This is a genomic window from Pseudomonas sp. HY13-MNA-CIBAN-0226, assembly GCF_040310305.1.
Lineage (GTDB): Bacteria > Pseudomonadota > Gammaproteobacteria > Pseudomonadales > Pseudomonadaceae > Aquipseudomonas > Aquipseudomonas gregormendelii.
The window spans coordinates 55,801-112,885 of record NZ_JBEOPS010000018.1 but is presented as its reverse complement, the minus strand read 5'-3'; the positions used below and the strand labels follow the sequence as shown (position 1 = coordinate 112,885).

General features: G+C 59.7%; 51 protein-coding genes (2 of these 51 running past the window's edge). 31 read left to right on the top strand and 20 right to left on the bottom strand.

What is annotated here, in order from left to right:
• Positions 1–320, bottom strand: partial view of a PilZ domain-containing protein gene (locus AAEZ05_RS20150; protein ID WP_045059328.1) — the 5' portion only. 49 nt of this gene lie to the left of the window's left edge; only the first 320 of its 369 coding nucleotides appear in the window; it begins with the start codon at positions 318–320; its stop codon lies off the left edge, out of view.
• Positions 321–479: 159 nt separating this feature from the next.
• On the opposite strand from AAEZ05_RS20150, the gene AAEZ05_RS20145 reads away from it, so the two are divergent.
• The 3 genes from AAEZ05_RS20145 (at position 480) to yjiA (ending at position 3,856) form a co-directional block, all read left to right on the top strand.
• Complete coding sequence (locus tag AAEZ05_RS20145; RefSeq protein WP_045059329.1) at positions 480–2,546, top strand: carbon starvation CstA family protein; 2,067 nt, start codon at positions 480–482, stop codon at positions 2,544–2,546.
• Between the two features lie 15 nt (positions 2,547–2,561).
• Positions 2,562–2,759, top strand: coding sequence for a YbdD/YjiX family protein (locus AAEZ05_RS20140; protein ID WP_028620750.1), 198 nt, complete (start codon positions 2,562–2,564; stop codon positions 2,757–2,759).
• A gap of 125 nt (positions 2,760–2,884) precedes the next feature.
• Positions 2,885–3,856 (top strand): GTPase, encoded by a 972-nt coding sequence (gene yjiA / locus AAEZ05_RS20135; protein WP_045059330.1) that lies wholly within the window; start codon positions 2,885–2,887, stop codon positions 3,854–3,856.
• Between the two features lie 132 nt (positions 3,857–3,988).
• Here the strand turns inward: yjiA and AAEZ05_RS20130 are convergent, their stop codons facing one another.
• The 5 genes from AAEZ05_RS20130 to AAEZ05_RS20110 form a co-directional block, all read right to left on the bottom strand.
• Entirely contained in the window at positions 3,989–4,678 is a 690-nt protein-coding gene (locus AAEZ05_RS20130; RefSeq protein WP_350648542.1) for a GntR family transcriptional regulator, read from the bottom strand.
• Positions 4,679–4,703: 25 nt separating this feature from the next.
• A complete protein-coding gene (locus AAEZ05_RS20125; protein WP_045059332.1) occupies positions 4,704–5,408 on the bottom strand; it encodes a FadR/GntR family transcriptional regulator in 705 nt (234 codons plus the stop codon).
• 67 nt (positions 5,409–5,475) lie between these two features.
• Entirely contained in the window at positions 5,476–6,789 is a 1,314-nt protein-coding gene (locus AAEZ05_RS20120; protein ID WP_045059333.1) for a C4-dicarboxylate transporter DctA, read from the bottom strand.
• Between the two features lie 257 nt (positions 6,790–7,046).
• On the bottom strand, positions 7,047–8,300 hold the full coding sequence (glyA, locus tag AAEZ05_RS20115; protein WP_054051411.1) for a serine hydroxymethyltransferase: 1,254 nt from the start codon (positions 8,298–8,300) through the stop codon (positions 7,047–7,049).
• Positions 8,301–8,541: 241 nt separating this feature from the next.
• A complete protein-coding gene (locus AAEZ05_RS20110) occupies positions 8,542–12,390 on the bottom strand; it encodes a sensor domain-containing protein (protein WP_350648539.1) in 3,849 nt (1,282 codons plus the stop codon).
• Positions 12,391–12,678: 288 nt separating this feature from the next.
• On the opposite strand from AAEZ05_RS20110, the gene ettA reads away from it, so the two are divergent.
• Both ettA and gdhA read left to right on the top strand, forming a co-directional pair.
• Positions 12,679–14,343 (top strand): energy-dependent translational throttle protein EttA, encoded by a 1,665-nt coding sequence (gene ettA, locus AAEZ05_RS20105; RefSeq protein ID WP_045059336.1) that lies wholly within the window; start codon positions 12,679–12,681, stop codon positions 14,341–14,343.
• Positions 14,344–14,713: 370 nt separating this feature from the next.
• Positions 14,714–16,051: an NADP-specific glutamate dehydrogenase gene (gene gdhA, locus AAEZ05_RS20100; protein ID WP_350599457.1), complete on the top strand. Its 1,338-nt coding sequence runs from the start codon at positions 14,714–14,716 to the stop codon at positions 16,049–16,051.
• Here gdhA and AAEZ05_RS20095 read toward each other — a convergent pair.
• From AAEZ05_RS20095 to AAEZ05_RS20080, 4 genes are all read right to left on the bottom strand, one after another.
• Positions 16,048–16,542 (bottom strand): GreA/GreB family elongation factor, encoded by a 495-nt coding sequence (locus tag AAEZ05_RS20095; RefSeq protein WP_350648537.1) that lies wholly within the window; start codon positions 16,540–16,542, stop codon positions 16,048–16,050. The two genes, gdhA and AAEZ05_RS20095, sit on opposite strands and share 4 nt — an antisense overlap.
• Positions 16,543–16,612: 70 nt before the next feature.
• On the bottom strand, positions 16,613–16,969 hold the full coding sequence (locus tag AAEZ05_RS20090) for a hypothetical protein (RefSeq protein WP_205893984.1): 357 nt from the start codon (positions 16,967–16,969) through the stop codon (positions 16,613–16,615).
• A 170-nt stretch (positions 16,970–17,139) separates the two neighbouring features.
• The gene (locus AAEZ05_RS20085) at positions 17,140–18,993 is read right to left on the bottom strand and encodes an Lnb N-terminal periplasmic domain-containing protein (RefSeq protein WP_350648535.1); all 1,854 of its coding nucleotides are present in this window, start codon (positions 18,991–18,993) and stop codon (positions 17,140–17,142) included.
• 92 nt (positions 18,994–19,085) lie between these two features.
• On the bottom strand, positions 19,086–19,574 hold the full coding sequence (locus AAEZ05_RS20080) for a DUF3015 domain-containing protein (protein WP_045059341.1): 489 nt from the start codon (positions 19,572–19,574) through the stop codon (positions 19,086–19,088).
• Between the two features lie 273 nt (positions 19,575–19,847).
• On the opposite strand from AAEZ05_RS20080, the gene AAEZ05_RS20075 reads away from it, so the two are divergent.
• The gene (locus tag AAEZ05_RS20075) at positions 19,848–22,286 is read left to right on the top strand and encodes a Lon protease family protein (RefSeq protein ID WP_045059342.1); all 2,439 of its coding nucleotides are present in this window, start codon (positions 19,848–19,850) and stop codon (positions 22,284–22,286) included.
• 317 nt (positions 22,287–22,603) lie between these two features.
• Positions 22,604–22,945: a PA4575 family protein gene (locus tag AAEZ05_RS20070; protein WP_045059343.1), complete on the top strand. Its 342-nt coding sequence runs from the start codon at positions 22,604–22,606 to the stop codon at positions 22,943–22,945.
• A 5-nt stretch (positions 22,946–22,950) separates the two neighbouring features.
• Here the strand turns inward: AAEZ05_RS20070 and AAEZ05_RS20065 are convergent, their stop codons facing one another.
• Positions 22,951–24,780, bottom strand: a complete 1,830-nt coding sequence (locus AAEZ05_RS20065) for a hypothetical protein (RefSeq protein WP_350648533.1) — start codon at positions 24,778–24,780, stop codon at positions 22,951–22,953.
• A 159-nt stretch (positions 24,781–24,939) separates the two neighbouring features.
• On the opposite strand from AAEZ05_RS20065, the gene AAEZ05_RS20060 reads away from it, so the two are divergent.
• The 3 genes from AAEZ05_RS20060 (at position 24,940) to bamJ (ending at position 26,707) form a co-directional block, all read left to right on the top strand.
• A complete protein-coding gene (locus tag AAEZ05_RS20060) occupies positions 24,940–25,428 on the top strand; it encodes a TIGR00645 family protein (RefSeq protein ID WP_045059345.1) in 489 nt (162 codons plus the stop codon).
• 228 nt (positions 25,429–25,656) lie between these two features.
• Positions 25,657–25,968, top strand: a complete 312-nt coding sequence (locus AAEZ05_RS20055) for a DUF6482 family protein (RefSeq protein WP_045059346.1) — start codon at positions 25,657–25,659, stop codon at positions 25,966–25,968.
• Between the two features lie 121 nt (positions 25,969–26,089).
• Positions 26,090–26,707: a BamJ family beta-barrel-assembly machinery protein gene (gene bamJ, locus AAEZ05_RS20050; protein ID WP_045059347.1), complete on the top strand. Its 618-nt coding sequence runs from the start codon at positions 26,090–26,092 to the stop codon at positions 26,705–26,707.
• A gap of 129 nt (positions 26,708–26,836) precedes the next feature.
• Here the strand turns inward: bamJ and AAEZ05_RS20045 are convergent, their stop codons facing one another.
• From AAEZ05_RS20045 to AAEZ05_RS20035, 3 genes are all read right to left on the bottom strand, one after another.
• Positions 26,837–27,094, bottom strand: coding sequence for a PA4570 family protein (locus AAEZ05_RS20045; protein WP_045059348.1), 258 nt, complete (start codon positions 27,092–27,094; stop codon positions 26,837–26,839).
• Between the two features lie 185 nt (positions 27,095–27,279).
• Positions 27,280–27,621 carry a zinc ribbon domain-containing protein YjdM gene (locus AAEZ05_RS20040; RefSeq protein WP_045059349.1) on the bottom strand — a complete coding sequence of 114 codons (342 nt, stop codon included), beginning with the start codon at positions 27,619–27,621 and terminating at the stop codon, positions 27,280–27,282.
• A gap of 165 nt (positions 27,622–27,786) precedes the next feature.
• Complete coding sequence (locus AAEZ05_RS20035; RefSeq protein ID WP_045059350.1) at positions 27,787–28,755, bottom strand: polyprenyl synthetase family protein; 969 nt, start codon at positions 28,753–28,755, stop codon at positions 27,787–27,789.
• Positions 28,756–28,995: 240 nt separating this feature from the next.
• On the opposite strand from AAEZ05_RS20035, the gene rplU reads away from it, so the two are divergent.
• The 5 genes from rplU (at position 28,996) to AAEZ05_RS20010 (ending at position 32,746) form a co-directional block, all read left to right on the top strand.
• The gene (gene rplU / locus AAEZ05_RS20030) at positions 28,996–29,310 is read left to right on the top strand and encodes a 50S ribosomal protein L21 (protein WP_003176051.1); all 315 of its coding nucleotides are present in this window, start codon (positions 28,996–28,998) and stop codon (positions 29,308–29,310) included.
• Positions 29,311–29,344: 34 nt separating this feature from the next.
• Positions 29,345–29,602 carry a 50S ribosomal protein L27 gene (rpmA, locus tag AAEZ05_RS20025; protein WP_003176049.1) on the top strand — a complete coding sequence of 86 codons (258 nt, stop codon included), beginning with the start codon at positions 29,345–29,347 and terminating at the stop codon, positions 29,600–29,602.
• A gap of 193 nt (positions 29,603–29,795) precedes the next feature.
• Entirely contained in the window at positions 29,796–31,019 is a 1,224-nt protein-coding gene (cgtA, locus tag AAEZ05_RS20020; RefSeq protein WP_045059351.1) for an Obg family GTPase CgtA, read from the top strand.
• 137 nt (positions 31,020–31,156) lie between these two features.
• A complete protein-coding gene (proB, locus tag AAEZ05_RS20015) occupies positions 31,157–32,275 on the top strand; it encodes a glutamate 5-kinase (protein WP_350599504.1) in 1,119 nt (372 codons plus the stop codon).
• Between the two features lie 12 nt (positions 32,276–32,287).
• Positions 32,288–32,746: a CreA family protein gene (locus AAEZ05_RS20010; protein WP_045059353.1), complete on the top strand. Its 459-nt coding sequence runs from the start codon at positions 32,288–32,290 to the stop codon at positions 32,744–32,746.
• A 170-nt stretch (positions 32,747–32,916) separates the two neighbouring features.
• Here AAEZ05_RS20010 and rpsT read toward each other — a convergent pair whose 3' ends face one another.
• Positions 32,917–33,195: a 30S ribosomal protein S20 gene (gene rpsT, locus AAEZ05_RS20005; protein ID WP_008154937.1), complete on the bottom strand. Its 279-nt coding sequence runs from the start codon at positions 33,193–33,195 to the stop codon at positions 32,917–32,919.
• Between the two features lie 252 nt (positions 33,196–33,447).
• Between rpsT and murJ the strand changes: the two genes are divergently transcribed.
• The 6 genes from murJ (at position 33,448) to ispH (ending at position 40,926) form a co-directional block, all read left to right on the top strand.
• Positions 33,448–34,986 carry a murein biosynthesis integral membrane protein MurJ gene (murJ, locus tag AAEZ05_RS20000; protein ID WP_045059354.1) on the top strand — a complete coding sequence of 513 codons (1,539 nt, stop codon included), beginning with the start codon at positions 33,448–33,450 and terminating at the stop codon, positions 34,984–34,986.
• Between the two features lie 121 nt (positions 34,987–35,107).
• Positions 35,108–36,058: a bifunctional riboflavin kinase/FAD synthetase gene (gene ribF / locus AAEZ05_RS19995; protein ID WP_205893363.1), complete on the top strand. Its 951-nt coding sequence runs from the start codon at positions 35,108–35,110 to the stop codon at positions 36,056–36,058.
• Entirely contained in the window at positions 36,059–38,890 is a 2,832-nt protein-coding gene (gene ileS, locus AAEZ05_RS19990) for an isoleucine--tRNA ligase (RefSeq protein WP_205893364.1), read from the top strand.
• Positions 38,883–39,395 carry a signal peptidase II gene (gene lspA, locus AAEZ05_RS19985; RefSeq protein ID WP_045059357.1) on the top strand — a complete coding sequence of 171 codons (513 nt, stop codon included), beginning with the start codon at positions 38,883–38,885 and terminating at the stop codon, positions 39,393–39,395. Before ileS ends, lspA begins: the two co-directional genes overlap by 8 nt.
• On the top strand, positions 39,388–39,840 hold the full coding sequence (gene fkpB, locus AAEZ05_RS19980; RefSeq protein ID WP_502947779.1) for an FKBP-type peptidyl-prolyl cis-trans isomerase: 453 nt from the start codon (positions 39,388–39,390) through the stop codon (positions 39,838–39,840). The genes lspA and fkpB overlap by 8 nt, the downstream gene beginning before the upstream one ends.
• 138 nt (positions 39,841–39,978) lie before the next feature.
• Positions 39,979–40,926 (top strand): 4-hydroxy-3-methylbut-2-enyl diphosphate reductase, encoded by a 948-nt coding sequence (gene ispH, locus AAEZ05_RS19975; protein ID WP_045059418.1) that lies wholly within the window; start codon positions 39,979–39,981, stop codon positions 40,924–40,926.
• Here ispH and AAEZ05_RS19970 read toward each other — a convergent pair.
• Positions 40,903–41,445, bottom strand: a complete 543-nt coding sequence (locus AAEZ05_RS19970; protein WP_350648582.1) for a GspH/FimT family pseudopilin — start codon at positions 41,443–41,445, stop codon at positions 40,903–40,905. The genes ispH and AAEZ05_RS19970 overlap by 24 nt on opposite strands.
• 128 nt (positions 41,446–41,573) lie before the next feature.
• On the opposite strand from AAEZ05_RS19970, the gene AAEZ05_RS19965 reads away from it, so the two are divergent.
• From AAEZ05_RS19965 to thiO, 7 genes are read left to right on the top strand one after another with little or no spacing between them, the layout of a single operon-like run.
• Complete coding sequence (locus AAEZ05_RS19965) at positions 41,574–42,041, top strand: GspH/FimT family pseudopilin (protein WP_045059359.1); 468 nt, start codon at positions 41,574–41,576, stop codon at positions 42,039–42,041.
• On the top strand, positions 42,038–42,484 hold the full coding sequence (pilV, locus tag AAEZ05_RS19960; protein WP_045059360.1) for a type IV pilus modification protein PilV: 447 nt from the start codon (positions 42,038–42,040) through the stop codon (positions 42,482–42,484). The genes AAEZ05_RS19965 and pilV overlap by 4 nt, the downstream gene beginning before the upstream one ends.
• On the top strand, positions 42,481–43,194 hold the full coding sequence (locus AAEZ05_RS19955; RefSeq protein WP_045059361.1) for a PilW family protein: 714 nt from the start codon (positions 42,481–42,483) through the stop codon (positions 43,192–43,194). Before pilV ends, AAEZ05_RS19955 begins: the two co-directional genes overlap by 4 nt.
• An 11-nt stretch (positions 43,195–43,205) precedes the next feature.
• Positions 43,206–43,688, top strand: coding sequence for a pilus assembly PilX family protein (locus tag AAEZ05_RS19950; RefSeq protein WP_045059362.1), 483 nt, complete (start codon positions 43,206–43,208; stop codon positions 43,686–43,688).
• Positions 43,675–46,776 (top strand): pilus assembly protein, encoded by a 3,102-nt coding sequence (locus AAEZ05_RS19945; protein WP_350648530.1) that lies wholly within the window; start codon positions 43,675–43,677, stop codon positions 46,774–46,776. The genes AAEZ05_RS19950 and AAEZ05_RS19945 overlap by 14 nt, the downstream gene beginning before the upstream one ends.
• Before the next feature lie 14 nt (positions 46,777–46,790).
• Complete coding sequence (locus AAEZ05_RS19940; RefSeq protein ID WP_045059364.1) at positions 46,791–47,195, top strand: type IV pilin protein; 405 nt, start codon at positions 46,791–46,793, stop codon at positions 47,193–47,195.
• 53 nt (positions 47,196–47,248) lie between these two features.
• On the top strand, positions 47,249–48,349 hold the full coding sequence (gene thiO / locus AAEZ05_RS19935; RefSeq protein ID WP_350648528.1) for a glycine oxidase ThiO: 1,101 nt from the start codon (positions 47,249–47,251) through the stop codon (positions 48,347–48,349).
• Positions 48,350–48,408: 59 nt separating this feature from the next.
• On the opposite strand, the gene AAEZ05_RS19930 is transcribed toward thiO, so the two are convergent.
• The 4 genes from AAEZ05_RS19930 to AAEZ05_RS19915 all read right to left on the bottom strand — a co-directional run bounded on the left by AAEZ05_RS19930 (position 48,409) and on the right by AAEZ05_RS19915 (position 52,717).
• Positions 48,409–49,749, bottom strand: a complete 1,341-nt coding sequence (locus AAEZ05_RS19930; protein ID WP_045059366.1) for a sigma-54-dependent transcriptional regulator — start codon at positions 49,747–49,749, stop codon at positions 48,409–48,411.
• Between the two features lie 2 nt (positions 49,750–49,751).
• A complete protein-coding gene (locus AAEZ05_RS19925) occupies positions 49,752–51,341 on the bottom strand; it encodes a sensor histidine kinase (protein WP_045059367.1) in 1,590 nt (529 codons plus the stop codon).
• A complete protein-coding gene (locus AAEZ05_RS19920) occupies positions 51,331–51,564 on the bottom strand; it encodes a PP0621 family protein (RefSeq protein ID WP_122839012.1) in 234 nt (77 codons plus the stop codon). Before AAEZ05_RS19920 ends, AAEZ05_RS19925 begins: the two co-directional genes overlap by 11 nt.
• 130 nt (positions 51,565–51,694) lie before the next feature.
• Positions 51,695–52,717 carry an outer membrane protein assembly factor BamD gene (locus AAEZ05_RS19915; RefSeq protein WP_045059369.1) on the bottom strand — a complete coding sequence of 341 codons (1,023 nt, stop codon included), beginning with the start codon at positions 52,715–52,717 and terminating at the stop codon, positions 51,695–51,697.
• A gap of 151 nt (positions 52,718–52,868) precedes the next feature.
• Here AAEZ05_RS19915 and rluD point away from each other — a divergent pair, with 151 nt between their 5' ends.
• The 3 genes from rluD to clpB all read left to right on the top strand — a co-directional run.
• A complete protein-coding gene (gene rluD, locus AAEZ05_RS19910) occupies positions 52,869–53,831 on the top strand; it encodes a 23S rRNA pseudouridine(1911/1915/1917) synthase RluD (protein ID WP_007942311.1) in 963 nt (320 codons plus the stop codon).
• Entirely contained in the window at positions 53,828–54,553 is a 726-nt protein-coding gene (gene pgeF, locus AAEZ05_RS19905) for a peptidoglycan editing factor PgeF (protein WP_350648526.1), read from the top strand. Before rluD ends, pgeF begins: the two co-directional genes overlap by 4 nt.
• A 129-nt stretch (positions 54,554–54,682) precedes the next feature.
• On the top strand, positions 54,683–57,085 hold the 5' portion of the coding sequence (gene clpB, locus AAEZ05_RS19900; RefSeq protein ID WP_122839016.1) for an ATP-dependent chaperone ClpB. Its footprint extends 162 nt past the window's final position; the window shows 2,403 of its 2,565 coding nt (coding positions 1–2,403); its start codon is at positions 54,683–54,685; the stop codon falls past the right edge of the window.

Here is a 57,085-nt window from a genome sequence, read left to right as displayed (position 1 = left end):
CCCAGGTTGAACTCGATCAACCGCCGCAGGCGCTCGATGGATTCCAGGCTGATGTGGCGGCAGACAAACCCCAGTTGGCCGCGCTCCTGATGGGTGAGCTGCACATCCATCTTGATCTCGACCTCATCGGTCAGGTGAATTTCGACGGAAAAATCCTGTTGTGCATCACCCAGCCATGGTTCAGGACGCTCGATCAGCAGCCCCTTGAGTGAAAGATCGATCAGCTTTACTGGCCAGATGGACTGCCCTTGGCCCAGCTCGGTTCTGGCATCGAACGCAATACGTGTGAAGCGGCGGCGTTCGGCGGGTTGCTGGCTCATGGCGCGTTCCTCGAAATGTTTGCTGACTATAGACCCGCAGGGTGCGCGGCCGCCAGCAGGGACATGGCTCTAGACCAATGTCGGGGTATGGCCTTTGCCGTCAGGCCAGCTAAACTCGGGGTGGCTGTCTTTCTTGTCCACCCTGGCTGGAATCATAAAATGAAAAATAATAATAGCCTGCTACGCCACATACCCTGGCTGCTGCTGGCGATCGTAGGAGCGTGCGCCCTGGGCGTAGTGGCATTGCGTCGAGGTGAGGCGATCAACGCCTTGTGGATTGTGGTCGCGGCAGTGGCCATCTATCTGGTCGCGTACCGTTACTACAGCCTGTTCATCGCTAACAATGTGATGCAGCTTGACCCGCGACGGGCCACCCCCGCCGTACTCAACAATGACGGTCTGGACTACGTCCCTACCAACAAACACATCCTGTTTGGTCACCACTTCGCGGCCATCGCCGGCGCGGGGCCTTTGGTCGGTCCAGTCCTGGCGGCGCAGATGGGCTATTTGCCCGGTACCCTGTGGCTGATCGCCGGGGTGGTGCTGGCCGGTGCGGTGCAGGACTTCATGATCCTGTTCCTGTCCACCCGTCGTAACGGCCGCTCCCTGGGGGATATGGTCCGTGAAGAGATGGGCCGCATACCGGGAACCATCGCACTGTTCGGCTGCTTCCTGATCATGATCATCATCCTCGCGGTGCTGGCGCTGATCGTGGTCAAGGCCCTGGCCGAGAGCCCGTGGGGGATCTTCACGGTGATGGCGACCATCCCGATTGCGATGTTCATGGGCATCTACATGCGCTACATCCGCCCCGGTCGCATCGGTGAAATTTCCATCATCGGCGTGCTGTTGCTGCTGGGGTCGATCTGGCTCGGCGGGCAGATTGCTGCCGATCCGTTCTGGGCCAAGGCGTTTACCTTCACCGGGATCCAGATTACCTGGATGCTGATTGGTTACGGTTTTGTCGCTGCGGTGCTGCCGGTGTGGCTGATCCTGGCACCCCGTGACTACCTGTCGACCTTCCTGAAGATCGGCACCATCATTGCCTTGGCAATCGGCATCCTGGTCACCATGCCGGATCTGAAAATGCCGGCATTGACCCAGTTCATCGATGGCACCGGCCCGGTGTGGAAGGGCGGTTTGTTCCCGTTCCTGTTCATCACCATTGCCTGTGGCGCGGTCTCGGGTTTCCACGCGCTGATCTCTTCCGGCACCACGCCGAAGCTGTTGGCGAATGAAAGCCATGCCCGCTACATCGGTTACGGCGGCATGCTGATGGAATCCTTCGTGGCAATCATGGCGATGGTTGCCGCGTCGGTGATCGAACCGGGTGTGTACTTCGCCATGAACAGCCCGGCGGCCATCGTCGGTTCGGATGTGGTCACCGTCGCGCAAACCGTCAGCAGCTGGGGTTTTGCGATCACGCCGGAAGCCTTGCAGGCGGTAGCCAAGGACATTGGTGAAACCACCATCCTGGCACGTGCCGGTGGTGCGCCGACCCTCGCGGTGGGTATCGCGCAAATCCTGCACAGTGTGCTGCCAGGTGAAAACACCATGGCGTTCTGGTACCACTTTGCGATCCTCTTCGAGGCGCTGTTCATCCTGACGGCCGTGGATGCCGGTACCCGTGCCGGACGCTTCATGCTGCAGGATCTGCTCGGCTCATTCGTGCCGGCACTGAAGCGCACTGAGTCCTGGACCGCCAACCTGATTGCCACCGCCGGCTGTGTGGCGATGTGGGGGTATCTGCTGTACCAGGGCGTGATCGATCCACTGGGCGGCATCAACACCCTGTGGCCGCTGTTCGGTATCTCCAACCAGATGCTGGCGGGTATCGCGCTGATGCTGGCGACGGTCGTGTTGATTAAAATGAAACGTCAACGCTACATCTGGGTGACCATGCTGCCAGCGGTCTGGCTGCTGATCTGCACCGTGACCGCAGGTTTCATCAAGCTGTTCGATGCCAACCCGGCGATCGGTTTCCTGTCCCTGGCGAAAAAATACAGCGATGCGTTGGCCAACGGCCAGATCCTCGCACCAGCCAAGGACATCAACCAGATGCAGCACGTGATCTACAACGCATACACCAACGCAACGCTGACGGCATTGTTCCTGTTCGTGGTATTCAGCATCCTGTTCTATGCCATCAAGGTCGGTATTGCCGCCTGGGGTAAAAAGGAACGTACGGATAAAGAAGCGCCATTCCAGGCCCTGCCGGATGCGTAATCGAGGATTGCAAACATGTTCAATGACCTGAGTCGCCTCGGTAAATACCTCGGTCAGGCCGCGCGCCTGATGGTCGGCATGCCCGACTACGACAACTACGTCGAGCATATGCAAACCAATCACCCGGACAAGCCGGTGATGAGCTACGAGATGTTCTTCAGGGAACGTCAGGAAGCGCGTTACGGCGGCAAGGGTGGGCCGAAGTGCTGTTGATGCACAGGGTCTAGGCAACACACACACACTGTGGGAGCAAGGCCTGCCCGCGATGGCGATCTTTCGGACGCCATCGCGGGCAGGCCTTGCTCCTACAGTTTTTTTCGAGTCCGGGAGACCTTATTTTGTCAGCCCCTATCCCAGTCACCATCCTCAGCGGCTTCCTCGGCGCCGGGAAGACCACACTTTTGCGCCACCTGCTCAAAACCGAGCACGGTCTGAAAATCGCCGTGATCGAGAACGAATTCAGCGATGCCGGCATCGACACCCAGCTGCTGGGCGAGGAGCCGGTGCAAGTGATGACGCTGTCCAACGGCTGCGTCTGCTGCACTATCCACACCGATCTGACCAAAGCCCTGTTCCTGCTGCTTGAACGCCTGGACAGTGGTGAGATCGCCTTCGATCGCCTGGTGATCGAATGCACCGGGCTCGCCGATCCGGCACCTGTGGCGCAAACTTTCTTCATCGATGAAGAGCTGCGCGAGCGCTACATTCTCGACGGCATTATCACCCTGGTGGATGCAGCCCACGCCGATACGCACCTGGCCCAGACTATCGCCCAGGCGCAAATCGGGTTTGCCGACCGTCTGCTGGTGAGCAAGCGAGACCTCGTGGACGAGGCAACTTTCACCGCGTTGAGCGAGCGCCTGACCCGCATCAATCGTCGTGCACCCATTCGCCTGGTCGACCACGGCAAGATCGACCTGGCTGAACTGCTCGACGTCCGGGGCTTCAATCTCAATGCCGACCTCGGCAGTGGCTTGAGCCTGCGCCCGGTGAGCAAGGCCCCCTCCATTGACCGCATTTCCAGCCTGGTCCTGCGGACCGACAAGCCGCTGGATATCGACAAGCTCAGCGAGTTCATGAATGAACTGCTGGAAGCGCATGGCAAGCAATTGCTGCGTTACAAAGGCGTTTTGAGCATCGCCGGCGAACCGCGGCGGATGGTGTTTCAAGGGGTGCTGAAGTTGTATGGCTTCGACTGGGACACCGAGTGGGCGCCTGGCGAGCCGCGCGAAAGCGTGATCGTCTTTATTGCGGATGATCTGCCGGAAGAGAAAATTCGGGAAGGATTTGCGCGGGTGGCAGCAGAGTAAACACAGTGATATTCAGGGTGTTTGCGGGCCTGTTCGCGAGCAAGCCCGCTCCCACATTCTGACCTGTGTCTGCCACAAGCTTTGGGTCATGCACGCATCCCTTGCAGGAGCGGGCCCGCTCGCGAAGGCGGCCTAGCCGGCAGCGCGATTGCGGCCGGTCATGGAGGGCATGTTCATCAAAAGCTCCTCCAGTTGATCCAGGTGTCGGTTCAGCAGTGTCTTCGCCATCGTTTCATTCCCGCACTCCACCGCGTCCAGGATTCCCTGATGTGCCTGCCAATCGCAACAATTCGCTGGGTGTGCATCAGCCTGTGCAATCGCCAGCGAGGTCAAGGGCACCAGACTGCCCAGGAAATGCGCCAATGGTGCATTCCCCGCCATCTCTGCCAACAGCAAATGAAACTCTCCTGACAGCCGAATAGCTGGTGCCTGTTCGGTACAGCTGTGCTCCTGTTCGAGCAGCGCGTGCAACCGTTTGAAATCCTGGCGGCCACTGTTCCGACAGGCGAGTTGCACCAGCGTGTTTTCCGTCAACCGCCGTGCATGCAAAGTCTGGCGGATCTGTTCGCGATCGAGCAAAGCGACCCGAGGCCGATGATTGGGCCGCAGAATAATGATCTGCTGATGCGAAAGGCCGCTCAGCACACCACGAATGTCGCTGCGACGGGCGCTGAACATTTGCGCCAGGCTGTCTTCAGTAAACCGACTGCCCGCATTGATGCGCTGGTCGAGAATGGCATCGAACACCCGCGCATAAAGATCATTGAGCGGCAGGGCGCAGGGCAGGGCGCCGAGATTCTGAGGTGAAGCGAAGCTGTTCATGGCCGGTCTCCAGTTCCAGGCGTGTTCAACTGCGAAGGTTGTCGTCTGGAATATTCAATTCGATGCCCATGCGCTGACCTTCCCGAAGAATGTGACGACGCATCTCGGCACTGGCCTGGGCGCTGTTCTTGCTGCGGATCGCCCGCACCACGGCTTCGTTCTCTTCGAGACGTTCAGCCAGGTGTTCCGGGGAGTTGCGCAGCACCTCGGCGCTTTGCTTGAGGGCGTTGCTGGTTTGCTGCACCACACTCTGGAAAATCGGATTCGACGTCAGGGTGAACAGCTCTTCATGGAACGCGATGTAGGCATTCACCCCGGCTTCGCTGTCGTTGGCTTCCAGGGCTTCGCGCATGTCCATCAGCGTGAGACGCAACTGCCCGACTTCCTTGCTGCTGATGGACTGCGCGACCAGCCCGACAATGAACGGCTCAAGGGTGTAGCGCAGTTGCAGCACGTCTTCCAGGCTCGCCCCCGCCACCGCACTGTCATGGGACTGGCTGTCGCTGAGATTGGCCTCCAGGACCACAACACCCTTGCCCGGCATGGACCGCACCAGACCTAGCGTTTCCAGGACGATGACGGCCTCCCGCAAACTCGGGCGGCTGATGCCCAATTGTTCTGCCAGTTCCCGTTGCCCCGGGAGCATTTCGCCGGAGCGCCACTGGCCGCGGGCCAGAGCGGCCCGAAGTTTTTCCACGACTGAGTTCACAACGGTCGACGAGGTAATCACTGTTCGCTCCATGAGCATTCAAAACGTTTGATGACCGTGCCCGCCCCTGGGCAGGCACGGCAGTGATTCAAAATTCCTGCTGGTGCGCGGGACCGACTGGTTTTCTCGGCTGGAAGGTATAACCCACCTGGCCGGAAAGCACCTTGTTTGCGCGCTGGATATCGATGTCTTTTTCCCAGCGGGCAATGGCCACTGTTGCCACACAATTGCCGATCAGGTTGGTCAGCGCTCGGCCGATCCCCATGAACCAGTCGACCGCGAGGACGAGCACCAGACCCACCACCGGAATCGCCGGGATAGCCGTGAGTGTCGCCGCCAGGATCACCAGCGCCGAGCCGGGTATCCCGTGGGCACCTTTGGAGGTGATCAGCGAGACCAGCAGAATCGTCAGCAGATCGGTCATTGCCAGTGGCGTGCCGGTCGCATTGGCAATAAAGACGATGGCGAGGGTCAGGTAGATCGAGAAACCGTCGAGGTTGAACGAGTAACCCGTAGGGATCACCAGCCCTACCGTCGAGCTGCCGATGCCCAGGTGCTCGAGCTTGCGCATGATCTGCGGCAGTACGGCGTCGGAGGAGGCGGTGCCCATGACGATCAGCAGTTCTTCACGCAGGTACTTGAGCAGCGGCCACATCCGCAGGCCGGACACGCGCATCACCAGGCCGAGGATCAGCGAGACGAAGGCCACGCAGGTCAGGTAGAACAAACCCACCAGGCTGCCCAGATGCTGCAGGGAGTCCAGGCCGTATTTGCTGGTGGTGAACGCGATGGCGCCGAACACGCCGATCGGCGCCAGGCGCACGATCATGCCCATGATGCGAAAGATCACATGGCTCAGCTCGTTGATCAGCCGGGAGATGCCCGACGCCGCTTCACCCACCAGGTTGAGTGCGCTGCCAAACAGGACCGAGAACAGCAGCACTTGCAGGATGTTGTTGTCGGCAAAGGCACCTACCACCGACGTGGGAATCAGGTCCATCAGGAACTGCGTGGTGGTGTGCATATGCTCGCCGCGCTGGGCGATGTCACCCATGTCGGCGGCGGAAAGCTGATCCAGGTGAATGTTGGCGCCGCTGCCAATGCCGGTGCTGAAGGCGAATACCAGGCCGATGACCAAGGCGATGGTGGTCAGGATTTCGAAGTAGATCACCGATTTGAGGCCAATGCGTCCGACCTTCTTCAGGTCGCCGGCACCGCTGATGCCACTGACCACCACGCAGAACACGATCAGGCCGATGAGCATCTTGATCAGTTTGATGAAACCATCGCCCAGCGGTTTGAGCTGTGCAGAGTATTCAGGGAGGGTCAGCCCGCAGACGATGCCGAGCACCAGTCCGAGAACCACTTGGAGGAAGATTGAACGCGAGCACCATCTGAGCATGGGAGGAATCCTGGTCGGTGTCCTGGCTGCCGGCGCTTGGGCGCTCAGATTCAGGACTTAATTATTGTGGTCTTACCGGTATGTCCAGTGCAGGCGCAGTCTACGCTGGGTTTTTCCTGAATTTCAAGTGTGCTGACTAGAATTGGCATGACCGGTCTGACCAGCGGCGTAAGCCGCGCTACGGGGGAATATCGGGGGCGAAAAAAAACCGGCCAATCACTTGGCCGGTTTTTCATCCTGCGGGTTTAACGTCGCAATTAAGCGCCGTACACCGGCAGCTTCTTGCAGATGGCCTTGACCTTCTCACGAACGGCGTCGATCACCGCTTCGTTGTTCAGGTCTGCCAGGATGTCGCAGATCCAGCCGGCCAGTTCCTTGCACTCAGCTTCCTTGAAGCCGCGAGTGGTCACGGCCGGAGTGCCGAAGCGCAGGCCGGAAGTGACGAACGGGGAGCGTGGATCGTTAGGCACGGAGTTCTTGTTCACGGTGATGAAAGCCTTGCCCAAAGCGGCGTCGGCATCTTTACCGGAGATTTCCTGCTTGATCAGCGACAGCAGGAACAGGTGGTTTTCAGTACCGCCCGATACCACGTCAAAACCGCGCTCGATGAACACGCCGGCCATGGCCTTGGCGTTCTTCACCACTTGTTGCTGGTAGGTTTTGAACTCAGGCTGCAACGCTTCCTTGAAGCAAATCGCCTTAGCGGCGATCACGTGCTCCAGCGGACCACCCTGGGCGCCCGGGAATACCGCGGAGTTGAGCTTCTTCTCGATGTCGGCGTTGGCGCGAGCCAGGATCAGGCCGCCACGTGGACCACGCAGGGTCTTGTGCGTGGTGGTGGTCACCACGTCGGCGAATGGCACCGGGTTCGGGTAGACGCCAGCGGCGACCAGACCGGCCACGTGAGCCATGTCAACGAACAGGTAGGCGCCAACCTTGTCGGCGATCTCGCGGAAACGCGGGAAGTCGAGGATCTGCGAGTAGGCGGAGAAACCGGCCACGATCATTTTCGGCTTGTGTTCAACGGCCAGGCGCTCGACTTCGTCGTAGTCGATCAGGCCATTGGCGTCGATGCCGTACTGAACGGCGTTGTACAGCTTGCCGGAGGAAGAAACGCTGGCGCCGTGGGTCAGGTGACCACCGTGTGCCAGGCTCATGCCCAGGATGGTGTCGCCCGCTTGCAGCAGAGCCAGGTAAACGGCGCTGTTGGCTTGCGAACCGGCGTGTGGCTGAACGTTGGCGTAATCAGCGCCGAACAGTTCCTTGGCGCGATCGATAGCAAGCTGCTCGACCACGTCGACGAACTCGCAGCCACCGTAGTAGCGCTTGCCCGGGTAGCCTTCGGCGTACTTGTTGGTCAGTACCGAGCCTTGAGCTTCCATCACCGCAGGGCTGGTGTAGTTTTCCGAAGCGATCAGCTCAATGTGCTCTTCCTGGCGCTGAGCTTCTTGCTCCATGGCGGCAAAGAGATCGGCGTCGTACTTGGCAATAGTCAAATCACGGCTGAACATGGCGGTCCTCAAGGATCGGGGCAGAAAAGGGGGGCATTCTAACCTAACGAGTTTTAGATGGCATATGAAAGGACATCATGTCGCAGACAAGTGGGCTTCATGACGGGATCAGCGGTGATCGTGCGGCCCCCATCGCCAGCAGGCTGGCTCCCACAGTAATTGCGATAGCCTGCAAACTTCCTGACCGACCACAAATTCTTGTGGGAGCCAGCCTGCTGGCGATGGCCTCCCTGCAAAAATCTCAGTCGAACTCGAACAACGTCTCGCGCCCGAACTGCGCCTCAAACCCGCTGGCCGGCATCGGCCTCCCGAACAAATACCCTTGAACTTCATCGCACCCATGCTCACGCAGGAAATCCAGCTGCTCCTGGGTTTCCACGCCTTCGGCGATCACCGCCAGGTTGAGGCTGTGGGCCATGGCGATGATTGCCCGGGCAATCTGTGCGTCCTGTTCGCCGGACGGCAGGCCATCGACAAACGTGCGGTCAATTTTCAGCACGTCGATCGGGAATTGCTTGAGGTAGTTAAGCGATGAATAGCCAGTGCCGAAGTCGTCGACCGCAATGCTCAGGCCGAGATTTTTCAAGCCGTCGAGGATCTGCATCGCCTCGCTGACTTCGCGCATCAGAATACTTTCGGTCAGTTCCAGCTCCAGGCACGCCGGGGGCAGGCCGGTTTCCTTGAGGATGTTGGCGATGCGCGTGCCCAGTTGGCCGTCGGAGAACTGCCGCGCCGAGATATTCACCGACACTTTTGGCACGCGAACCTTGGCCTGGTGCCAGGACTTGAGCTGGCGGCAGGCTTCGCTGATGACCCAGTCGCCGACATCAACCACCAGGCCAAGCTCCTCGAGCACCGGAATGAAATCCCCCGGTGGTACCAGCCCGCGTCGAGGGTGGCGCCAGCGCAGCAAGGCTTCGGCGCCCGTCAGGCGCTTGCCGTCGCCGCTGAACTGCGGCTGGTAATACAACACGAATTCGTCTTGCTCCAGGGCATGGCGCAAATCGCTCTCGAGCTCCAGGCGCTCCAGGGCACTGGCGTTCATGTCGGCCTGATAGAACTGGAAGTTGTTCTTGCCGCGCTCCTTGGCGTGGTACATCGCGGTATCGGCGTTTTTCATCAGCTGACTGAGCTCGTTGCCGTCTTGCGGGCTCAGGGCGATGCCGATACTGGCGGTGACGAAAAACTCCCGGCCTTCAAGCACGAAGGGTTTCACCAGGCTGCCAAGAATCTGTTCGGCCACATGAATCGCCCGGTTCAACGCCATCTCGCGGTTGGCCCGCGGTTGCAGGAGCAAGGTGAACTCGTCGCCGCCCATGCGGGCCACAGTGTCATCATCGTCGACGCAGCCGAGCAGGCGCGTGGCCATTTCCTTGAGCATGCGATCGCCGGCCGCATGGCCCAGGGAGTCGTTGATCGGCTTGAACCGGTCGAGGTCGAGGAACATCAGCACCACCCAGCCTTTCTGCCGTTCCGCCGATTGCAGAGCGGTGTGCAGGCGATCCTGGAACAGCGTGCGGTTGGGCAGGTGAGTCAGGGCGTCGTAGTAGGCGAGGCGATGGATTCGCTGTTCGCTGGCCTTGCGCTCGCTGATGTCGCTGAAGAAGCACACATAGCTGGCCAGGTCGCCTTCGTCATCCAGCACGGCGGTGATGCCGACCCAGGCCGGGTAATGCTCGCCGTTACGCCGCTTGAGCCACACTTCGCCTTCCCAGGTGCTGTGCTCGTTAAGCTGTTTGAGCACGTAGCGCAGGTGCGCGTCCTGTTGCTCGTCGACGGTCAGCATGTTCGGCAACTGGTCGAGCACTTGTTCGACCGCGTAACCGCTGACCCGGCTGAAGGCTTCGTTGGCCTGCACGATGTAACCGGCTGGGTCGGTGATCAGGATGGCCGAGGTCGAGTGCTCGAACACCGTCGCCGCCATGCGTAGATCTTTCTCGGCGCGGCGTTGCTGACTGATGTCGCGACCGACCCCCAGCACGCCTTCGAAGGCTCCCTGGTCGTCCCAGACCAGCACCAGGCGCAGCTCGATGGGGACCTTGCGACCGTCGGCGCGCAGGCAGTCGAAAAGGAACAGTTGGGTTTGCACCTGGTCGCGCAACAGCGCCAGTCTGTCAGGTTTGTTCAGCGCCTTGCTGATCCGGTCCATCAGGCTGTAGATACCGGTCAGTTGCTGCGGGTTGGCAATTGTCGATTGCCAGCCGTTCTGGAAGATCCATTCGACGTCATAGCCCAGCACGGCATGCACCGAGGGGCTGACGTAATTGAGTGCCATTGCGCTGTCGGTGGAAAAAATCACGTCGCTGATGCTTTCGGCGAGCATGCGATAACGCTGCTCGCTGTCGCGCAGGGATTCGCTGGCTTCGATCTGCTCGGTGATGTCCTTGGCCACGCCGATGATGCGCGTGACCTGGTCATGTTTGTCCCGCGCCAGGGCTTGTTCGCGCACTTCGAACCGGCGCCATTTGCCGTCCCGGTGGCGAAAGCGTAACTGGCATTGCATCAGCTGGCTGTAACCGCCGTGGCGCTGGGCCTGGCGCGATCGATGATACAAGTCGGCATCATCGGCGTGCAGCAGGACTTCCCAGAAGTAATCGCCCATCTGGTGCAGCTCGGTACGGTTGTAGCCGAGGGTCTGGCCCAGATGGTGGTTGCTGAAGATCATTCGCTGGCTGATGACGTCTTGCACATACAGGTGATCCGGAACCGTGCGTACCACATCGGACCAGAATCCTTCACGTTCCAGCAGCGACAGCTCGATAAGCTTGCGGCTGGTGACGTCGGTGATGCTCAGGATCACTGCCTTATAGTCGCTCTGGTCCTCGGGCAGGCGCAGCACCAGCCACAAGTGCTGATCACGGCCGCTGGCGTCCTGCAGGCGGATCTCCAGTTCGAGCTGTTTGTGCCGCTGCAGAACGGCTTCGAGTATGGGCTGGCCGATGGCCGAGCTGGTCAGTGGATTACCGTCGATCAGGCGCTTCCAGGCCTCCTCCGGAGCATTGACGTCCAGTAGCAGAAGGGCTACCTCATTGACTTCGGTGATGCGCATTTCGCGCAGCAGCTGTTCACGTTGCGTTGGCACTGCCAGCCAGCTTTGCAACTGTTCGGTGTCAAGGATGCGGGCCTTGTCGAATGCACTCTTGAGCCCGGACAGATCCAGTACGCACAGGGCGACCCCGGTGCCTTCGAAGATGTCCTGATAGCGTCGACGCCCCTCATGCAACTGGCGCTGGCGGCGGCGCATGTTCAGCAGCGCGATGAAGGGCAGCAGGGAAAAGGCCAGCCCGAGCAGGCATTTGCCGATGAATGCGGGCAACAGATGCTCGATCACGCGCTGACGGTCGAACAGCCCGCGCAGTTGCCAGTCGCTGCTGCTCAGAGGCACCGTCAATACGCTGTTGGCCAGGTCCTCTGCCGTCAGTTCACTTGGCTCCGATACCGGCACGGCGTTATCGCGGCTGACAATTTGCCGATTGATGCGGTTTTCCACCAGCCACAGTGGGCGGATGCCGGCCTCATTTTGCTTGGCCAGCGATGCGAAGAAGGCCGGAGACAGGCGCAGCGCCCAGTAACCGCGAGTGCTGCCGCTGGGCTGGTGCAGCAGCAAATGGACCACCGAGCCGTCGTCGGCATTGCTGAAATAGTGCGCCTGGGCGCGGCTGCGCTGAACCAGCTGGCTCAGGTAGTCGGCATCGTTACTGTCCACGGCGCTGTCGCTGAGCACTTTCCCAGACGGACTGAGCAGTGCCAGGCTGCGTACATCAGGCAGCGACTGCTGGATTTTGCGCAGCAGCGCCTGCTGTTCTTCGCGAGTCTGTGGCTGCTCGACGATCGGCAGCAGGTTCAGGGCGATCTGCGCGTTCAGCGCCATATTCAGGCTGATTTGAGAAGCCAGGTCGGCGGTGAAGTCGATGGTGTACTGGCGCTGGTTCTTTTGGGTTTCGCGCAGTTGGTCGAGCAGTTGCCAGAAGAGTAGGGCCAGCAGCAGTAATGCGAGTGTGGCCAGCCCACCTTTTAACGTCCCGCGCAGGGGAGAGCCGGCCGCAGAACGGGCATCGTTCACAGAAGACGGTGGAGGCACGTTAGTCAAGCTGTGTAATCCTGCGCAAGGGCTGGGCTGGCGCGACGCGCACTATAAGCCGGACGCCCGAAGGGCGGCTAGCATGCCTTGAGTTGTGGCAAAGTGCCAGTCCCGCTCGGCTGGACTGCCATCCATCATTAAGGTAGCTTTGCCGGTTACGTGGGAGCGTTCCAGCTCCTAGAATCAGACTTTCTTCAGCGCGCACGCATTGGTCCCTATCAAGCGGTCAGCGCGCACGGTCTGGCCGGGCCTCGCCCGCGCTCCAATCATTCATCTGTCACTGACCCAAGGTTCTCCATGGCTCAATACGTCTTCACCATGCATCGGCTGGGAAAAGTTGTTCCGCCGAAGCGGGAAATCCTGAAAAACATTTCGCTGTCTTTCTTCCCTGGCGCCAAGATCGGCGTGCTCGGCCTCAACGGTTCGGGTAAGTCCACGCTGCTGAAAATCATGGCGGGCGTCGACACCGAATTCGAGGGCGAAGCCCGTCCGATGCCGGAACTGAACATCGGCTACCTGCCGCAGGAACCGATCCTGGATCCGACCAAGACTGTGCGCGAAGTGGTCGAGGAAGCGGTCAGCGTGATCAAGAACGCCCAGGCTCGCCTGGACGAGGTCTACGCCGCTTACGCCGAGGAAGATGCCGACTTCGACAAGCTGGCTGCTGAACAGGCCAAGCTCGAGGCGATTCTGCAGGCCAGCGATGGTCACAACCTGGATCGTCAGCTGGAAGTGGCGGCCGATGCACTGCGTTTGCCCGCCTGGGACGCCAAGGTCGAATTCCTCTCCGGTGGTGAAAAACGTCGTGTGGCGCTGTGCCGCCTGCTGTTGTCGGCTCCGGACATGTTGCTCCTGGACGAACCGACCAACCACCTGGACGCCGATTCCGTCGCCTGGCTGGAGCACTTCCTCCATGACTTCCCGGGCACCGTGGTAGCGATCACGCACGACCGGTACTTCCTGGACAACGTTGCCGGCTGGATTCTCGAACTCGACCGCGGCGCCGGTATCCCGTACGAGGGCAACTATTCGGGCTGGCTTGAAGCCAAGTCCAATCGTCTGGCTGCAGAATCCAAGCAGCAGTCAGCCCATGAAAAAGCCATGAAGGAAGAACTGGAGTGGGTGCGCAAAGGCGCCAAGGCCCGCCAGTCCAAGTCCAAGGCTCGTCTGCAACGCTTCGAAGAAATGCAGTCGCAGGAATTCCAGAAGCGTAGCGAAACCAACGAGATCTACATCCCGGCCGGTCCGCGCCTGGGTGACAAGGTCATCGAGTTCAAGAACGTCTCCAAGGGTTACGGCGATCGCGTGCTGATCGACAACCTGTCGTTCTCCATGCCCAAAGGCGCCATCGTGGGTGTGATCGGCGGTAACGGCGCGGGTAAATCCACGCTGTTCCGCATGTTGATGGGCAAGGAGACTCCGGATTCGGGCACCATCGAAGTCGGGGAAACCGTGCAACTGGCTTGCGTTGACCAGAGCCGTGAGGACCTGGATGGCAGCAAGACGGTATTCCAGCAAATCTCCGACGGTTCCGACCAGATCCGCATCGGCAACTACGAGATCCCGTCGCGTACCTACGTGGGTCGCTTCAACTTCAAGGGTGGCGATCAGCAGAAGTTCGTCAAGGACCTGTCCGGTGGTGAGCGCGGTCGCCTGCACCTGGCCCTGACCCTGAAGGAGGGTGGCAACGTCCTGCTGCTCGACGAACCGTCCAACGACCTCGACGTTGAAACCCTGCGCTCCCTGGAAGAAGCCCTGCTGGACTTCCCGGGCGCCGCCATTGTGATCTCTCACGATCGGTGGTTCCTGGACCGCGTGGCGACGCACATCCTGGCGTACGAAGATGACTCGCAAGCCGTGTTCTTCGAAGGTAACTACACCGAGTACGAAGCCGATCGCAAAAAGCGTCTCGGCGAAGCAGCTGCCCAGCCGCATCGTGTACGGCACAAGAAACTGGCCTGATTCTGGGTTGGTTGCATGAAAGAACGGAGCCTTCAGGCTCCGTTTTTTTTGTTCTGTTTTTCAGGGATACCGAGTGGAATTCATCGCCGGCAGGCCAGCTCCCACAAAGTTTTGTGCAGGCAATAAATCTCGATTCACCACCCATCCCCTGTGGGAGCTAGCCTGCTAGCGATGGCGGTATAACTGTTGGTGCATTTCGTCGAGTCGATCTCCCTATTCAGGTGCAAAATCGGCCGAAAAACAGGCTTATTTATATCCTGTGCACCATTTAATTTCATAAAGGCGACATGTTGCGCTGTTCCTGTGCGCGATTCGTTTGTTAAAGTCCGGCTCAATCTCTCCAACGACAATAAATTTGCCGAGACTTTCCATGATCGAATCCGTTGAATCCTTCCTTGCCCGCCTGAAAAAACGTGACCCCGACCAGCCCGAGTTTCATCAGGCTGTGGAAGAAGTCTTGCGCAGCCTCTGGCCGTTTCTGGAAGCCAATCCGCGCTACCTGACTTCCGGCATCCTGGAGCGTATCTGTGAGCCGGAGCGGGCGGTGGTGTTTCGTGTGTCATGGGTCGACGATCACGGCAAGGTGCAGGTCAATCGGGGCTTCCGCATCCAGATGAACAGTGCCATCGGTCCGTACAAGGGCGGTCTGCGCTTCCATCCGTCAGTGAACCTGGGCGTGCTGAAATTCCTCGCGTTCGAACAGACGTTCAAGAACTCCCTGACCTCGTTGCCCATGGGGGGCGGCAAGGGCGGCTCGGACTTCGACCCCAAAGGCAAAAGCGATGCTGAAGTCATGCGCTTCTGCCAGTCCTTCATGAGCGAACTGTACCGGCACATCGGTGCAGACGTTGACGTGCCGGCGGGCGATATCGGCGTCGGTGCCCGGGAGATTGGCTTTTTGTTCGGCCAATACAAGCGCCTGAGCAACCAGTTCACCAGCGTGCTCACAGGCAAGGGCCCGAGTTACGGCGGCAGCCTGATTCGCCCCGAAGCCACCGGTTTCGGCTGTGTCTATTTCGCCGAGGAAATGCTCAAGCGCCAAGGCGCAACCGTCGAAGGCAAGCGCGTGGCGATCTCGGGTTCTGGCAACGTCGCGCAGTACGCGGCCCGCAAGGTCATGGACCTGGGCGGCCAGGTCATTTCGCTGTCGGACTCCGAGGGCACGCTGTACTGCGAAGCTGGTTTGACTGAAGAGCAATGGCTGGCGGTACTGGAACTGAAAAACGTCCAGCGCGGGCGAATCAGTGAGTTGGCTGCGCGCTTCGGCCTGGAGTTCCGCGCCGGTCAGAGCCCATGGGATCTGGCCTGCGACATCGCGCTGCCATGCGCAACGCAGAATGAACTCGATGCCGAGGCCGCCCGCGCATTGCTGCGCAACGGCTGCATCTGCGTGGCCGAAGGCGCCAACATGCCGACCACGCTGGAAGCCGTGGACCTGTTCATCGAGGCAGGGATTCTGTTTGCGCCAGGCAAGGCGTCCAACGCTGGCGGCGTCGCCGTAAGTGGCCTGGAAATGTCGCAGAACGCCATGCGCCTGCTGTGGACCGGCGGCGAGGTGGACAGCAAACTGCACGCCATCATGCAGTCGATTCACCACGCTTGCGTGCACTACGGCGAAGAGGATGGCCGGATCAACTACGTCAAAGGGGCAAACATCGCCGGCTTCGTCAAAGTCGCCGATGCCATGCTCGCCCAAGGTGTGGTCTAAGCCGGTTCGATGCGGATGATCTCGATCTGTTGATCGCCGGCCGGGCGTTGCCACAGCACCTCATCCCCGAGTTGCGCCCCAAGCAGCGCCCGGCCCAGCGGCGAGCCCCAGTTGATCAGGCCCGCCGATGCGTCCGCCTGATCCTCGCCCACCAGCTGGACGTTCTGTTCGGCGTTGTGCTCGTCGGCAAACGTCACTCGACTGCCAATCTGCACCTTTTGCGTCGAGCTCGCGGGTGTGATCACTTGCGCGCTGAGCACGCGCTGGTTGAAATAGCGTAAATCCCGTTGCAGATCCGCCTGGCGCTGCTTATCCGCCTGTTCTCCCTTGGCCGACTCAGCGCTTAGCTGCTGCTGCAGTTCGGCAACCTTGGCCTGCAACTGGATCAGTCCAGTGGGTGTGACGTAGTTGGGCTGCGCGCTGACCTGCCGTTCGACAGGCTGATCGGCTTGCGCAGCGGCGTTATCTTCATTGACGAAGGCGCGACTCATGGTTTTCTCCCGTAATAGGGTTTGGGCCATGGTCGCAGGCATTTAGTTTCGACGGATGCCCGTGAGCGATTCATTGCGAGCGATAGGCGTGCGCCGCATCCTGGTCCTTCTGTTGTTGCCAGGCCTTATCGCGGTCATCCCAATGGTGGCTGCGATAGTCTGCGCGCTCCTGATTTTCCAGCATCGCCTGGCATTGGCGAAAGCCATCGCTCCAGCCTTCGGCATAGTGCGGGTCCTTGAGATAGCGCGGGACGTTTTTGCGAAATTCACCGGTCATCGCCCCGGCCGCCTGGCGACCACTGACGCAACCGTCATCGAAACCGTCGGCGAAGGCCGGCGGATAGCCCTTGGCGATCAGGTCTTCGTGGGTCGACTGGCAACCCGCGCACAACAGCAGCAATCCCAACATACCTGCGCAACGCCACATCTCAGACTCCTGACCGTTCGACGGCCTATGCAGTCAGTCTAGAAGTCGAGTCGTTGTCGGGATGTGAAAGGAAGATCAAAAGATCGTCCGAACGCGGCTCGAGCCTTCGGCAGCACCTACAGGTGTGCGCGATCGAATGTAGGAGCTGCCGAAGGCTGCGATCTTTTGATCTAGTAGTGATACCACTTCACTTCAAGCATCACCTCATTCTCAGGCGATGCCATGTGGCTGAACTCGCGCTGCGCACTCAGGCGCAGCCCCAGGTTTCGCGACAGCTCCCACTGCTGATTCAAGCTCACACTGCGCCGCACCTCGCCATTGGTGAAAAAATCACCTTTGGTTTCCAGGCTGAAATTACCCAGCGGGTTTTTCCACAGCACCCCGGTATTAAATCCGGCGGCGGGGGCGATGAATTCGGCGAAGTCATTGTTGTGCTCAACCCGCACGGTGCCCATGACAAACCCGAGCATGTCTTCGCTCAATTGCCATGTCCCACCGCCACCACCGTTGACGTGACTGACCAGGTTCTCGTCATCGTGCTTGCCCGGAACGCGTTCCAGGCCGCCGGTGACTTGCCAGGACAATGGTTGCAGCAGCTCGTTGCGCGGGGTCAGCGATCGAATCGTCGCCAGGTCCAACTGCTGGAACTGCCAGCGGTTGCCTTCGTACTGGCGCAATTTCATCTGCAGAATTTCGATCTGCGCGCCCAGAGGGAAGCTTTCGGCGTTGTCGTTGAGGTCATGGTAGGCCATGCGCAAGCCGTACTCGGCGAAGGCTTCATCGCCCCGAGTGCCGATGCCGGCCTGCCAGGTGCGCGATTCATGACCGTCCTCGGGCAGGCCCGGTTGCGCAATATCAAGCGCCGGCGCCGGGTTCTGATTGATCGCCCGCAGCAGTTCGAAACTGCGCTGGGAGCGCTCAGGGTCGCGTTCCTGGCCGTTGGCGCGGTAACGTTCCAGGCGATACGCGGCGTCGATGACCAGCGCCTGGCGATCGCGCGGCAGGGCCTTGAAATCTGCGCTCTGAAGCTGCTTCTGATCGGCGCTGACCTTCAGTACCCATTGCTGCTCTTCATCAGTCAGCGGCTCGGCACGGCTCAGCAGCTCACGCTCCCTGGACGGACGATACTGGATGGACTCGACCAGGCCGGCCTCTTTCACGGCCTTGACGGTGTCGGTAGGGATGGCCGTGAGGGGGAATTGTTCGGTCAGGCGCAGGCTCGGTCGCGCCACTTGCAGCAGCTCAAGCAAGCGATAGGAGCAGTTTTCGTCGAAGAAAAAATAGTCGAACTGGATCTGTTTCAGTTCCCAAACGTGCTCGACCATGCGCGCTGTTTCTGCCTGGGTAAGGTTCAGCCGGTATTCCCACAGGTCGCGGTTCTCCAGACTGCGGTATTCCGAGAGCTTTTCCTGGTAGGGCACCAGCGCAAACAGCCCCGGGTAGCCCCCCATAAGGCCTTTCCAGGCGTAAAGGATGCTGTTGTCGGCACCTTCGATGTAGGCGCCGAAGTTGATCGCATAACTGAGCAGTGAAGTCTTGTCGCTCTGCACGCCAGCCTGGTCAATGCGCAGCAGGGTGTGACCAAACATCGACGACGGGCTGTTCAGGTAGGCCGCTGGAAAGATCATCACCGCACTGTCGGGGGAAACGTCCTTGAACCATTGCTTGAATTCAGTACATTGCGGGGCCGGCAAGTCCGTCAGGTTCAGTTGCGCCTTGAGCCAGCGGGTGCGTGCCGGGTAGACGCATTGCGCGTGTTGTTCGCCTTTGCTTGCCGGGGCGTACAAGGCCTGCACAGTGGCGGCCAGTTCGCGGTCCGGATGTTCGTTGCCGTCCGGCGCGAGGAAAAACTTGCGGTCACTGACATAGCTGCGCCAGCCACCGAGCTTGGCAGTTTCGTAGTGGCCCAGGGAGATCCAGAATGGGTCGTTAGCCAGTTGCTGCAAACGTTCAGAGTCGATGTTTGGCGCGGCGGACAGCGGGGCGCAGGCACAGAGCGCCAACCAGGCAAGGCGTTTGAGCATAGTGGGCAACTTAATGGAAAGAAACAAAGACCCAAGGGGGCGCAGGTCCAAAAAATAAAACCCGCCCCCCAAGAGGAGCGGGTGGGTCGAGCTTATGCTTGAGTGGCGTATTTGGCCAGGCGAGCATCGTTCTTGATAACGGACAGGGTGTTGGTATGCACGTCTTCAGCGGTTACATCAGCCTTGCTGAAGATCTGCTGGAAGTGCTCGTGGGTAACTGCTGCGAAATGCTCACGATCTTCCGGCGCCACGCCCAGTACCACGGCATAGGTCGTCAGCGCTTCGCCGTTGCCTTTAGCCATGTCTTCGGACAACTCATTCATCATGCCATTCATGGCCAGCCAGGATTTGCCGCCATAGGTCAGCGACGCGTTAGTCGAGCAACCGTTGGTACCCGATGTCATACCGAACGTTGCGTTACCGGAAGTGCCGTTGGTGGTGGATGCCAGGAAGTGAGCCGGGGTGCCACGCTGACCTTCGAACAGCATGTTGCCCCAACCGCAATCCGGACCGCCTGGCGCCTGAGCCATGGCGTTGATGGATACAGCGGTGAAGAGAGTACCGAGAAGAATCCGTTTCATAGCTTTGTTCTCTTTATGTGCATACCAATGGACAGGGCCTGGCCCGATCTGGCGCCAGTGGGCCGGTTATTGTTCCAGCCGCGCAATTTGGAGTTTAGGCACGTTCCAAGGGTTCCGTTACTTTTTGCTAAATATTCGTCAAAACATCGATTTAGCCCCGGCCAGCCTGACGATGGCGGTTTGGCTATGCTTTGACTGAAGGCGCGCCTTGCAAGTGGGGTGGAGGCAGCGCCAGAATGCCGCTATCTGCCCCGCCTGATGTAAGGAAGCCCGATGCCTGATCCTGTTGCTGCCAGCTTGCGTCTAGCGCCCGAAGCGCTGACCCGTCCGTTTTCCGCTGAACAGTTCAGCTTCTCTACCACCAATGATCTGGAGCCCTTTCGCGGTGTGCTTGGCCAGGAACGTGCAGTCGAAGCATTGCAGTTCGGCGTGGCCATGCCACGCCCCGGCTACAACGTATTTGTCATGGGTGAGCCCGGCACCGGCCGGTTCTCGTTCGTCAAACGCTACCTGAAAGCCGAAGGCAAACGCCTGCAGACCCCGGCAGACTGGGTCTATGTCAACAATTTCGACGAGCCGCGCGAACCCCGGGCCCTGGAACTGCCTTCAGGCACCGCCGGCGCGTTTATCGGCGATATCAACACCTTGATCGACAATCTGGTGGCGACGTTCCCTGCGGTGTTTGAACACCCGTCCTACCAGCAAAAGAAAAGTGCCATCGACCGTGCATTCAACCAGCGCTACGACAAGGCGCTGGATATCATTGAGCGCCTGGCGCTGGAGAAGGACGTTGCGCTGTACCGCGACGCCAGCAACATTGCGTTCACCCCGATGGGGGATGGTAAGGCCCTGGACGAAGCAGAGTTCGCCCAACTGCCCGAAGCCGATCGCGAGCGTTTTCACGATGACATTTCCGGCCTCGAGGAACGGCTCAACGAAGAGCTCGCCAGCCTGCCGCAATGGAAGCGTGAGTCGAGCAATCAACTGCGCCACCTCAATGAAGAAACCATCACCCTGGCCTTGCAGCCATTGCTGTCACCGTTGTCGGAGAAGTATGCCGAGAACGCCGCGGTCTGCGGTTACCTGCAGGCGATGCAGGTCTACCTGCTGAAAACGGTTGTCGAGCAATTGGTCGACGACAGCAAGATCGACGCTGTCGCCCGCAAGATGCTGGAAGAACAATACGCCCCGAGCCTGGTGGTCGGTCATTCGGCCAGCGGCGGCGCACCGGTGGTGTTCGAGCCGCACCCGACTTATGAAAACCTGTTCGGACGCATCGAGTACAGCACTGACCAGGGCGCGCTCTACACCACGTATCGGCAGCTGCGCCCGGGTGCACTGCACCGCGCGAACGGCGGTTTTCTCATCCTGGAAGCGGAGAAAATGCTCAGCGAGCCATTCGTATGGGATGCGCTCAAGCGTGCCCTGCAGTCGCGCAAGCTGAAGATGGAATCGCCACTGGGTGAGCTGGGCCGCCTGGCCACCGTGACGCTGACCCCGCAAAACATCCCGCTGCAGGTCAAGGTCGTCATCATCGGGGCTCGGCAGCTGTACTACACGCTGCAGGACCTCGATCCAGACTTCCAGGAGATGTTCCGCGTGCTGGTGGATTTCGACGAAGACATTCCGATGGTCGACGAAAGCCTGGAACAGTTTGCCCAACTGCTGAAAACCCGCACCTCGGAAGAGGGCATGGCGCCCTTGACTGCCGATGCGGTGGCGCGCCTGGCGACCTACAGCGCGCGTCTGGCTGAACACCAGGGGCGCTTGTCGGCGCGCATCGGCGACCTGTTCCAGCTGGTCAGCGAGGCGGATTTCATTCGTCACCTGGCGGCGGATGAAATGACCGACGCCGGGCATATCGAACGAGCCCTCAAGGCCAAGGCCACCCGTACCGGGCGGGTCTCGGCGCGAATCCTCGATGACATGCTGGCCGGAATCATCCTGATCGACACCGATGGCGCGGCCGTGGGCAAGTGCAACGGCCTGACGGTGCTGGAAGTCGGCGATTCGGCCTTCGGTGTGCCAGCGCGTATTTCTGCCACGGTTTACCCGGGTGGCAGCGGCATCGTCGACATCGAGCGTGAGGTCAATCTGGGCCAGCCGATTCACTCCAAGGGCGTGATGATCCTGACCGGTTACCTCGGCAGCCGCTACGCCCAGGAATTTCCGCTGGCGATTTCCGCGAGCATCGCGCTGGAGCAATCCTACGGTTACGTGGACGGTGACAGCGCGTCGCTGGGCGAAGCTTGCACGCTGATTTCGGCGTTGTCGAAAACACCGCTCAAGCAGTGCTTTGCGATCACCGGCTCGATCAACCAGTTCGGTGAAGTGCAGGCGGTGGGCGGGGTCAACGAGAAGATCGAGGGCTTCTTCCGACTCTGCGAGGCCCGCGGCCTGACGGGTGAACAAGGTGCAATCATTCCGCAGGCCAACGTGGCCACGCTGATGCTCGATGAGAAGGTCCTGGCGGCGGTGCGCGCCGGCCAGTTCCATGTGTACGCAGTGCGCCAGGCCGATGAGGCCCTGAGCCTGCTGGTCGGCGAACCAGCCGGTGCACCGGACGAGAATGGCGAGTTCCCGGAGGGCAGCGTCAACGCCCGGGTAGTGGAGCGCCTGCGGGTGATTGCGGAAATGATCAGCGAAGAGGACATGAGGGAGGCGGAGAAGGAAGCGGCGCAGGAAGCCTTGGTGGAGGCCAAGCCGGCCTGATAGGCCCCTGAGGTTTCACCACTTACCTGTGGGAGCGAGCCTGCTCGCGATGACGGAGTGTCAACCAGCTGATATTTTGGACGACACACCGCCATCGCGAGCAGCCTCGCTCCCACCTGTGCATCCGATTAAACTGTGCAAAGTGCCATCACTCTGGCGCCAATATTCACACAATGACCATTCGGCGCCTTGTGGTTCTACCTGGCATGCTTTCCAGACTTTTCTTCTATTCTCAGGTCAAGGATATCGACAGTATCACTGGATCGAAACAGTCTTCTGATGGAGGCTGAATACCGGATCTACCGAGGGTCGCCGCCATGTCGCGCAACCTCTGCCTCACCCGACAATGCCTGGGCCTTGTGACCCGTATCGAATGCGCCGTGCGCCCCCTGGCGGGAGACAAGGGCATGTGGACCTTGCTGTTTGCTGCCGGAATGGCGGGCGAACAACCTTCTGCCATCAAGGCACAGGGACCTTTCCATGGCCCATTTGTGGCTGAATCAATCCTCGACACTATCGTTGAAAGCCTGACCTTGCATGGTTATCAACTGGCCGACGACCCGCAAATCTGGTGCCTGCACTTGCAAGCCCAGCTGCGGGAAATCAATGGCGGACGCACGCGCAACCTGGCCGGTTTCGAGTTCCGCCCGGATCACTGAGTGGGCTATTGATCAAGGCTGGCGGTATCAGCCTTGTCGAGCTTGACCTCAAACCCATATTGCACGGTGGTGAGATCGATCCGCTGATAGGTTTCCAGGCGGGCAGGCCGGCCATAGAAGTAGTGCACGCCCGTCAAAGCCGGGCCCTCCGGGCTCGCATCGTGACTCACAGCAAGTATTTCCTTCAGGTAATTACCACTGTCGTCCCGGGCGTAGAAACGCCAGTCCTGCTCCGGGAATGCCTTCAGGTCGACCAGCAGGGCATTGCCTTTGAGCTCCAGGCCCTTGGGCAGTTGACCAGCGTCCAGGTTTTTCTTCTCGATGCTGGCCAGGAACAGCGGGATCGAGCCTACGGTATAGGCAGGCGTCTGCGGGAACAGGTTCAGGTCATAGGTGATGGTGCCGCGCAGAGGATCGACCTGGAACGCTTCGGGTGGCAATTCGATCGGCTCGTCACGTTTTCCACTGGCGTCTTCGGTGAAGAAGCTGACCGGGCTGTCACCGGGGTTGAAGGAGCTGCCCAGCAGTTCGTCGTTAAAACTTCTCCTGTGATCGAACTCGATCTGCGCGGCGCTCGGGTCATCGACCGACTGACGGATGCTCACGCCTTTTTTCAGTTGGTCTTCACTGAGTGTCGCGCCTTTGAGCCAGTTCGCAGCCTGGTCGTCGTACACCACCACTGGTAGCTCAAGGGTCTGGATGGTTTTTTCCGTGGTGCGAGGATCGAACCGGCGTACCGGCAAATCGAGGTCCTTGCGGGTCACTGTGGCGGTGGAGAAATCCAGTACGCTAACTTCCAGGGCGTCGATCGGCCCGTTGAAATAGACCTTCGAGTAATGCCTGGTTTGCTGCTTCTCAAAGGCCCGCTGCTGCGATTCGAGTTGTTTCTCGAAGGCCTCGCTCCAGGTTTTCTGCTGCTGCAATAACGCCAATTGCTTTTGATAAAACGCAATTTGCTCGGCCGTTTCGTTGATCGAGCCCGAACGCGAGAGAAACTGCCCGGTGCTGTCCCTGGCCTGGACGATCAATGGATTCAGGGGCGTGTCAGCCACCTCGGCAGCCATTGGGGCGCTATTGCTGAACTCGATTTCGGCGTAATTTTTTTCAAGCTTCAACAGTTTGACGCTGAGGTTGTCGTTACTGCGAGTCTGGCCGACGTCCTTTTTGGTCAGATTGAAGCTGTACAAACGACGCGGCGCGATAACTTCCACTTTGCCCTGCAGGCTGACGGGCTGAGGCTGGTGTTTGTTGTCGACGTCAAGGCCATCGATGAAGGGGTAGGTGACGGTCAGGTCATCGGGATTGGTCAGGTTGGAGCTCGAGGGGCTCAACTGGATGCCGGGATCGGTCTCCGACCACTCCGGCTGGAACCCGATGACGCGTTTGTTGCTCAGTGTCACCGACAGCCATTCCACTCCATGGGGGAACACAAAGGTATCCGGAATGTTGAAATTGAAGGGGAACACCGGCTGCAGGTCGGTCAGGTAGTCGGAGCTGGAATCCTTGTGCAGCACGAACAGGCCGTTGATGTAGGTGTCGACCAGCGCCTGAGGCGTGGGGTAGTGCTTGAGCACGGCGAGCGCATCGTCGCTGTATTCGGTTTCCAGCGGCTTGCTGTCGAGCTTGAGTTGCGCACGTTCGAGCAATAACAGCGAGCCACCCAATTCGGCGACGGCATCCTTGAGTTTGGGATCTTCGATGGCGTCCAGGGACTTTTCGAACCGGGCCGTTTTCTCTTCGAGGCTGACCTGGGCTTTTTCATCGCTGGGCGAGCAGGCGCTCATCAGTAAAGCCAGGCACATTCCGGCGCCCGTCAAAGGCAATCGCACATCCATTTTCCCGTCTTCCTGTCCGATGTCGCTGAGCTGTCAATTGTTTCGACACTAGCAGAAAAAACTTGTCACATATGTGCAGGTTGTGGATTTTCCGCCTGTTTCTGGGTGTAACAGCGGACTGTTATACTCGCGACCATTTCAGCCCAGGTGTGAGATTTAATGGAACGCTTTATCGAAAATGCAATGTACGCCTCGCGCTGGCTGCTGGCGCCGATCTATTTTGGCTTGTCGTTGGGATTGCTGGCTTTGGGGCTGAAATTCTTTCAGGAGGTCTTCCACGTCATTCCCAGCGTGTTCTCAATGGCCGAATCGGATGTGATCCTGGTGCTGCTGTCGCTGATCGACATGGCGCTGGTGGGTGGCCTGCTGGTGATGGTGATGATTTCCGGGTACGAGAACTTCGTTTCCCAACTGGACATCGACGACCACAAAGAGAAGCTCAACTGGCTGGGCACCATGGACTCGTCTTCGCTGAAGATGAAAGTGGCAGCGTCGATCGTGGCGATTTCCTCGATCCACCTGCTGCGGATCTTCATGGACGCCAAGAACGTCGACCCCGAGCACCTGAAGTGGTACGTGATCATTCACATGACTTTCGTGGTGTCGGCCTTCGCCATGGGTTACCTCGACAAGCTCACCAAGCACTGATCACGGCCACTGTGGGAGCGAGCTTGCTCGCGATGGACTTCAACGATAACGCGGGGTTCTGAATGAGCGCGGGCCTTGAGTTCTCCGTCGGAACGCCGCCCGGAGCGAGCTCGCTCCTGCAGTCTCAGGCAGTGAACCGGACGAGCGGTGTGGTTTTTGGCTTGTGCTTTGAAGCGACGAAGCCTATCCCTGTAAAGGTCCTGGCCCGCCACCGTTCGAGGTGCATCAATGAACCTGCAAGAGCTCAATGCCTTTGCCATCGCCCACAAGGTCGATGAGCTGAACCTGATTTCCCTTGAAGGCGGCATCTACCTGTTGGAGGCGCGCATGCACGGCGCAGCCTATCCATTGAGTGATGCCCACGGCAAAGTGCTTCATCTGCGCTCGGTGGAGCATGCCCGTGAAGTGCTGCATGCTTTTCCCACCTTGCCATTCAACCTGGTGCACACCTCGGTACATGACGAAATGTGCGGCCTGGGCGCCAGTGCCGAGGAGAGCCTGAAGGTGCCGATCGCCTTCCGTTCTGCCTGGCAGGGCTGAGGGCTCTAATCAACCGATTGGCAACTGTGCTAGTCTGCTGGCCCTTTTGGTTCCGGGCGCTCCGGGACGCGCTGTGTACGCACGGCATGTTCCGGGGCCGTCCGCACAGCGGAGCAGTGTCATGTCCGAAGTAAATCTGTCCACCGACGAAACCCGCGTCAGCTACGGTATCGGCCGTCAGCTGGGCGACCAGCTGCGCGACAACCCGCCACCGGGCGTTAACCTGGACGCGATCCTGGCAGGTCTGACCGACGCCTTTTCCGGCAAGGAAAGCCGTGTAGGCCAGGAAGAAATGTCCGCCAGTTTCAAGGTCATTCGCGAAATCATGCAAGCTGAAGCCGCTGCCAAGGCTGAAGCTGCAGCAGGCGAAGGCCTGGCCTTCCTGGCTGAAAACGCCAAGCGTGACGGCATCACCACCCTGGCTTCGGGCCTGCAATTCGAAGTGCTGACCCAGGGCGAAGGCGCCAAGCCAACCCGTGAAGATCAGGTTCGTACTCACTACCACGGCACCTTGATCGACGGCACTGTGTTCGACAGCTCCTACGAGCGCGGCCAGCCTGCAGAATTCCCGGTTGGCGGCGTGATCGCTGGCTGGACCGAAGCCCTGCAACTGATGAACGCTGGCAGCAAATGGCGTCTGTACGTGCCGAGCGAATTGGCTTACGGCGCTCAAGGCGTTGGCAGCATTGCGCCGCACAGCGTTCTGGTGTTCGACGTCGAGCTGCTCGACGTTCTGTAAGCCTATGCCTGTCCCTGTGACAGGCTAATGTGGGAGCCAGCCTGCTGGCGATGGGGCGACCGGGTTTTGTTCAAGACCGAGTTGACACCATCGCCAGCAGGCTGGGTCCCACAGTTTTTATCGTACAGGTCATATTTCGATCTTGTGTTGCAGCTCATGCGCAGGGCGCAATGCCCGGGCGTAGCAGAACAGAAACAGGTTACGCACCAGCTCCTTGAGTACGACCGGTTCGCTGGAACTCAGGCCGTTGACGTCCAGATCCCCTTGGTCCTGCAGTTCGTTCAGGGCTTCTTCTTCAAGCACCGCACAGACTTCACCGGTTTCCCGATGCAGGATCCTGAGGTAAGGGTGTGGACGGTCAAGCCAGGCATCGATCAAATAAGTCATCAGTCTCATCTCCATTGATCTGGGATTCAATGAGAATAATTCTTATTCATTAAATAGCAAGGACCTATTGGCGGTTTGCGCTTTTTTTCGGGTAAAGATTGCGTAAGGTCAATACGGCTGGCGCCTGGCCATCGCGGGGGGAGGGGCGCCATCCGGCGCAGAGCGCAGGATGGGCTACAGCAGGATCAGACTTTTCTGACGAACTCGGATTTGAGTTTCATCGGGCCAATGCCGTCGATCTTGCAATCGATATCGTGGTCGCCATCGCACAGGCGGATGTTCTTGACCTTGGTGCCGACCTTGACCACCAGCGAAGTGCCCTTCACCTTGAGGTCCTTGATCACGGTGATGGTATCGCCGTCCTGCAGGACGTTGCCGACCGAATCTTTCTTCACGGTGTCATCGGCCGCCACTTCGATTTCGCCGCCAGTCGACCACTCGTGGGCACACTCAGGGCAGATCAGCTGCGCGCCGTCTTCGTAGGTGTATTCGGAATTGCATTTCGGGCAGGGTGGCAACGTGCTCACTAGGGCTCCTTGGATTGAGGATCGCTAAAAGTCGCACATTATATAGGGTTTTGTTCGAAGAGGGTGTCATGGCAAAAGATCGCAGCCTTCGGCAGCTCCTACAGGGTTTTGTGTACACCTGTAGGAGCTGCCGAAGGCTGCGATCTTTTGATTTTGCGTTTGCCTTTAATGCGTGCGGGCTACCGCAAACTCGCTCAGCTCAACCAATGCATCGCGGTATTCGCTGGCTGGCAGCGCCTCGAGGCATTTGATCGCGCGGGCTACGTAGTCCCGTGCCAGTTGCGCTGTGTATTCCAGCGAGCCCGACGCCTCCACTGCTTCTCGGATGCTTTCCAGGTCTTCGATACCGCCTTTCTGGATCGCCTTGCGTACCAGGGCCGCCTGTTCCGGCGTACCTTCGCGCATGGTGTAGATCAGCGGCAGGGTCGGCTTGCCTTCAGCGAGGTCGTCGCCGACGTTCTTGCCCAGGGTCTCGGCATCGCCCTTGTAGTCGAGCAGGTCGTCGACCAGCTGGAAGGCAACCCCCAGGTGATCACCGAAAGTGCGCAGGGCTTCGCTCTGCTCCGGTGTCGCACCTGCCAGGGCCGCAGCGCTGTGGGTCGAGGCCTCGAAGAGCATGGCGGTCTTGCCGCGGATGACTTCCATGTAGGTTTCTTCGGTGGTGCTGGCGTCGCGGACCTTCGACAGCTGCAACACTTCGCCTTCGGCGATGATGCGGGTCGCTTGCGAAAGGATTTTCATCACCGGCATGGAGCCCAGTTCGACCATCATTTCGAAGGAGCGCGAATACAGGAAGTCGCCCACCAGTACGCTTGGGGCGTTGCCCCACATGGCGTTGGCGGTCGAGCGGCCACGGCGCATGCCGGACATGTCGACCACGTCGTCGTGCAGCAGGGTGGCGGTGTGCAGGAACTCGATGGTCGCGGCCAGCAGACGCATGTCATCGCCTTCGCGGCCGAGGGCCTTGCCACACAGCAACACTAATAAGGGCCGCAGGCGTTTGCCGCCAGCCGAGGTAATGTAATCGCCGATTTTCGATACCAGCGGCACTCGGGAAGTCAGCTGCTTCTTGATGATGCCGTCGACGGCGCTAAAATCGTCCGCCACCGCGCGGTAGAAAGCTTGGGGTTGCATCAGCGACAGTTGCTCCAGAAGGGTTGCGCGGCATGCTAGGACCCACGTCGGCGGGTGTCAAGGCACGATGGACGGCCTCTTGCATCAGCCCGGCAGCTTGCGTACAATCGCGCACCCTGAACTTCCTGGGCAGCACCTGCCTTACGCAATTGCAATAGGGCCTTCCAGCCCAATGCAGCCATGCCAGCCAATACCTCTTCTTATAAAGAGCTGGGTGAGCAGGATTATCGGAGAAATACCATGTCTTATGCAGTAATCGTTACTGGTGGCAAGCAGTACAAAGTTGCTCCAGGTGAATACCTGAAGATCGAAAAACTGGAAATCGCTACCGGCGAATCCGTTACTTTTGATCGCGTTCTGTTGGTTGCCAATGGCGACGACGTGAATATCGGCGCTCCAGTTGTTGCTGGCGCTACCGTTGTGGCTGAAGTGATCTCCCAAGGTCGTCACGATAAAGTCCGTATCATCAAGTTCCGTCGTCGTAAGCACCACATGAAGCGTATGGGCCACCGCCAGTGGTACACCGAGATCAAAATCACCGGTATTCAGGCTTAATTTCAGCCTAATTCCTCACTAGGAGAATTGACTCATGGCACACAAAAAAGCTGGTGGTAGTACCCGTAACGGTCGCGACTCAGAAGCCAAACGCCTTGGCGTGAAGATGTATGGCGGCCAGAAAATCATTCCGGGCAACATCATCGTGCGTCAGCGCGGCACCCAATTCCACGCCGGTTATGGCGTTGGCATGGGTAAGGATCACACCCTCTTCGCGAAAATCGAAGGCGTGATCAAGTTTGAAGTAAAGGGCGCTTTCAACCGCCGTTACGTGAGCGTTGTCGCCGCTTAATTGCGCGATCGCTGGAAAAGCCCTGTCTCGCGACGGGGCTTTTTCGTTTGTGGGGTGAGTCTCTTGCAAAGCTGTTTGTAATGAGCTCCAGCGCTGGATTTGCGGTCGTTGATTGAGGTCGCTGCGCTCATTTTTGCAAGAGTCTTATGTCTGGATTTTTTCGGCTCGTCCGCATGACGAGAGGCGTTTTGTTATGAAGTTTGTTGATGAAGTATCGATTCGAGTAAAGGCCGGTGACGGCGGCAACGGTTGCATGAGCTTCCGTCGCGAAAAATTCATTGAGAATGGTGGTCCTAACGGCGGTGACGGTGGTGATGGCGGCTCGGTCTACATGGTCGCCGACGAAAACCTCAACACCCTGGTGGACTACCGCTACACCCGCCACTTCGATGCTGAGCGTGGCTCCAACGGTGGCAGCACCGACTGCACCGGCAAGAAAGGTGAAGAGCTGGTTCTGCGCGTTCCGGTAGGCACGACGGTTATCGATTCGGCGACCCAGGAAGTCATTGGCGACCTGACCAAGGCTGGCCAGAAACTGCTGGTGGCTCATGGTGGCTGGCACGGTCTGGGTAACACCCGTTTCAAATCCAGTACCAACCGTGCTCCGCGCCAGACCACTCCGGGCAAGCCGGGTGAGGCGCGTGACCTGAAGCTGGAGATGAAGGTGTTGGCTGACGTGGGCCTGCTGGGTCTGCCGAATGCTGGCAAAAGTACTTTCATCCGCTCGGTTTCGGCCGCCAAGCCGAAAGTCGCCGACTACCCGTTCACCACGCTGGTACCGAACCTGGGTGTGGTCAGTGTCGATCGCTGGAAAAGTTTTGTGGTTGCGGACATTCCCGGTCTGATCGAAGGTGCTTCCGACGGTGCTGGCCTGGGGATTCGCTTCCTCAAGCACTTGTCGCGTACCCGTCTGCTGCTGCATCTCGTGGACATGGCGCCGCTGGATGACGCCAGTGCTCCGGATGCTGCTGAAGTGATCGTCAGCGAGCTGACCAAATTCAGCCCGTCCCTGGCGGAGCGTGATCGCTGGCTGGTGCTGAACAAGTGCGACCAGATTCTTGAAGAAGAGCATGATGAGCGCGTCAAGGAGATCGTTGATCGCCTGGAGTGGACGGGTCCGGTTTACGTGATTTCCGCCATTTCCAAGCTGGGCACCGAGCGCCTTTGCCATGACATCATGCGTTACATGGAAGATCGTGCAGATCGTCTGGCCAATGATCCAGCCTACAAGGAAGAGCTGGCCGAGCTCGATCAGCGCATCGAAGACGAAGCCCGTGCCCAGCTGCAGGCTCTGGATGACCAGCGTGCCCTGCGTCGCAGTGGCGTGAAGTCGGTCCATGATATCGGTGACGATGATTGGGACGAAGAAGACGTGGATGATGAAGACGGTCCGGAAATCATTTACGTGCGCGACTGATCTGTTGCTATAAACTTGAACGCCGCTCAATCGAGCGGCGTTTTAGTATCTGGAAATCGATTGTTGGTCACGAATAACCACGAATAACGTCACGGGCAGTGCCAGGTCGCGCTGTCCTCAAGCTAAGGTTGAAGATGATGCGGAGCAAGGTGACAGGTGCGCAGCGTTGGGTCGTGAAGATCGGCAGCGCTTTGCTGACGGCGGATGGCAAGGGCCTGGATCGCGCGGCAATGGGTGTCTGGGTCGAGCAGATGGTGGCTTTGCATGAGGCTGGCGTTGAGCTGGTGCTGGTGTCCTCAGGGGCGGTAGCAGCGGGGATGAGTCGCCTGGGCTGGAGCGTACGACCCAGTGCCATGCACGAACTCCAGGCGGCGGCGGCCATCGGCCAGATGGGCCTGGTACAGGCGTGGGAGTCGAGCTTCGCCGAGCATGGCAGGCACACCGCGCAGATCCTCCTGACCCACGACGACCTGTCCGACCGCAAGCGCTACCTCAACGCCCGCAGTACCTTGCGTGCATTGGTCGAGCTGAAAGTCATCCCGGTGATCAATGAAAACGACACCGTGGTCACTGATGAAATCCGTTTCGGCGACAACGACACCCTGGCGGCGCTGGTGGCCAATCTGGTCGAGGCTGATCTGCTGGTGATCCTGACTGATCGCGACGGTATGTTCGACGCTGATCCGCGCAACAACCCCGATGCCAACCTTATCTACGAGGCGCGGGCCGATGATCCGGCGCTGGATGCGGTTGCTGGCGGCACGGGTGGTGCCCTGGGTCGTGGCGGCATGCAAACCAAGTTGCGTGCCGCACGACTGGCCGCGCGCTCTGGTGCTCACACTATCATTGTTGGTGGGCGTATCGAGCGCGTGCTGGATCGTCTGAAGGCGGGCGAGCGCATTGGCACGTTGTTGTCACCTGAGCGCGGCATGCTGGCGGCGCGCAAGCAGTGGCTCGCCGGGCATCTGCAAACCCGTGGCACCCTGGTGCTGGACGCGGGTGCGGTGACCGCTTTGTCCCAGGGCAACAAGAGTTTGCTGCCGGTGGGTGTCAAGCGGGTGCAGGGCAGTTTCCGGCGCGGCGAAATGGTGGTGTGCGTAGCGCCGGATGGTCGTGAGATCGCCCGCGGCCTGGCCAACTACAGCGCGCTGGAGGCACAAAAAATCATTGGTCAGTCGTCTGAGGCGATTGTCGGTCTGTTGGGTTACATGGCGGAGCCGGAGCTGGTTCACCGCGATAACCTGATTCTGGTCTGAGGGAATATTCGAATGCGTGTGGCAAAAGGATTGTTGGGTCTGCTGTTGGCGATGCCGCTGCTGGCCTCGGCCGAAGAGATTGGCCAAGTTTCGACGGTGTTCAAGATCGTCGGCCCGAACGACCGCATCGTCGTCGAGGCGTTTGATGATCCGAAGGTTGAGGGTGTGACTTGCTACCTGTCGCGCGCCAAGACTGGCGGAGTGAAGGGTGGGCTGGGATTGGCGGAGGATCGCGCTGAGGCGTCTATCGCCTGCCGCCAGGTCGGGCCGATCAGCTTCAAGGGTGAGTTGAAGGATGGCGATGAGGTGTTCAAGGAGCGCACCTCGCTGGTATTCAAGACCATGCAGGTGGTGCGTTTCCTCGACAAGAAGCGCAATACCCTGGTGTATCTGGTCTACAGCGATCGCCTGATCGAAGGCAGTCCGCAGAATGCGGTGACGGCTATCCCGATCCTGCCGTGGGCCCAGTAGGAGCGAGCTTGCTCGCGAAAACCAGAGTGCGCCGCGTACATTCAGGCGGCGCACGTAATAGTTGACGACCTTCGCGAGCAAGCTCGCTCCTACAGTTTTTTTTTCGCTCCCATCAAATCGCAGGCAATAAAAAACCGACCCTGAGGTCGGTTTTTCAACAAGCTTATCGCTTAAGCGGCAACAGCAAGGTTCAGAGCCTTGACGTGACCGTTCAGGCGGCTCTTATGACGAGCTGCCTTGTTCTTGTGGATGATGCCTTTATCGGCCATACGGTCGATAACTGGCACGGCCAGAACGTAAGCAGCTTGAGCTTTTTCAGCGTCTTTTGCGTCGATGGCCTTAACTACATTCTTGATGTAGGTACGAACCATGGAACGCAGGCTGGCGTTGTGGCTGCGACGCTTCTCAGCCTGTTTTGCACGTTTTTTGGCGGAAGGTGTGTTGGCCACCGTCGAGCTCCTCGAAAGACTTTTTAGGAAATAGCAAACAAAATAGGCCGCGAATCATGCCGATGAGTTGATGTCTTGTCAAGGGCGGTTGAAACGTTCCGCTAAGTGGTAGGTATAAAGAGGCGGGATATTTATTTCCGGCGCTTGACCTGTAAACTCGCGAGCTTTGGCTCTGTGCTGCTGCGGCGCGGAGTATCGCATAAGTAGGCGCTTTGTTCGCCTGCTGTTTATCGACAGGCACAAACTCTTTCAATGAATCTGCTCAAATCGTTGGCCGCCGTCAGCTCTATCACAATGGTTTCCCGGGTTCTGGGATTCGTTCGTGACACGCTTATCGCACGCACATTCGGCGCCGGAATGGCGACTGATGCCTTCTTTATCGCGTTCAAGCTGCCCAATCTGCTGCGCCGGATCTTCGCCGAGGGCGCGTTTTCCCAGGCTTTCGTGCCAATTCTTGCCGAATACAAAAGCCAGAAGGGCGAGGAGGCGACCCGCACGTTCATTGCCTACGTTTCGGGCCTGCTGACCCTGGTGCTGGCGCTGGTTACGGCCTTGGGTATGCTCGCCGCGCCATGGGTTATCTGGGCGACGGCCCCCGGTTTCACCGACACCCCGGAAAAATTCGAGCTCACCACCAGCCTTTTGCGGGTGACGTTCCCGTATATTCTGCTCATCTCGTTGTCGTCGCTGGCCGGCGCGATTCTCAATACCTACAACCGTTTCTCGGTGCCGGCTTTCGTACCGACGCTGCTCAATGTCAGCATGATCATCTTTGCGGTGTTCCTCACGCCGTACTTCGATCCGCCGGTCATGGCGCTCGGCTGGGCAGTGCTGGTCGGTGGCCTGGCGCAGTTGCTGTATCAGCTGCCGCACCTGAAAAAGATCGGCATGCTCGTGCTGCCGCGCCTGAGCCTGCGCGATACCGGCGTGTGGCGGGTGATGAAGCAGATGTTGCCGGCAATCCTGGGGGTGTCGGTGAGCCAGATCTCGCTGATCATCAACACCATCTTCGCCTCGTTCCTGGTGGCCGGTTCGGTGTCCTGGATGTATTACGCCGACCGCTTGATGGAGTTGCCATCCGGTGTGCTGGGCGTGGCGCTGGGCACGATTTTGCTGCCAACCCTGGCCAAGACATACGCCAGCAAGGACCGCCAGGAGTATTCGCGGATTCTCGATTGGGGCCTGCGCCTGTGCTTCGTGCTGGTGCTGCCGTGCTCCCTGGCGCTGGGTATCCTCGCCGAGCCGTTGACCGTGTCGTTGTTCCAATATGGCCAGTTCACGGCGTTTGATGCGTCCATGACCCAGCGCGCCCTGATCGCCTATTCCGTCGGTCTAATGGGCATTATTGTGATCAAGGTGCTGGCGCCGGGCTTTTATGCGCAACAAAACATCCGTACCCCGGTGAAAATCGCGATTTTTACCCTGATCATCACGCAGTTGTTCAACCTGGTGCTGATCGGGCCGTTGGCGCATGCCGGACTGGCCCTGGCCATCAGCGCCGGCGCCTGCATCAACGCCGGCCTGCTGTTTTACCAGCTGCGCAAGCAGCAGATGTATCAGCCGCAACCTGGTTGGGGGGCGTTCGCCCTGAAGCTGGTAGTGGCCGTGCTGGTCATGTCCGCCGTGTTGCTGGCGGGCATGCATTTCATGCCGGTCTGGGATCAGGGGCATATGCTGGAACGCTTCCTGCGCCTGGGGGCGTTGGTCGCCGCCGGTGTGATCGCTTATTTCGGCATGTTGTTTGTGCTGGGCTTCCGTTTGCGCGACTTCAACCGCAGGGCGCTCAGCTGAGGACGCAAGAACAGGGGCGAGCCGGTGTTTTGGTCGGCTTGATGACTTTGGTTACGGTGTTGCCTGTCGTCGGCCGCCGGGTGTGGTTATAATCGACCACTTTATGAGCAAGAAGCGCGTTATGCAGCTGGTTCGAGGCCTCCACAACCTGCGCCCCCAGCATCGGGGCTGTGTCGCCACTATTGGCAACTTTGACGGTGTTCACCGTGGCCACCAGGCAATCCTGGCGAGGCTGCGTGAGCGTGCGCTCGAGTTGGGCGTGCCCAGCTGCGTGGTGATTTTCGAGCCGCAGCCCAGGGAGTTTTTCGCCCCGGACACGGCCCCGGCCCGTCTGGCCCGGCTGCGGGACAAACTGCAGCTGTTGGCCGACGAAGGCGTCGACCGGGTCCTGTGCCTGGCCTTTAACCAGCGGCTGAGCAAGCTCAGCGCCAGCGAGTTCGTCGAAACCATCCTGGTGGACGGGCTTGGCGTGCAGCACCTGGAGGTCGGCGATGATTTCCGGTTTGGCTGTGATCGCATCGGCGATTTCGAATTCCTGCAGCAAGCCGGGCTGGTTCACGGTTTTACCGTCGAGGCGGCACAAACCGTGGAGCTTGAAGGTATTCGCGTCAGCAGCACCCAGGTTCGCAATGCGCTGGCCGCCGCCGATTTCGCCCTGGCTGAACGGCTGCTCGGCCGGCCGTTCCGTATCGCCGGGCGGGTCTTGCACGGCCAGAAGCTGGCGCGCCAACTGGGTACGCCCACGGCCAACATTCAGCTCAAGCGTCGTCGTGTTCCATTGACCGGGGTGTACCTGGTCAATGTCGATATCGACGGCAAAACCTGGCCCGGCGTCGCCAATATCGGTGTGCGCCCCACGGTCCAGGGGGATGGCAAAGCCCATCTCGAGGTTCATCTTTTAGATTTTGCCGGCGATCTGTATGACCGGCGTTTGACGGTGGTCTTCCACCACAAGCTGCGTGAAGAGCAGCGTTTCGCCTCTCTGGAGGCGCTTAAGACGGCAATCAATGCGGATGTTGCCGCCGCCCGTGCCCTGTCGCACCTAGCGCCAATCGCTAATGAAGAGCCTTAAATGACCGACTATAAAGCCACGCTAAACCTTCCGGACACCGCCTTCCCAATGAAGGCCGGCCTGCCTCAGCGCGAACCGCAAATTCTGCAGCGCTGGGACAGCATTGGCCTGTACGGTAAGTTGCGCGAGATTGGCAAGGATCGTCCGAAGTTCGTGCTTCACGACGGTCCTCCGTACGCCAACGGCACGATTCACATCGGTCATGCGCTGAACAAGATTCTCAAGGACATGATCATCCGCTCGAAGACCCTGTCGGGCTTCGACGCGCCATACGTTCCGGGCTGGGACTGCCATGGCCTGCCGATCGAGCACAAAGTCGAAGTGACCCACGGCAAGAACCTGGGCGCGGACAAGACCCGCGAACTGTGCCGTGCCTACGCCACCGAGCAGATCGAAGGCCAGAAGTCCGAATTCATCCGTCTGGGCGTGCTGGGCGACTTCGCCAACCCGTACAAGACCATGGATTTCAAGAACGAGGCCGGTGAAATCCGCGCCCTCGCTGAAATCGTCAAGGGCGGCTTCGTGTTCAAGGGCTTGAAGCCTGTGAACTGGTGCTTCGACTGTGGTTCGGCCCTGGCCGAAGCGGAAGTCGAGTACGAGAACAAAAAGTCGTCGACCATCGATGTGGCGTTCCCGATTGCCGATGAAGCCAGGTTGGCTGCCGCTTTCGGTCTGCCATCGTTGGGCAAGCCGGCTTCGATCGTGATCTGGACCACCACCCCTTGGACCATCCCGGCCAACCAGGCGCTTAACGTTCACCCGGAATTCAACTACGCCCTGGTCGACGTCGGCGACAAGCTGCTGGTGCTGGCTGAAGAGCTGGTCGAGTCGTGCCTGGCCCGCTACAGCCTGGAAGGTTCGGTCATTGCGACCACCACCGGTAAAGAACTGGAACTGATCAACTTCCGTCACCCGTTCTACGATCGTCTGTCGCCCGTTTACCTGGCCGAGTACGTGGAACTGGGCGCTGGCACCGGCGTGGTTCACTCCGCCCCGGCCTACGGCGTGGACGACTTCGTGACCTGCAAGAAATACGGCATGGTCAACGACGACATCCTCAACCCGGTTCAGAGCAACGGCGTGTACGTTCCGGCGCTGGAATTCTTCGGCGGCCAGTTCATCTGGAAGGCCAATCCGGCAATCGTCGACAAACTGACCGAAGTCGGTGCGCTGCTGCACACCACCATCATCGAACACAGCTACATGCACTGCTGGCGGCACAAGACCCCGCTGATCTACCGCGCTACCGCGCAGTGGTTCATCGGCATGGACAAAGAGCCAGTGACCGGCGACACCCTGCGCAAGCGGGCAATCAAGGCCATCGAGGAAACAAAGTTCGTTCCGGCCTGGGGCCAGGCGCGCCTTCACTCGATGATCGCCAACCGTCCGGACTGGTGCATCTCCCGCCAGCGCAACTGGGGCGTGCCGATCCCGTTCTTCCTGAACAAGGAAAGCGGCGAGCTGCACCCACGGACTGCCGAGCTGATGGAAGAAGTAGCCAAGCGCGTCGAAGTCGAAGGTATCGAAGCCTGGTTCAAGATGGACGCTGCCGAGTTGCTCGGTGATGAAGCGCCGCAGTACGACAAGATCAGCGACACCCTCGACGTCTGGTTCGATTCGGGCACCACGCACTGGCACGTCCTGCGCGGTTCGCACCCGATGGGCCACGAGAGCGGCCCGCGTGCCGACCTGTACCTGGAAGGCTCGGACCAACACCGTGGCTGGTTCCACTCGTCGCTGCTGACCGGTTGCGCCATCGACAATCACGCGCCGTACCGCGAGCTGCTGACCCATGGCTTCACCGTCGACGAGTCCGGTCGCAAGATGTCCAAATCCCTGGGCAACGTGATCGCGCCGCAAAAGGTCAACGACACCCTGGGCGCCGACATCATGCGCCTGTGGGTGGCTTCCACCGATTACTCGGGTGAAATGGCGGTTTCCGAGCAGATCCTGCAACGCAGTGCGGACGCCTACCGGCGCATCCGTAACACCGCGCGCTTCCTGCTTTCCAACCTGACCGGTTTCAACCCGGCCACCGACATCCTCCCGGCCGAAGACATGCTGGCGCTGGACCGTTGGGCCGTGGACCGTACCTTGCTGCTGCAACGCGAGCTGCAAGAGCATTACGGCGAATACCGTTTCTGGAACGTCTACTCCAAGATCCACAACTTCTGCGTGCAGGAGCTGGGCGGTTTTTACCTCGACATCATCAAGGACCGCCAGTACACCACTGGCGCCAACAGCAAGGCCCGTCGTTCGGCGCAAACCGCGCTGTACCATATCTCCGAAGCGCTGGTGCGCTGGATCGCGCCGATCCTCGCGTTCACCGCCGACGAACTGTGGGAATACCTGCCGGGCGAGCGCAACGAATCGGTGATGCTCAACACCTGGTACGAAGGCCTGACCGAGCTGCCGGACAACGTCGAACTGGGTCGCGCCTACTGGGAGCGGATCATGGCGGTGAAGGTGGCGGTGAACAAGGAAATGGAAATCCAGCGTGCGGCCAAGGCCGTCGGTGGCAACCTGCAGGCCGAAGTGACCCTGTTTGCCGAAGACGCGCTGAGCGCAGACCTGGCCCAACTGAGCAACGAACTGCGCTTCGTCCTGATCACCTCGACCGCCAGCGTGGCGCCTTTTGTCCAGGCCCCGGCGGACGCGGTAGTCACCGAAGTCAGTGGCCTGAAACTGAAGATCGTCAAGTCCGCCTTCGCCAAGTGCGCCCGTTGCTGGCACTGCCGCGAAGACGTCGGCGTGAACCCGGAGCATCCGGAAATCTGTGGCCGTTGCGTTGATAACATCAGCGGCGCTGGCGAGGTTCGTCACTATGCCTAACGCCGTTGGCCGTTTCGGACGGCTGGGCTGGCTGTGGTTGAGCTTGCTGGTCCTGGTGATTGACCAGGCCAGCAAGTTCTACTTCGAAGGCTCCCTGAGCATGTACCAGCAAATCGTGGTGATCCCTGATTACTTCAGCTGGACCCTGGCCTACAACACTGGCGCGGCGTTCAGCTTCCTGGCTGATAGCTCCGGCTGGCAGCGCTGGTTGTTTGCCCTGATCGCTATCGTGGTCAGTGCAGTGCTGGTCGTGTGGCTCAAGCGTCTGGGACGCAACGAGACCTGGCTGGCAGTCGCCCTGGCACTGGTGCTGGGTGGCGCGTTGGGCAATTTGTATGACCGCATTGCTTATGGCCATGTGATCGATTTCATCCTGGTGCACTGGCAGAACCGCTGGTACTTCCCTGCATTCAATTTCGCCGACAGTGCCATCACTGTCGGTGCCGTGATGCTGGCGCTGGATATGTTCAAAAGTAAAAAGACCGGAGAAGCCGTTCATGACTGAGCACGTATTGGCTGAGCAACGCATCCGCCAGAACACCGAAGTCACTTTGCACTTCGCCCTGCGCCTGGAGAACGGCGACACCGTCGACAGCACCTTCGACAAAGCCCCGGCGACCTTCAAGGTGGGCGATGGCAATTTGTTGCCGGGTTTTGAAGCGGCGCTGTTCGGCTTCAAGGCCGGTGACAAGCGCACGCTGGCGATTGCACCGGAAAACGCGTTTGGCCAGCCAAACCCGCAGAATGTGCAGGTCATCCCGCGCTCGCAGTTCCAGGACATGGACCTGTCGCCAGGTTTGCTGGTGATCTTCAACGATGCGGCCAATACCGAACTGCCAGGCGTGGTAAAAGAGTTCAATGACGAGCAGGTGACCATCGACTTCAATCACCCGCTGTCGGGCAAGACCTTGACCTTTGACGTCGAGATCATCAGCGTCGTATCGCTGTAACTAACAAATCGGCTTTCTGTAGGAGCGAGCTTGCTCGCGATGGTCGTCAACGATAACGCTTACATCCTGGATGTACGCGGTGCCTGCTCGTTTTTCGCGAGCAAGCTCGCTCCTACAGGGCAAGACACGAGGCACAGCATGCAAATCAAACTCGCCAACCCCCGTGGCTTCTGCGCCGGTGTGGACCGTGCGATTGAAATCGTCAATCGCGCCCTGGAAGTCTTCGGGCCACCGATCTACGTGCGCCACGAAGTTGTCCACAACAAATTCGTGGTCGAAGACCTGCGCGCCCGCGGAGCCATCTTCGTCGAGGAACTCGAACAGGTGCCCGACGACGTCATCGTGATCTTCAGTGCCCACGGCGTATCCCAGGCTGTGCGTACCGAAGCCGCCGGCCGTGGCCTGAAAGTGTTCGATGCCACTTGTCCGCTGGTGACCAAGGTTCACATCGAAGTGGCGCGTTATAGCCGCGACGGTCGTGAGTGCATTCTGATTGGCCACGCCGGGCACCCGGAAGTCGAAGGCACCATGGGCCAGTATGACGGCACGAATGGGGGCGCGATCTACCTGGTCGAAGACGAAGAAGACGTCGCGAACTTGCAGGTGCGTGATCCCGGGAAGCTTGCATTCGTGACCCAGACCACCTTGTCCATGGACGATACCAGCCGGGTCATCGATGCCCTGCGAGCGCGTTTCCCGGCGATCGGTGGTCCGCGCAAGGACGATATCTGCTACGCGACGCAAAACCGCCAGGATGCGGTCAAACAACTGGCCGATGAGTGCGACGTGGTGTTGGTCGTGGGCAGCCCGAACAGCTCCAACTCCAATCGCTTGCGTGAACTGGCTGAACGCATGGCCACTCCGGCCTATCTGATCGACGGCGCCGAGGACCTGCAAAAAAGCTGGTTCGACGGCGTTCAGCGGATAGGCATCACCGCAGGCGCTTCGGCACCGGAAGTGCTGGTGCGCGGTGTGATCCAGCAGTTGGAGGCGTGGGGCGCTACCGGTGCCGACGAATTGGCAGGTCGTGAGGAGAATGTGACGTTCTCCATGCCCAAGGAATTACGCGTCCGCTCCCTGCTCTGAATCTTCTGCGCCGACGCAGAGGGCCTGTTGCAGCTTGTTGCTGCGAAGGCTGACTCGACCGGTTGAGGCCAGTACCACCTGATACTGGCTGACCGGCTCGCGTGACGCGCACACATGCAACGTCCCCGCTTGAAAGCCGCCTTGCAGCGGTTCGCCAAGATGGCTGAACCGTATCGCGCTTTTGAGATTCTTGTTGCCGACCACCTTTGTACCTGCGCTACCCTGACGTTCGACCAGCAGTGGATTGCTGCTGTCTTCATAGCCCTGGCTGCTGGCATCGACAATGATTCGCCATCCCTGGCTCCAATCGCCGTTAATACCGTGGATCATGATGGTCTGGCTGCGGGTGATTGCCTCGCTTCGCGCGCTGCGCAAGCCACCGACCAGCGACTTCGCCGCCTCTTCGCGATAAATTGACTCGGTGAGCGTCGCGTACACCGGGGTGACCAACGCCAGAACAATCCCGGCGATCGTCAGTCCCATAAGCAATTCGACCAGGCTGAAGCCTCGCTGATGCATGTCATTGCGTCCCTGGAGTGTGATCATGCGCATTCCCTGCGCGAGTGAAGGCAAAACAACCGAACATCTTGCGGCTGAATGTTCTAGCGTGTAGCAGCAGGTATAGCCGACGGCAACGGAGGGCACTGATGGATCGTGGTACAAAAGGTTTCACGCTGATCGAGTTGCTGGTTGCACTGGCCATTTTTCTGATCCTGATCACCATGGCCGTTCCGGCGTTTACCAGTTCAGTGCAACGTACCAAGGCCGACACCGAGGTTGGGGACCTGCGACGGGCCCTGAGTTACGCGAGGCTGGAGGCGATTGACCGAGGCATTACCACTCAGGTTCTTCCGAAAGGCGGCGCATGGACCGGCGAATTGACGGTTTCCGACATTTCCAGCTCGCCAGCCAATGTATTGCGGGTTGTTCCTGCAATGAGCAGCGGGGCGAGTCTGGCGCTAACCTCAGGAGTGACCGCCATCAGTTTCAATAACCTGGGCGGGCTGGCGGCACCTGCTACTGCAGTGGCGATCACTTATGTGCTGGGGGCACAGAGCCGAACGCTGAATGTGTGTTTGAACGGACGTATTCTATTGGGTGGAAACTGCGGATGAGGCAAGGGAGCAAGCGTGCCCAGGAGGGCATGACGCTGATCGAGGTGCTGGTTGCAGTGTTGATTCTGACCGTGGGGCTATTGGGCGCAGCGGCGATTCAGCTCAATGCCCTGAAGTACACCGACAGTTCGCGGATGACCAGCCAGGCGAGCTTCATTGCCTACGACATGATGGACCGCATTCGCGCCAACTCCGGCGCCGATTATACGATCACGCCCCCGACCTCGGGCAACCTGAGCGTGGCCCGGGATCAGGACCTTTTCGACTTCACCGGCAACATCGCCAGCGCCTTGGGTGCCACTGCCACGGGTACCATTGCCTTGAGCCAACGGGTGTACACCATCACGATCACCTGGGATGACTCACGCGCCGCCAATACCAACACTCGCCGCAGTTTTGTATTAACCAGTCGCGCCACCGTCGACCCGGTATCAACGCCATGAATCGCGCTCAAAAAGGTTTTGGCCTGATCGAGCTATTGATCGCCCTCGCGTTGAGCCTGGTGGTTGTCCTGGGCGTGGCGCAGATTTTTATCGCCGCCAAGAACACTTACGTCAGTCAGAACAACGCCTCCAACATGCAGGAAGACGCCCGGTTCGTGCTGGGCAAAATGATTCAGGAAATTCGCATGGTCGGCATGTTCGGTTGCCTCGGGATCATCACGGATTCCAGTTCTTCGAGCGACTTCAGTGCCAGCCAGATCACGCCCATCAGCTGGGACAGCACCAACCTCAAGCTCACGCTGGTGACTGGCGATGTCGGCGTAAATGGTGGAGCGCCCACCTGGACAGTGATTTCCGATTGTCGAAACAGCGCCACGGCCTACAGTCAGGCGAAGGCCCCGGTAGCGGGGCAGTTGGCGTTTCCGATCCGGCGACTTGTCTACAGCCTGAAAAACGGACAGCTGACGATGGGCGTACATGGTGGTACGCCCACCCAATTCGTACTGGTGGACAATGTCAGTGCCTTCGACGTCAGCTTCGGCCTCGCCAGCTCTGCCAGCGAAGTGGCCGCTTCCAGCTACAGCAGTAACCCCTCTGACCCGGCGCGTATTCGCAGCGTGCGCCTGACGTTGACCCTTACCGACCCTGAAAAAAGGGTACGTGATCAAACCTTCAACGTGGTTGCCGCCTTGCGCAATCGCCTGCAATGAGAGAGGGGCCGATGAGTATTCCCGATGCGGTTCCTCGCTCCCAGCGCGGTATGGCGCTGTTGGTCAGCCTGGTATTTCTGCTACTGCTGACGCTGATTGGTCTTTCCTCGATGCAGAGCGCCACCCTGCAGGAAAAAATGGCCACCAGCGTGTCGTTGCGCAATCAGTCGTTCCAGAATGCAGAAGCGGCATTACGCATGGGCGAAAATGCGGTGCAACTGTCCACCTATACCTTGGCCGTGTGCAGTGGGACCATCCAGTGTGCGCCGCCCGCAGAGTCCACCTTGATGACTGGCGCCGGGTTCAATACGACGTCAGGAGTGACCTGGATCGCCGCCGGCAGTGGCTTCTACGGAGTACAGAACATCGGAACCACAGTGAATGCGGTGAATGTGCCGAGCAATACCTCGGCAACGCTTTACCGCGTCACGGCCGTGGCCGTGGTCGGTGACAACATCCGCAGTGTGGTGGAGAGCATCTATGCGAAGTACTGAGCGGCGCGCCGGCTGGTGGCAGATACTCTGCGGCATGCTGGTGAGTTTTTACCTGGCGGCTCCGGCCTATGCCTTCACCCCGTCCGACTCGCCCCTGCTGAGTGCGGCCGCGGTGGCGCCGAACGTGATGTTGCTGATCGATAACTCGGGGAGCATGAACAACATCATCTATGCCGCCGCTTTCGATCCGAACATCAATCGCACACCGGCCCGTGAGTGCAACACGTTCCTGGGGGTGTGTTACGCCTCGACGGCCATCACCGGGGATTCGATATTCCTGTCGAGCCTATCCACGTCAGGCTGTTCGAACGGCTACTCCTCGTTTTACAACAACAGCGTTTCACCACTGTGCATCAAACTGCCAGACCCCGCAGGCAACGGCGATACCCGCTACTCGGCGAATTACATCGCCTACGTTGTAGGCCTGGCCAACGGCCAGAGAACGGATTTTTCCACGTCCAGCTCGCCCATTCCCATCGAATCACGGATCAGCGTGGCGCGCAGCGTATCGACTTCGCTGGTTACCGCCAACCGCACGCTACGCATCGGCCTCGCGACGTTCAACGCCGTAACCAGCAACAACCGGGGTAACGGCGGCTACATCGCCGTCCCCATCGACGATCTGACCACGGATGCCAAATTCAACGCGCTGACCGATTCCATCGACGCCTTGCGGGCTGTCGCCAACACGCCATTGGCGGAAACCTACTACGAAGTCACCCGCTACATGCGCGGCCTGGGTTCGTACTACAACGGCTCCAGGACCTATACCAGCCCGATCCAGTACCGGTGCCAGAAAAACTACGGTGTGGTGATCACCGATGGTTTGCCAACCTTCGACCGAACCTTTCCCACCGACGACCCCCAAGCCACGGCCAAGGGCGGCCCAAGACTGCCCAACTGGGACGGCATCAACAATGATGGTGACAATCCGCTGGGTGGTGACGACGAGGGTGATTCGCTGTTTCTGGATGACATCGCCAAGTTCGCCTTTGATATCGACATGCGTTCCACCGGGGTTGATCTGGCGAAAAAAGCCTGGGATTCGGCAGATTTTCCCAGGCAGAACATGAACACCTACGCCGTAGGGTTCACCATTGCCAACCAGATGCTGGAAGACGCGGCAAGGTACGGCCAGGGCAAGTACTACCTCGCCACCGATAGCACCGACCTGACCACTGCGCTGTCGTCGGCCTTGAGCGAAATCACCTCCAAGGCCGGTTCGGGTGGCAGCGGCACCACCAGCAGCGCTGTGGTCGGGATCGGCTCTTCGTACTACCAGACCAGCTACGACCCCAAGGACTGGCGCGGCACTATCAAATCCTTTGGCTTCACTGCCACCGGTGCGGTGGATACTGGCTCGTTGCTGTGGAGCACGGACAAGACCATAGTTCCCGGCGCGACTGCACCGACTTACCAGTCCTGGAATACCCAGGACAATGTGCCGGTGACCCTGGCGTTCAACAACTTCTCGACGGCGCAGCAGGCGGTCCTGAACCAGGGGCTGCCCACCACCATCAAGGGCACCGATCTGGTGGAGTGGAGCAAAGGCATCAACAAGGCCGGGTTGAAGGTGCGCAGCGCTTTGCTCGGCGACATCATCAACTCGCCCCTGGTGCTGGCCTCGCCCACGGAGAAAACGGCTTCCGACCTGGCCGGTGATAGCAGCTACAGCACCTACCTGGCCAACAAGGCTGCCAATATGACTGCCAGCCTGGTGGTTAACGGCAACGACGGTTTTGTCAGCGTCATCAACGCCAGCCCCACGAGTAACGCCAGCAATGGCAGCCGGCGTTACGCCTACATGCCTTCCAGCGTCCTGCCGTCGCTGCGTTACATCGCCGATCCCACCTACATCAACGGCACCAGCCACAAGTTTTTAGTGGATGGCCAGGTCGGCGTGTTCGACGCCAAAATCGGCTCGGGCTGGAAAACCATGGCCGTGGGCGGAACCGGGGCGGGCGGCAGGACGTTTTACGGGCTGCAGCTGTTCGACGCTACGGCGGGCAACGTGACCAAGGCGGCCTGGGAAATCAGTGCACCGGCCACGCCGACTCCTGCGAATGCGTTTAATGACCTGGGTTATGCCTACGCTCGTCCTGAAGTGGCGCGCCTGGACGATGGCCGCTGGGCGGCGTTTATCTCCAACGGTTACGGGAGCAACTCAGGGGTAGCGGCGTTGTACGTCATCGACCTCAGCAACGGCTCGCTGATCAGGAAAATCGTGGCCGACAGCGCCGGAAACGACAACGGGCTGTCCTCGGTGAAGCTCAAGGTCAACTCGCAGAATGTGGTACAGGCCGCTTATGGCGGTGACCTCAAGGGGCGGCTGTGGAAGTTTGACCTGAGCAGTACCAGCAGCGATGCGTGGAACGTGGCGTTTGCCGGCAAGCCTTTGTTTACCGCTACCACCGCCGCCGGCACGTTGCAGCCCATCACTGCGCAACCCTTGCTGGCCGACAACGCCCTGGGCGGCAAAGTGGTATTTTTCGGCACGGGCAAGTTCAATGAGACCGCAGACAAGACCAACAAGGATCTGCAGGCTTTTTATGCCGTGTGGGACGCCGACGGTGGTTCCGGGCAGTTCACCCCGGCCAATCTGCAACAGCAATCGGTGCAGAGTGTGTTCTCGGGCAGCGCCGGACAATTCATCACCACCAGCCAGAACGAAGTGACCTACCCGGCAGAGAAGGGCTGGTACCTGCCACTGGTCTACAACAGCGCGCTGACCGGTGAGCGGGTGATCAACCAGGCGGCACTGGTGTTGGGGCGGATTGTTTTCACCACCGCCAGCGTCGACACCGCCGACCCCTGCGCCAGTTTTGGTACCGGCAAACTGGTCGAACTGGATGCGTTCAACGGTAAGATGCTCAATTATGCTGTGCTCGACACCAACGGTGACGGGCTGGTGGACGGCACGGACGCGATTTCCAGCGGCGTGGTGTTCACGGGCGGAATACCGGTGCTCAACGCTATCGTCAACGGGGGCGCCCGCAAGATCGTCAACGACTCCAGCGGAACGCCAACCTCGTTGGTTGAAAAGGCCGGCGGAGGTAGCCGGCGCATCATGTGGCGACAAATTCAGTAAGCGAGAGTGCAGGCATGCGTAGATCGAACCGCGGTTTTACCCTGATCGAGATCATGATCGTGATTGCGATCATCGGTATCGTCATCACCATTGGCTATCCGAGCCTGACCGAATATGTAAAAAAGGGCCGCCGGGCTGAAGTGGCAGGTTTGCTCTCCGAGCAGGCGCAGATACTCGAGCGGTTCTATTCCAACTCGAAAACCAGTGTGTACACCGGCGCGACCTTGAGCGCGGGCAACGACTACTACACCATCGTGCCCACCCTGGCCGATCAGACTTTCAAACTGACGGCCACCCGGAAAGTCGGTTCGGCGATGGCCACTGACAAGTGTGGGGATTTCACGATTACCAACACCGGCGCCAGAGGCATGGAAAATGCCGCAGCCGGGCTGACCACCAAGGATTGCTGGGGGCGCTGAGTTTTTTTCGGGTGCGTTTTGTGCCCCTGTCTATCTAATGGTTGGATCAGAACATGACCAGGCAACAGCACGTGGTGATCGTCGGCGGCGGAGTGATTGGCCTGCTGACGGCATTCAATCTCGCCTCTGAAGTACAAAGCGTTGTACTGCTGGATCGATCAAATGTCGGCCAGGAATCGTCCTGGGCCGGTGGCGGTATCGTTTCGCCGCTGTACCCGTGGCGTTATAGCCCGGCGGTTACCGCGCTGGCGCACTGGTCACAGGATTTTTATCCACAACTTGGCGCGCGCCTGTTCGCGGCCACTGGTGTGGACCCCGAAGTGCACACCACCGGCCTGTACTGGCTGGACCTGGACGATGAAGCCGAAGCGCTGGCCTGGGCGCTACGCGAACACCGGCCGCTGCGGGCGGTGGACCTCTCGGCGGTGCATGATGCCGTGCCTGTGCTCGGGCCGGGGTTTTCCCGGGCGATCTACATGGCTGATGTCGCCAACGTGCGCAATCCGCGGCTGGTGAAGTCCCTCAAGGCTGCGTTGCTGGCATTGCCGAATGTGACTGTTCATGAGCAGTGCGAGGTGCGCGAGTTCATTCGTGAAGGCGAGCAGGTGGTGGGCGTGCGGACTTCGGCGGGCGCGATTGCGGCTGACCAGGTGGTACTGACTGCGGGGGCGTGGAGCGGGGATCTGCTCAAGACCCTCGGGCTTGAGCTGCCGGTGGAGCCGGTGAAAGGCCAGATGATTTTGTACAAATGCGCTGCCGATTTTTTGCCGAGCATGGTGCTGGCCAAAGGGCGATACGCGATTCCTCGCCGCGATGGGCATATTCTGATCGGCAGTACCCTGGAGCACGAGGGCTTCGACAAGACGCCGACCGAGACCGCGCTGCAGAGCCTGAAAGCTTCAGCGGTGGAGTTGATTCCGGCATTGGCGGACGCTGAAGTCGTCGGGCATTGGGCTGGATTGCGTCCGGGTTCACCGGAGGGTATTCCGTACATTGGCCAGGTGCCCGGGTTCGAGGGGCTGTGGCTCAATTGCGGACATTATCGCAACGGCCTGGTACTGGCGCCGGCGTCGTGTCAGTTGTTTGCGGATGTGATGCTGGGGCGCGAGCCGATCATTGATCCGGCGCCCTATGCGCCAACCGGGCGGCTCTGACAGACGATCAAAAGATCGCAGCCTGCGGCAGCTCCTACGGGGAGTGCGATCTTCCTGCTTTAATCCAGCCCCAATTTCTTGAGCCTGTAGCGCATCGAGCGGAATGACAGATTCAGCCGCTGAGCCGCTGCCGTGCGGTTCCAGCGGGTTTCCTCCAGCGCCTGGAGGATGAGTTTGCGTTCCACGTTTTCCAGGTAATCTTCCAGATTGTCGATCTGCGTCAGGTCCGGTAAGTCTCCATCCGCTGTGCAATTGCCCTCCATGAGCCGAAGGTCGCTGGACTCAATCTGCTGGTTTTCGCATAAGGTATAAGCGCGCTCAAGAACATTCTCCAGTTCCCTGACGTTGCCCGGAAAGCGATAGTTCTTCAAGGCTTCCAGCGCGTGGGGGTGGAGTTTCACCGCTGGCTCGCCGCTGTTGCTGGCCAGCCGCTTGAGCATATGGCTCGCCAGGGATTCGATGTCGTCACGACGTTCGCGCAGCGCTGGCACCCGCAATTCGATCACGTTGAGGCGGTAATACAGGTCCTGGCGAAAGCGTTCAGCGGCAACTTCGGCGTCGAGGTCCTTGTGGGTGGCGCAGAGAATTCGCACATCCACCACGGTTTCCTGTTGTCCGCCGACGCTGCGCACGGCTTTCTCCTGAATCGCCCGCAGCAGCTTGACCTGCATGGCTAACGGCAAGTCAGCCACTTCGTCGAGAAACAGGGTGCCGCCATTGGCGGCCTGGAACAGTCCGGGTTTGTCGTCGATGGCGCCACTGAAGCTGCCTTTGCGATGCCCGAAAAACTCGCTTTCCATCAACTCGGACGGAATCGCCCCGCAGTTCACCGGAACGAATGGCTGGTTGGCGCGCGGGCCTTGTTCGTGGATCAGTCGAGCGACCAGTTCCTTGCCACTGCCGGATTCACCGCTGATGTACACCGGGGCCTGGCTGCGTGCCAGTTTGTCGATGTGTTTGCGCAGGTTGCGCATGGGCAGGGACTCACCCAGCAACCGGCGTTCGATTGAAATCGCGGTGCCACCCACGGGTGACAGGCGCAGCGCGGTGGTGACCAGCTCACGCAGACGGGTCAGGTCGACCGGCTTGGTCAGGAAGTCGAAAGCACCGGCCTTGAGCGCGTTGATGGCCGTTTCCAGGCTGCCATACGCCGTGATCATGGCCACTGGCAGCTGTGGATAACGTTGCTGGATGTATTGCACCAGCTCCAGCCCCGTGCCGTCCGGCAGGCGCATGTCGGTCAGGCACAGGTCGAAGGTTTCCCGCGCCAGCAAGGCCTGGGCTTCGCCAAGGTCGCGGGCACTGAAGGTGTCGAGCTTCATCCTGCCCAGGGTGATTTCCAGGAGTTCGCGGATATCCGGTTCATCGTCGACGATCAGAATTTTTTGCAGTGGGCTCATGTTCAACTTTGTTTCCGTCCGTGAGCAAAGGTGATGCGAAAGCAGCCGCCGCCTTGGCGTGGTTTGAAGTCTAGGCGGGCCTGGTTGCTTTCGCATAGCTCACGGGACAGATAAAGCCCCAGGCCTGTGCCTTGGGGGCTCGTTGTGAAGAAAGGTTCGAACAGATGAGCCTGGGCTGGTGCCGGGACCCCGGGGCCGTTGTCGCGGACCTCCAGGGTCGGCAGCTGACTGTGCGGGTCCAGGAACAACTCCAGCCAGACCTGCGCCTGGGCATTTATCTGGGCGCTGTGGCGCCAGGCATTGCGCAACAAATTGTCGAGAATCTGGGTCAGCTGATTGGGATCCATCAAGGTCCTGAAGTCTCCCGGTGCAATGCTCAGATGAAGCTGCCGGGTTTCTGTCGCGGCCTCGCGGGCTTCAGCGACAAACTGCTCAAGCCAAGGCTTCAGATCGAGCCGCTGGGGTACTGTTTGTTGGCGCCGGGACAATTGCAGGACGTTTTCGATGACCCGGTTCATCCGCTGGGAGTGATCTTGAATGATCTGCGTCAGACGCCGATCGGCGCTGTTCAGTTCCTCGGATTCCTGTAATAGCTGGGCGGCGTGACTGATGGCGCCCAGTGGATTGCGAATTTCATGGGAGATGCTCGCGGTAAGACGCCCCAGCGCGACAAGTTTGAGTTGCTGGGCCTGTTGGGCGATCTGCGCCAGGTCTTCAAGGAATATAAGGGTTTGCTGCCTTGGACTTCGTTCAAGGGCAATGAAACTGGGCTGCAGCTCCAGGCCATTGCTGTCGATTCTCAGGCTCTGGGGACGCAATGTCGGGTTGTTTAGCCATAGTTGCAGGCGTTCGACCAGTTCTGGAAAGTCCTGGTCGAGCGAGCGCCCTTCAAGCGCGCCATGGTCCAGAAGTTTCAGCGCGCTGTGGTTGGCCAGTTGAATGCGCCGTAAATCGTCGACCACCAGAATACCGGTACGCATGCGCTGCAGAATCAGCGAGTTGAGAGCCTCAAGCCCCACCACTTCGCTGGCACGCTGTTCGGCCAGGGTTTCGCTGACCTCCAGGCGACGGATCAGGCCTTGCACCAGCAATGCTGCCGCAAAGCAAAGCGCCCCCAGCGTGCCGACCTGCAAGTTATCGTTGGGGCTGGTGGTTTGGCTGAAACTCAGCAGGAAGCCGGACCCTACGATGCCGAGCGCGCCGATGGCGGCGATCAGCAGGCCGATGCGTCGTCGCAACAGGGTATTGCTGATGGCCACAGAGACAATCAGCAGGTTGCCGATCGCACTGTGCACGCCACCGGCGGCGTAGAACAGCGCGCACAACAGCAGCACGTCGACCAGTGCCAGGGTGAGAAGCTGGCCAGGGCGCCGGGTGTTCTCCAGGAACACTACCAGCAGAATGTTCAATACCAGGTACAGCCAGCTGCCACTGCGCAGCAGCTCGCCATTGGCGAGCGAAAGCAGCTGGCTGTCCATGTTGCTGGAAATCAGCAGCACCAGGGTGATGCCGACGCTCAGGCGGTAGAGATGATAGAGACGCAGCAGTCGCTGGGCTTGTTTGTGGCCGGGACGGGTGGTCTCAGCGGTCACTGGAACCCGGGCCTTGCTCTAGGTGAGCCTGGCTGCAATACCATTGCTGTTGAAGGCTCAGGGCTCGCTCCCGGGGCAGGTGCACGCCGCAATGAGCGCAACGAACCATGGGGGCCGCTTCCCGCTCGGCAGGCGAGCGAGGCGCTGCCGCCTGGCCCTTGAACTTGCGCCACAACCAGATGGCGGCGGCAATCAGGGCGATCCAGAACAATAAACGAAGCATGTTGAGCTGCTTTATGGCGAGTGATGGAGCAGTTTAGCCAAGGAGCTGATCAGCGCACAGCGATATAACGCTGCGAGACGCTTCTCTATTGCAGGAGCGAGCAAGCTCGCTCCTGCAGAGCCTGCAGATGTCAGTCGAACACGCCGAGGGTCATGTAGCTGAACCAGGAACGGTCGTCATTGTTGCCTTCCGACTCCTGTTCTTCTTCCTCGATCACGTCGCCGTTTTCATCTCTGGGCTTGAGATCGCTCGGGATTGCATCCTTGGCATCCTGGAACTGCTTCTGCACGTCCTGGTTGGCGCGGGTTTCACCCGGTGGCAGAGGCGGGCGGGATTCGATCAGGCCCAAAGTTGCCTTGCTCAGCCACGAGCGGTTGTCCGCTTCGTCCACCGAAGGCTTGAACTGACCGTCTTCCAGGCTTGGGTGGTTCGGGTAGTTGAGCTTCAGGGTTTCCAGGCTGGTGTTGGCCAACTCGTCCAGATGCAGGCGCTGGTAGGATTCGACCATTACCGCCAGGCCGTCGCCGACCGACGGGGTTTCCTGGAAGTTTTCCACTACATAGCGGCCACGGTTGGCAGCGGCTACGTAAGCCTGGCGCGTCAGGTAGTAGTCGGCCACGTGGATTTCGTAAGCGGCCAGCAGGTTGCGCAAGTAGATCATGCGCTGCTTGGCGTCAGGCGAATAACGGCTGTTCGGGAAGCGGCTGGTCAGCTGGGCGAACTCGTTGTAGGAGTCGCGGGCAGCGCCCGGGTCACGCTTGGTCATGTCCAGCGGCAGGAAACGCGACAGCAGGCCGACGTCCTGATCGAAAGACGTCAGACCCTTGAGGTAATAGGCGTAATCGACATTCGGATGCTGCGGATGCAGGCGAATGAAGCGCTCGGCGGCGGATTTCGCAGCCTCAGGCTCGGTGTTCTTGTAGTTGGCGTAGATGAGCTCGAGTTGAGCCTGATCGGCGTAGCGACCGAACGGATAACGCGACTCCAGCGCCTTCAGCTTGGCTGTGGCGGCGGTGTAGCTATTGTTGTCCAGATCGTGCTGAGCCTGCTGGTACAGCTCGGCCTCGCTCAGGTTTTCGTCTACGACTTCCTTCGATGAGCAAGCAGCGGTCAATGCGAGGATGGCGATCAGCAGCAGGTGTTTCACTTGCATGGCGGCTTGCGTCCCTATGACGGCCGCTGTCTTGGGCGGGGCCGTCCTGTTATGATGAGCGCCCCGTTGCATAGCCTCGGGGCAAAAGACGCCGTATTTAACCACAAGCGCGCAGCCGAAACCAAAAGCTGTGCCGACGCCTAGTCTGAGCATGTCCGATAAAATTGAACTTCGCGCAGAGGTGCCGTCCGAATTGGGCGGCCAACGCCTCGATCAAGTCGCCGCACAATTATTCGCTGAGCACTCGCGCTCGCGCCTTTCCGCCTGGATCAAAGACGGCCGCCTGACTGTGGATGGGGCGGTTATCCGCCCGCGAGACATCGTTCACGGTGGCGCCATTCTTGAACTGACTGCCGAGCAGGAAGCTCAGGGCGAATGGATCGCTCAGGACATCGAGCTGGACATCGTCTATGAAGATGACGACATCCTGGTGATCAACAAGCCTGCGGGCCTGGTGGTGCATCCGGCTGCCGGTCACGCTGACGGCACTTTGCTCAACGCCTTGCTGCACCACGTGCCGGACATCATCAATGTGCCCCGCGCCGGTATCGTGCATCGCCTGGACAAGGACACCACCGGTCTGATGGTGGTGGCCAAGACCATTCAGGCGCAGACCCAGCTGGTCACCCAGCTGCAAAGCCGCAGCGTCAGCCGGATCTACGAGTGCATCGTGATTGGTGTGGTCACCGCCGGCGGCAAGATCAACGCGCCGATCGGTCGTCACGGCCAGCAACGCCAGCGCATGGCCGTGATGGAAGGGGGCAAGCAAGCCGTCAGCCATTACCGCGTGCTTGAGCGTTTCCGCTCCCACACGCATGTGCGGGTCAAGCTGGAAACCGGGCGTACTCACCAGATTCGTGTGCACATGGCCCACATCAACTACCCGTTGGTTGGAGACCCCGCCTACGGCGGACGCTTCCGTATCCCGCCGGCAGCCAGTGTGACCATGGTCGAGTCGCTGAAGGCGTTTCCGCGCCAGGCTCTGCACGCGCGGTTCCTGGAGCTGGATCATCCGACGACCGGTAAGCGCATGAGCTGGGAATCGCCACTGCCGGACGATTTCGTCTGGTTGCTGACCCTGCTCAAGCAAGACCGCGAGGCGTTCATCGGATGAGTGACTGGCTGATTCCCGACTGGCCTGCGCCTGCCGGGGTGAAAGCCTGTGTTACCACCCGAGCGGGCGGCGTCAGTCTGGCGCCGTTCGACAGCCTCAACCTGGGCGATCATGTCGACGACAGCCCCCTGGCTGTTGCCGAGAATCGCCGACGTCTCACTGAACATTTCGCTATTCAGCCAGCCTGGTTGCAGCAGGTGCATGGCATTGCCGTGTCTCACGCTGACCCGGGCACGGTCGCTACGGCCGATGCCAGCTGGACGGCAACCCCCGGCATTGCCTGCGCGGCGATGACGGCCGATTGCCTGCCGGTGCTGTTCTGCGACCGTGCGGGCACTCGCGTGGCGGCGGCTCACGCCGGTTGGCGCGGGTTGGCGGCGGGTGTGCTGGAAGCCACGCTTGATACCCTGGCGCTGCCGGCAGCAGAAGTGCTGGTCTGGCTCGGCCCGGCGATAGGCCCACAGGCCTTCGAAGTGGGGTCGGAGGTACGCGAAACCTTCGTGGCGCAGTTGCCTGAAGCAGCCGTTGCCTTCACGCCAGGCGTCAGTGCCGGCAAATTCATGGCCGACATCTATCAGCTCGCGCGTTTGCGCCTGGCCGTTCACGGTGTCACGGCTGTTTACGGTGGCGGTTTCTGTACCGTGACCGATCCGCGTTTCTTTTCCTACCGTCGCAACCCGCGCACGGGAAGATTTGCCTCCCTTATTTGGCTTAACCGCTAGACTTCCCTGACCTGCGTCAACCTCACGACGCTTGAATCTCCCAGAATCGACCACATCTAATGGGGTATCTGGCAGGTTTCTTCATTCAGGATGTTTATAGGTCCGGCCTGCTCAAAAGGAAGGTGACTTATGCGTATAGACCGTTTAACCAGCAAATTACAGTTAGCCCTGTCCGACGCCCAATCCCTGGCCGTCGGCCTTGATCATTCGGGCATTGAACCTGCGCATCTCATGCAGGCCATGCTCGAACAGCAGGGTGGGTCGATCAAGCCGCTGCTGATGCAGGTGGGCTTTGACGTCAACAGCCTGCGAAAAGAGCTGACCAAAGAACTCGACCAGCTGCCGAAAATCCAGAACCCAACCGGCGACGTCAACATGTCGCAGGACCTGGCGCGCCTGCTTAACCAGGCCGATCGCCTGGCCCAGCAGAAGGGCGACCAGTTCATTTCCAGCGAGCTGGTACTGCTTGCCGCGATGGACGAAAACAACAAGCTCGGCAAATTGTTGCTGGGGCAGGGCGTGAGCAAAAAGGCCCTGGAAAATGCCATCAACAACCTGCGTGGGGGCGATGCCGTCAATGACGCCAACCACGAAGAGTCGCGCCAGGCGCTGGATAAATACACCGTCGACCTGACCAAGCGCGCCGAAGACGGCAAGCTCGACCCGGTCATCGGCCGTGACGACGAGATTCGCCGGACGATCCAGGTGCTGCAGCGTCGTACAAAAAACAACCCGGTACTGATCGGTGAGCCGGGTGTGGGTAAAACCGCGATCGCCGAGGGTCTGGCCCAGCGCATTATCAATGGTGAAGTGCCGGACGGCCTCAAGGGCAAGCGCCTGCTGTCCCTGGACATGGGTGCGCTGATCGCGGGTGCGAAGTATCGCGGTGAGTTCGAAGAGCGCCTCAAGTCTTTGCTGAACGAGCTGTCGAAGCAGGAAGGGCAGATCATTCTGTTCATCGACGAACTGCACACCATGGTCGGCGCCGGCAAGGGCGAAGGCTCGATGGATGCTGGCAACATGCTCAAGCCGGCTCTGGCGCGCGGTGAACTGCACTGCGTGGGCGCCACTACGCTCAATGAGTACCGTCAATATATAGAGAAGGACGCGGCCCTCGAGCGACGCTTCCAGAAAGTACTGGTGGATGAGCCGAGCGAAGAAGACACCATCGCGATTCTGCGTGGCCTCAAGGAGCGTTACGAAGTTCACCACAGGGTGGCGATCACCGATGGCGCGATCATCGCGGCAGCCAAGCTCAGTCACCGTTACATTACCGACCGTCAGTTGCCGGACAAGGCCATCGACCTGATCGACGAGGCCGCCAGCCGCATCCGCATGGAGATCGACTCCAAGCCGGAAGTGCTCGACCGTCTGGAGCGCCGTCTGATTCAGCTGAAGGTGGAATCCCAGGCGCTGAAGAAAGAGAGCGACGACGCGGCGAAGAAGCGCCTGGAAAAACTCCAGGAAGAAATCGCCCGTCTCGAGCGTGAGTATTCGGACCTCGAGGAGATCTGGAACGCGGAGAAAGCCGAAGTCCAGGGGTCTGCGCAGATCCAGCAGAAAATCGAGCAGTCCCGTCAGGAGCTGGAAGCAGCCCGTCGCAAGGGCGACCTGAACCGCATGGCCGAGTTGCAGTATGGGGTGATCCCGGACCTGGAGCGCAGCCTGCAAATGGTCGACCAGCACGGCAAAACCGAAAATCAGTTACTGCGCAGCAAGGTCACTGAGGAGGAGATTGCCGAAGTGGTGTCCAAGTGGACCGGCATCCCCGTGTCGAAGATGCTCGAAGGCGAGCGCGACAAGCTGATGAAGATGGAAAGCCTGTTGCACCAGCGTGTCATCGGCCAGGACGAAGCGGTGATTGCCGTATCCAACGCAGTGCGGCGTTCGCGGGCCGGCTTGTCCGATCCGAACCGTCCGAGCGGCTCGTTCATGTTCCTCGGCCCGACCGGCGTGGGTAAAACCGAGCTGTGCAAGGCGCTGGCCGAGTTTCTCTTCGATACGGAAGAGGCGATGGTGCGGATCGATATGTCCGAATTCATGGAGAAACATTCCGTGGCCCGGCTGATTGGTGCGCCACCAGGGTACGTAGGCTATGAAGAGGGCGGTTACCTGACCGAGGCGGTGCGTCGCAAGCCTTATTCGGTGATCCTCCTGGATGAGGTCGAGAAGGCCCACCCGGATGTATTCAACATCCTGCTGCAAGTGCTGGAAGACGGCCGCCTGACCGACAGTCATGGGCGCACGGTGGACTTCAAGAACACTGTGATCGTCATGACCTCGAACCTTGGGTCGGTGCAGATCCAGGAACTGGTGGGCGATCGTGAGGCGCAGCGCGCGGCGGTGATGGATGCGATTTCCACGCACTTCCGGCCGGAGTTCATCAACCGGGTCGACGAAGTGGTGATTTTCGAGCCATTGGCTCGCGATCAGATCGCCGGTATTACCGAGATCCAGTTGAGTCGTCTGCGCAGCCGCCTGACCGAACGGGAGCTGAAGCTCGAACTCAGCCCGGAGGCGATGGACAAGCTG

Bases quoted from the DNA above. Each gene is read 5' to 3' on its own strand.
- AAEZ05_RS20140 (WP_028620750.1), top strand. From the start codon at position 2,562: ATGTTCAATGACCTGAGTCGCCTCGGTAAATACCTCGGTCAGGCCGCG.
- thiO (WP_350648528.1), top strand. From the start codon at position 47,249: ATGACCAGGCAACAGCACGTGGTGATCGTCGGCGGCGGAGTGATTGGC.
- proB (WP_350599504.1), top strand. From the start codon at position 31,157: ATGCGGAGCAAGGTGACAGGTGCGCAGCGTTGGGTCGTGAAGATCGGC.
- AAEZ05_RS19950 (WP_045059362.1), top strand. From the start codon at position 43,206: ATGAGTATTCCCGATGCGGTTCCTCGCTCCCAGCGCGGTATGGCGCTG.
- AAEZ05_RS20075 (WP_045059342.1), top strand. From the start codon at position 19,848: ATGCCTGATCCTGTTGCTGCCAGCTTGCGTCTAGCGCCCGAAGCGCTG.
- rluD (WP_007942311.1), top strand. From the start codon at position 52,869: ATGTCCGATAAAATTGAACTTCGCGCAGAGGTGCCGTCCGAATTGGGC.
- pilV (WP_045059360.1), top strand. From the start codon at position 42,038: ATGAGGCAAGGGAGCAAGCGTGCCCAGGAGGGCATGACGCTGATCGAG.
- AAEZ05_RS19955 (WP_045059361.1), top strand. From the start codon at position 42,481: ATGAATCGCGCTCAAAAAGGTTTTGGCCTGATCGAGCTATTGATCGCC.
- bamJ (WP_045059347.1), top strand. From the start codon at position 26,090: ATGTCCGAAGTAAATCTGTCCACCGACGAAACCCGCGTCAGCTACGGT.
- ileS (WP_205893364.1), top strand. From the start codon at position 36,059: ATGACCGACTATAAAGCCACGCTAAACCTTCCGGACACCGCCTTCCCA.
- AAEZ05_RS20145 (WP_045059329.1), top strand. From the start codon at position 480: ATGAAAAATAATAATAGCCTGCTACGCCACATACCCTGGCTGCTGCTG.
- ispH (WP_045059418.1), top strand. From the start codon at position 39,979: ATGCAAATCAAACTCGCCAACCCCCGTGGCTTCTGCGCCGGTGTGGAC.
- ettA (WP_045059336.1), top strand. From the start codon at position 12,679: ATGGCTCAATACGTCTTCACCATGCATCGGCTGGGAAAAGTTGTTCCG.
- AAEZ05_RS19945 (WP_350648530.1), top strand. From the start codon at position 43,675: ATGCGAAGTACTGAGCGGCGCGCCGGCTGGTGGCAGATACTCTGCGGC.
- rplU (WP_003176051.1), top strand. From the start codon at position 28,996: ATGTCTTATGCAGTAATCGTTACTGGTGGCAAGCAGTACAAAGTTGCT.
- cgtA (WP_045059351.1), top strand. From the start codon at position 29,796: ATGAAGTTTGTTGATGAAGTATCGATTCGAGTAAAGGCCGGTGACGGC.
- fkpB (WP_502947779.1), top strand. From the start codon at position 39,388: ATGACTGAGCACGTATTGGCTGAGCAACGCATCCGCCAGAACACCGAA.
- AAEZ05_RS20095 (WP_350648537.1), bottom strand. From the start codon at position 16,542: ATGAGTCGCGCCTTCGTCAATGAAGATAACGCCGCTGCGCAAGCCGAT.
- rpmA (WP_003176049.1), top strand. From the start codon at position 29,345: ATGGCACACAAAAAAGCTGGTGGTAGTACCCGTAACGGTCGCGACTCA.
- AAEZ05_RS20055 (WP_045059346.1), top strand. From the start codon at position 25,657: ATGAACCTGCAAGAGCTCAATGCCTTTGCCATCGCCCACAAGGTCGAT.
- AAEZ05_RS20085 (WP_350648535.1), bottom strand. From the start codon at position 18,993: ATGCTCAAACGCCTTGCCTGGTTGGCGCTCTGTGCCTGCGCCCCGCTG.
- AAEZ05_RS20130 (WP_350648542.1), bottom strand. From the start codon at position 4,678: ATGAACAGCTTCGCTTCACCTCAGAATCTCGGCGCCCTGCCCTGCGCC.
- AAEZ05_RS20035 (WP_045059350.1), bottom strand. From the start codon at position 28,755: ATGCAACCCCAAGCTTTCTACCGCGCGGTGGCGGACGATTTTAGCGCC.
- AAEZ05_RS20010 (WP_045059353.1), top strand. From the start codon at position 32,288: ATGCGTGTGGCAAAAGGATTGTTGGGTCTGCTGTTGGCGATGCCGCTG.
- AAEZ05_RS20060 (WP_045059345.1), top strand. From the start codon at position 24,940: ATGGAACGCTTTATCGAAAATGCAATGTACGCCTCGCGCTGGCTGCTG.
- AAEZ05_RS20065 (WP_350648533.1), bottom strand. From the start codon at position 24,780: ATGGATGTGCGATTGCCTTTGACGGGCGCCGGAATGTGCCTGGCTTTA.
- AAEZ05_RS19915 (WP_045059369.1), bottom strand. From the start codon at position 52,717: ATGCAAGTGAAACACCTGCTGCTGATCGCCATCCTCGCATTGACCGCT.
- AAEZ05_RS20120 (WP_045059333.1), bottom strand. From the start codon at position 6,789: ATGCTCAGATGGTGCTCGCGTTCAATCTTCCTCCAAGTGGTTCTCGGA.
- AAEZ05_RS20045 (WP_045059348.1), bottom strand. From the start codon at position 27,094: ATGACTTATTTGATCGATGCCTGGCTTGACCGTCCACACCCTTACCTC.
- AAEZ05_RS19930 (WP_045059366.1), bottom strand. From the start codon at position 49,749: ATGAGCCCACTGCAAAAAATTCTGATCGTCGACGATGAACCGGATATC.
- AAEZ05_RS20080 (WP_045059341.1), bottom strand. From the start codon at position 19,574: ATGAAACGGATTCTTCTCGGTACTCTCTTCACCGCTGTATCCATCAAC.
- pgeF (WP_350648526.1), top strand. From the start codon at position 53,828: ATGAGTGACTGGCTGATTCCCGACTGGCCTGCGCCTGCCGGGGTGAAA.
- AAEZ05_RS19940 (WP_045059364.1), top strand. From the start codon at position 46,791: ATGCGTAGATCGAACCGCGGTTTTACCCTGATCGAGATCATGATCGTG.
- AAEZ05_RS19920 (WP_122839012.1), bottom strand. From the start codon at position 51,564: ATGCTTCGTTTATTGTTCTGGATCGCCCTGATTGCCGCCGCCATCTGG.
- gdhA (WP_350599457.1), top strand. From the start codon at position 14,714: ATGATCGAATCCGTTGAATCCTTCCTTGCCCGCCTGAAAAAACGTGAC.
- AAEZ05_RS19965 (WP_045059359.1), top strand. From the start codon at position 41,574: ATGGATCGTGGTACAAAAGGTTTCACGCTGATCGAGTTGCTGGTTGCA.
- glyA (WP_054051411.1), bottom strand. From the start codon at position 8,300: ATGTTCAGCCGTGATTTGACTATTGCCAAGTACGACGCCGATCTCTTT.
- lspA (WP_045059357.1), top strand. From the start codon at position 38,883: ATGCCTAACGCCGTTGGCCGTTTCGGACGGCTGGGCTGGCTGTGGTTG.
- AAEZ05_RS19970 (WP_350648582.1), bottom strand. From the start codon at position 41,445: ATGCATCAGCGAGGCTTCAGCCTGGTCGAATTGCTTATGGGACTGACG.
- ribF (WP_205893363.1), top strand. From the start codon at position 35,108: ATGCAGCTGGTTCGAGGCCTCCACAACCTGCGCCCCCAGCATCGGGGC.
- AAEZ05_RS20090 (WP_205893984.1), bottom strand. From the start codon at position 16,969: ATGTGGCGTTGCGCAGGTATGTTGGGATTGCTGCTGTTGTGCGCGGGT.
- murJ (WP_045059354.1), top strand. From the start codon at position 33,448: ATGAATCTGCTCAAATCGTTGGCCGCCGTCAGCTCTATCACAATGGTT.
- AAEZ05_RS20070 (WP_045059343.1), top strand. From the start codon at position 22,604: ATGTCGCGCAACCTCTGCCTCACCCGACAATGCCTGGGCCTTGTGACC.